The sequence below is a fragment of the Methanotorris igneus Kol 5 genome (genome assembly GCF_000214415.1).
Classification (GTDB): Archaea; AGJL01; Methanococci; order Methanococcales; family Methanococcaceae; genus Methanotorris; species Methanotorris igneus.
In genome coordinates this window covers 632434-690104 of record NC_015562.1, presented here as the reverse complement: position 1 = coordinate 690104, position 57671 = coordinate 632434, and the positions used below count along the sequence as shown (strand labels likewise).

Here is a 57671-nt window from a genome sequence, read left to right as displayed (position 1 = left end):
AATCATCTAACTATAATTTAACCTTAAAAGCAATAGTTAAACTTAACTCTATGAATTTATCAGATAAAGTAAATCTAATATTAAAAAATAATAATGTTGTTAATGTAGAAAAAGATTTTTCAGGGATATATGGTCTTTCAATCGATATTGGGACCACATCTGTGGTAGTTTATCTTGTTGATATGTGTAATGGTGTAGTTGTAGATACAATTTCCTTTTTAAATCCTCAAAGACAATTTGGAGCAGATGTAATTTCAAGGATAGCATATAATAACGGAGATTTACTGCAAAAAGTGCTTATAACAGAACTAAATAATGCCATATCAAAACTGTGTTCTAAAAATAATATAAAAATGGATAATATCTATGAAGTTACTGTTGTGGGTAATACTGCCATGATACACCTTTTTTGTGGAATACTTCCAAAAAATCTTGCAACATATCCATATGTCCCAACCTTTAAAAATTCATTATATATGCCTGCAAAGATGGTGGGGTTGGATCTAAAAAATGCAGATGTTTACACATTACCAATAATAGGAGGATTTGTTGGTGCAGATACTGTTGGGGCAATATTATCTACAGAAATGCATAAGAAAAATGAAATAAGTCTTCTTATAGACATAGGTACAAATGGAGAAATTGTATTGGGAAATAAGGAGAAGTTATTAACTTGTTCATGTGCAGCAGGTCCAGCATTTGAAGGGGTTAATATTGAACATGGGACCAATGCTAAAGAAGGAGCAATATGTAAGGTAAAGATAAATGAAGATTGTGTATATTATGAGACCATAGGTAATAAGAAACCTCCAATAGGTATTTGTGGATCAGGAATAATAGATATTATGGCTGAACTTTTAAGATCTGGAATAGTTGATAAAACTGGAAGGTTTGTTGGAGAGCATAAAAATCTAAGAGATAATAAGTTTTTTATTGATGATACTATTTATTTCTCTCAGGGAGATATTAGAGAAGTGCAGCTTGCAAAAGGAGCAATATTTGCGGGTATTAAAATCTTATGTCATGAGTACGGCATTGACATTGAGGATATATCAAAAGTTTATATTACAGGAGCATTTGGTTGTCATATAGATGTTAAAAATGCTAAGACTATAGGTCTTCTACCTGATCTAAATAATATAATCCATATAGATAATGCTGCAGGAAGAGGTGCAATAATGGCTTTACTTTCTGAAAAAATTAGAAATGAAGCTAATGAATTGGCTAAAAATACAAAATATATAGAGTTGAGTAGTCATAGCAATTTTGAGACTGAATTTATATCTGCCCTTAGGTTTTCAAAATAAGGCTACTTTATCCTCACAGATAACCCCATTTTTACATCAAAAATTTTTTCTTCTAATATTTTTCTTCTAATACTGGTTTGGCAAAATAATAAATGATTTAATAATTTATACTATTGTAAATTTGTAAATTTTATAAAATTATTAAGCATAAAAGACTGCAAGTTTAAAGGATAAAAAATGCATAAAGATAATGCATAAAATAAAAACCCATTTATGTATTGGACTTTTAGATTTTTAGCTAATTTTTATTTTAAAAAAGACATTAATTGATTAAATTGAATTTGTAAAAACCAATGGGGGGTGGTATAGATTTTTGAATAAAATTAAAATAAAAGGATTTAACTTATTCTGCAGCTTCAACAACTTCTTTTTGTTCTTCTTTTACTTCTTCTTTTTGCTCTTCTTCTTTTGCTTCTTCTACAAATCCTTCATTTTCTTTTTTACCGAACTCTAAAACCTCTGATTTGTATATCATGACACTCTTCAATGGGAAGATTTTCTTACATTCTTCGTGGATTCTGTTTGCCATTTCTCCCATTAACATTGCTTGAACATATTCTGGGAATGTTTTCTCTTCTGACATTGCTTTTATAATTTCCATCATTTTCTTTCTAATCGCTGTTTTTTGTCTTGCTCTTGCTCTTACTGCTGTTAATGTTATTGCTTTGACTCTGATCTTGTATCCATCTTTTGTTCTGACATCAACGATAGCATCAATTTTACTTCTTCTTCTTCTAATTTGTGATTTTAAGTATTCTCTTGTTGTGTCATGCCCAACGAATTGGGAGACAGCGTTTGTTCCACTAACTCCATATATTTTGAAGTAAACTCTAATCATGTGTTTTGTTGGGTCGTTTGTTAAGTCCCTCAAACTTACCTCTGCAACTCTACCAATGACTAATGATGGATCGCTTGCTGGTGTTTGTCCAATTAAAACCCCACCAAATTCCTGAGCTGTGTAGATGTTGTACCATACCTTAGTTTTCCATGTATCTTTTGCCTTTCTTCCTTTGACAGTTCTTGCTTTCATTTTTGCCATGTTATACACCTCAGATACATTTATTCTTCTTCAATGTCTGGGAGGTATTCAGTCAAGTCGATATATCTTCTTGTAGGTTTTATTAAGTCCGCATATACTCTTTTTATGTTTTTAGCAACATCTCTTTTGACATGTCCTTTTTCGGCTTTTATTAACTTAACCCTAAAAAACCCATTATTAATCCTATATACATTACCCACTTCAAATACGTAATCCATTGGAACAAAGATATATACAGAGTATGTTCTTCTTCCGTCATTTATTGAAATACCTAATTTTTTTGGGATATCTAAGGATTTTGCCCATATTGTTTTGATATCGTCAACTTTTGATGAGGAAACTCTTTTGCCATCATCGGTGTCTATTGTAGTAACTTCAATTCTTTCCCCATCAACTTCTAATTCTTCACCAACTTTAACAACTTCACCCATTGGTAATTGGATTATTTTTCTCTCGGATTCATCGTATCTACTTATAATCACACTAACATCTTTTAATTTTACGCTGAATTCCACTTCATGAATCGTGTTGCATTCTAAGCATTTGACAATATATTTAGCATGTTTTTTTGATTCTTTTGATTTTAATATTTCGTGAGGAGTTAATTCCTCACAAACAGGGCATTCAAAATGTTCCATTTTTCATCACTTCCGTAGGGATGGCAGATTTATAAAACATTTGGGATGGGCAATTGCCCATTATTTATTTTTTCTTTTTCCTTTTTCTCTTACCTTTTACTTGTGGGACGATGATTCTTACTTTTACATTTGTTGCCCTTTCTAAGAACTCTTCATATGTGAATGAAACTTCATCATCGCTACTTATAACTCCTCTGTTCTTCAAGTATTCTTTTGCCATTAAGTAGTATATCAATGCTACTGCCTTTCTACCTTTGTTGTTTGTTGGAATTACGAAGTCAATGAATGATGTTAAATGCTCTGTGTCACATAAACCAACGATTGGAATGCCTATTTCAATTGCTTCTTTTAATGCTTGCCTATCGACTCTTGGATCACTTAAGAATAAAACTTCTGGTTCTAAGAACCCTTTGTATGCTGGGTTTGTTAATGTTCCTGGGACAAACCTTCCTGGAATTGTTCTGATTCCTGTAACTTGTCCGAATTTTTCTAATGGACCCATTGTGTAAATTCTTCTTGAAACTGCCAATATGTCTTCTGGTTCATATTTTGCTAAGAACTTCGCTGCTAACTTTAATCTTTCGTCTGTTTTTCTTACATCTAAAACGTACAACCCGTCTGATCTAACTCTGTAAATGAACTTTTTCATGTCTTCTGTTTTTTGCTGGGTTCCAATATGGATACCTGACGCTAAATAGGTGTCTAATGGTACTAACATGTTGTTGTTTTCCGCCATTTTCACGCCTCCAAAATAGTGGTTTTTATGGCTTATAAAACAAAGCCAAAAACGTGGTTTTTATGACAGAGAAATAAGTCAATTATTGTCAAAAGTCATGTGACAACACATGTTTATGCTCAATAATATATAAAATTTACGCAATTGAGCATACAAAATATTATAACCATTTTATATATGAAAAATATTTAGTGGATATCTATAAATGCCCATTAATTAAAGCAAAGGAATTGTTATTCAATTATTTACCTCTTCTTCCGTGTGCTTTTATACTTGGCCTTACTTTCTCAGCACCTTTACCTTTGTTTCTCAATCCTCTACCCTTCTTACCAGCAGATGTTAAACCTCTGAATACTCTACCTTTGTGTTTTCCTGTGCAAATCCAGTTCAAGTTCTTATCTGCTTTGATTGCTGGGTGGTGTGGGTCAACCAAGATAACTTCGTACCATTTGTATTTACCGTCTTCCCCAACCCAGTAGGAGTTGAGGACTTCCATGTTTGGATATTTTCTTGCAGCTCTTTCTTCAGCAATTCTTTGGATGGACTTACCCATTGTTATTTTGTTAACCCCTAATGTTGCAGGTTTCTTTGAACCTGTTGGTCTTGATTTTCTCAATCCACCTCTTCTTACTCTAACCCTTACAACAATAATTCCTTGTTTTGGTTTGTATCCTAAGCTTCTTGCCCTATCTAATCTTGTAGGCCTCTCAATTCTTACAACTGCTGGCTCTCTTCTCCATTGTTGCATTCTTTCCCATAATAACTGCTTGACATAACTATCCTTTGGTCTTTTCCAAGCATCCCTAATATACTTATAAATTCCCATTTCTTATCCCTCTTGCTGTTTTCTTTATATGTGTTTTCTTCCGTCTCTGTTTATGGGTTCGGCCTTTCAGCCACATACCCTTACAGGAGGTCGACCTCCTGTTACTAGTTTACAAAAAATTTTTTGTAAAAATTTTTGTATTTTCTGAGTGACTTCATTTTGTGTAGTTTTGATATATTAATTTAACGGTCATTTGTGTGTATGAATCACACACATATCAGCAACATTTTTATTTAATATTGAATACAGAATATGTTAGAAGGACCAATAAAATTTGATGATTTCATAATATCGAATAACCTAATCAAATTTTTTGATTTTTGTAATTTTTTAATTTTTATTAAAAGTATATTCAAGGGGTTATGATGAGGTGGAATTTGTATTTAGTATGTTTATCAATATTGCTATTCTTTGTTGTAACATGTGGATGTTTCGAAAATGAAGGGTACGAGGGAGAGATTAAGACAATAAAACCGGGGGTTTTGACTGTTGGGATTGTAAACTATAATGTTCCTCCCTTTGTATTCGAAAAGGACGGGAAATTAACGGGTTTTGATGTTGAGTTAATAACTGAAATTTCCAGACGGCTGGGATTGAAACCAGAATTTAAAAGATACGATTTTCATTTGTTGTTGCCTTTAATAAAAGCAAATGAGATTGATTGTGCAATATCTGCTATAAGTATAACCCAAAAAAGGAAACAGGAAGTTTCATTTTCAAGGCCTTACTTTGAAACAGGAGAAATTATTGTTGTAAGAAGTGACGATAATCGCATAAAAAGAGATGCTGATTTGAGAGGTAAAAAGGTTGGGGTTATAAAAGGTACAACATGTGAAGAGTTGGCAATATCAATTTCAAAAAGTGCTCCTCTAACTATCGTTAAATATAGGGATGTAGATAAGATGCTTGATGATTTAAAAAATGGAGAGATAGATGCTATAATATACGATGAAATTTTAGTTGATGGTGTAATAAAAGAAAGACCTTACTTCAAAAAAGTTGGTCGTAGATTAACAAGTGAATACTATGGAATAGCAGTAAATAAAAATAATGAAGCCCTTCTTAATGCAATTAATGAAGCATTATTTGAAATGGAAAAAGATGGGACATATATGAAATTGTATAATAAGTGGTTTGGAAATTTCACACAAAAATAACATTTAGCTAACCATTCATATAAATTTCTTATATGTTTTTGGAATTTTAATTTACTATTTAGCAATTTAATTACCCATTTTTTCGTTTTTTAGATATTTTGCTAATTTTTTAGCTATTCCAATAATCGCTAATATTTGCGTGTCTTTTTTTATCATTGGCTTTGATACATAATCTTCTCCAACTTCCCCGACATTTTCATCTTTAATTTTAATCATTATTCCAACCATAGTATCCATCATAAATCTAAATATATATTTAGTTGAATTAATGTCGTTTAACACTTTGAAATTGTAAGCTATTTTTTTATTAAATCTTTTTTCAAATAACTTAAAAGTCTATTCTATACTTCATATTCTAACGTTAAAACTGTTTATTTTATGCTTTTAGATGGGAGTGTGGAGCTTTTGTGATGATAAGCTACGGAACTCTTCTAAATAAAATCTTTTTCCTTCTGAAATGGCTTGTTTAACTTCAATACATATAATTTCATTGAAGCCAGTATCTAAAATCCAGGAATTTCTTAAAACAAAATTATTAAATGCTTCGTATTCATCTTTGCCCTCTGAATATCCAATAACTTGAATATTTTCAACATCTGGTGCTATGCTTTCTTTTTGAGAGTATGTAAATCCTTCAAAAGTTAAGAAAAGAAATTTTCTTTTATTCATTTTCTCCACCGTTCTAAAAATTGTAATTGTAGTCTAGTTAAAAGTTCATCGTAAGTATACAAATTGTTTCTCCCAACATTTTCAAATTTGTATGTTAAACATAATATATTTTCTTGTGGAATTGAAAGTCTTTTAGAAAAGGATTTTGCTATTAGTATACCTCCCATACATTCGTTACCTAATTCATCCATATACTTTTTGAGTTGCTCAAAATCTTCATTTTTGGCTGAATTTCTTTTTACTTCTATTACAATCTTTTTGGATGTCCCTTTTGGATGTTTTTCCTTGATAAAAATATCTACATGCCCCTCAGGCAATGCTTTTTCTCCTAAAATCTCGAAATCTTGGGGTTTACCATCAATGCCCATCTTTTGCAGTATTTTACAGAAAATGTCCCTATTTTTGCTTAAAAATTTTCTAACAAGCGATTGAAGAATTAGTTCTTTAAAAGAGAAGACCTCAGGAATAACCTGCAACTTATTATTGAAAGTTATCTTTGGGGTAAATACATCATCTGGTGGATAATATTCAAAATCTCTTGAGTCATCATTAACTTTTTCTCCCATTTGAGATACCTGGTAAAATGTCACCTCATCTGCTTGGAAGTGTGTTTTTCGATATCCGCCTCTTAAAAGCAGGTTTTCAGCAACGTATGCAAACTCTTGTCGAACCATTGACTCTTCAAATTTTCTCACCAGTTGCAAATGTAGTCTAAATGGAAAATAGTAGGTATTTCCTGACTTAAATGTTATTGGTGACCACGGCCCATATTTGTTAGCATTTTTTAATACCACCTTTTTAATAACTTTGTAAAGATTGTAAACTCGAGCTCCGTAAAGAAATGATATATAGTCTCCCTCATCAACTTCTACAAACGTCCAGAACCCATTAACACTATTGGTAAAACCTGCCATTTTGTACTTCATACATAACTTGAGATTCTCCTTGTTAGATACCGAAATTAAGAAATATGCCATGGTATATTCCTCCATTAAGGTGTGTAATATTGTTATATTGTGCATAAAACCTTGCTCCTTTAAGGTTAGGAAATATATATCCCCTTAAATGTTGCACTTTTGGATGTCTTTTTGTAGATTAAATTTAAATAAGTTGTGTTGCACAATCATGGTTTTATACAGTGTTTTAAGGTAGTGATAAAAAACTATGACGGAAAAACTTTCACAAGCGACTATAACATTTAGCTAACCATTCATATAAATTTTTTATATGTTTTTTAGAATTTTAATTTAAATCATGCTACTTGGTAATTTAATTACCCATTTTTTCGTTTTTTAGATATCTTGCCAATTTTTTAGCTATTCCAATAATCGCTAATATTGGTGGAGCTCCTGGTGCCTCTGGGAATACTGAGGCGTCACAAACATATAACCCCTCAATCTCTGTTTCTAAATTCTCATCAACAACTTTTTTAATAGCACATGTTCCTCCAGGATGGGAACCTCTTGGAATCGTTGAGTATATTCTTTCTACGCCAAATTCGTGCAGTATTTTTGATGCCTCACCAACACCTTCTGAAAGTATTTGTGTGTCTTTTTTTGTCATTGGCTTTGATACATAATCTTCTCCAACTTCCCCGACATTTTCATCCTTAATTTTAATCATTATTCCAATTACATCCTCTTTGCGGGTTTTTTCATACTCATTTATCCTACTATACAACAATTCAGAGTAGTGAGATGCTAATATGAAATCCCTATATTTTTTATAAACAATCATTTGAACATCTTTGTTTAGATATGTATCTTTTAGAATTCCCCCAACGGTAATAAAAGTATCTACAAACAAATTTTTGCCTATATGTTCATTATCCAAAATTTTACTTAATATTCTTGGGGAATTGATTCCTCCCGCGGAAATAATAACATTTTTTGCCTTAATGGTTCTCAATGAGTTTGTATTTTTATCAACTCCATCAATATAAAAAACATCACCTTCTTTTCTAATGTTTTTCACTTCAAAACCACAAATAACATCTGCCTTTGATTCTTTTATAAACTCTGCAGCAGTCCATTTTGCGTTACATGGTTTATGTGCACATTTTCCACATTTGTTGCATTTATCAAAGTTTATATATTTTGGAGTTCTCTCAAATCCAAGATTCAAAAATTTCTTTGCATATTCTCTTAAGAATTCGTATGGTGGTCTTTTAACATTTAACTCCCTCTCTATTTCTTCATATATTTCATCCTCTATTTTAATTCCCTTTATTTTGACTCTAAGAGCATTTCCTACAGCACAAACAGTTGAACCCCCAATGGAATTCAAATAGGCAATATCTACAAAATTCCCTTCTATTACATATTTCGGATAGTGTTCTCCTTTTTCTAAAACGGCAACTTTTGCGTCTGTGGATAGTTCTTTAGCCAATGTAGCTCCTGCTGCTCCAGAACCTATTATTGCAAAATCAAACATGATATCCCTCATTCTATAGTCGTGTGCGAAATATATACGGTAAAACCAGAGGTTTTGCCATAAAAATATGCGGCAAAATCCCCTGGGGTTTTGTCGTTAATTTTTAAAGTTATTTACAATTAATAAATTTCAAATAATCTTTATCTTTCATTAAAATTTGGAATAACTTGTACAACCCTTAAAAATTTATACGGCAAAACCCTTTGGGTTTTGCCAAAAGATATACGGCAAAATCCCTTGGATTTTGCCAAAAAGTTTCTAACGCACACGACTATATTTCTACTGGTTGATGCTTTATTATAGTTGTGTGCGCTAAGAGTTTAGGCGAAAACTCCTGCGGAGTTTTCGCTGCTCGAACCTTCGGTTCGATTAGGCGAAATCAAAGATTTAGTTGAATAACCTACGGTTATTCAACTTCCCTGCAACCATAGGTTGCAGTGGACGCTGCTCGAAGCTTCGCTTCGATGAACATAACTTCAATAAAATTTATGAGGTATTAAACACTTAATTTTAAAAATTTAAAAGGAATAATGACCACTTAAAATTTTATAAGTTTTTATAATAAGTTTAAAAATTAATGGCGAAATCTTATGGATTTTGCCGTATATAATTGTCCTCCAAGTATATAAAATTAACAGTGTTAAGTATGGTAATGCATAATTTTAAATTCATTCATTAAAAGGTTCAACTTATAGTCGTGTGCGGAATTTATACGGCAAAACCTTTGGTTTTGCCATTAATTTTAAACTTATTTATGCATTAATGAATTTTTAAATAATTTTTAGTCCTCCTTAAAATTTGAAATAAGGGATAAATCTTTATAACTTTATCAATGGCATATTTCCAAACTCTAACGCACACGACTATAAATATCAATTTCCTCATCTTCATCTAAATACAACCTATATTGCTCAATATCATCCCCCAACCTATTGACAAACATCCTTGCAACTCTTCCAGGATCTCTTGATTTTGTTATTGCCCTACCAACTATCAAAATGTCATAGTTTTTAATTAACTCATCAATATTTTCTGGACTAACTCCCCCAGCAATTGCCAATATTGCATCTACATCTTCTTTAGTTATACTGAATTCCTTCTTTACTCCAAACGTTTCCTCATCAATTCCCCTATGCAAAATAACAACATCTGGTTTTAACTTTAAGGAGTTATATAGATTAATTGGATTTTCCACATTCATCATATCCAAATAACTCATTATCCCACATTTTTGGCATTCATGGATGCCTTTTAGTATGGTTGATTTTGGGGCAACTCCACTTATACAAACTGCATTTGCAGTGCTTTCAAATGCCATCCTAACCTCAATCCTTCCAGTATCAAGAGTTTTTAAATCAGCAACAATAAAGCCATCAAAATACTCCCTTATATGCTCAATAACTTCAATACCAAACTTCTTGATTAATGGAGTCCCTGCCTCAAGAATAATCCTATCGCTTTTTGGCAATGCATTTAAAATAAACTCTAAATTCTCAATTGTAGGCACATCTAATGCCACTTGCAAATAAGGAGGCCTCTCCAACCTAACATCCCTAAATCCTACGAGTGGATGTAAAGCCCTGTATTTTTCTTTCTTTATCTTTTCTTTTGAAGGGTATTCATTTAAAGCTCTGTTTATTGCCAATTTTGTTGCTCCATAGTAGTATTGGAATAATTTTCTTTTAGTTAGTGTTGTTAAAGGAACATCTGGAACTGAAACGGTTGCGATTATCTTTAAATCCTCCTCTAAATCCAAATCCGCTATTGCTTTTGCTACTCCATACTGAATAACTCCATTCAACAGTTCATCCTGTATCTCACTGCTTATTGGATGCCTTGGTACAACTAAGGTTAGTGGTTTAACAATCAAATTTGGTCTTAAATTGGCAAATAATGGGCATGGGGTTCTTGTTAATGCATTTGTAAATGCTTCATCCATTTCTTTACCTTTTCCAATGACTAAATTAATAACTGCTTTAACTTCATTTCCAAAAACTGCCTCTCCAAATTTTATCATATCAATCCCTTATGAGTTCTTTTATTGCATAGTGAGTTGTTAATGATTGGGGCTTTATGATGCCATTAATTACATCGTAGAATAAAATTTCATTCTCGATTAGATATTTAAAAATCTCAAATTCTTCTCTTTTTACATCAATGTAATCAATTTTTATTTTATTTTCAAATTTTTTCAGTATATTTATAATATCATTTTCATCAAAGTTGGATGTGTCTATGGTATATTTTATCCTATCCCTCTCAATATTTATCCATCTTTTTATGGTTTTTTCAACAGAAATTCCCAATTTTTTATTTTCAATCAAATCGGATATCTCATAAGGCAGAGAAAGATATTTTATTGCATAGTTTATTTCTTCTTCATTGAATTTTTCTTCTTTTAATATTTTTTCAATAGTTTCTTTTTCTAACCAATCAATTAAATAATATTTTGATGTTTTTGCTAATGAAGAGTTGTTATAAATCTCATTAATAAATAAGCTATCTGATGTTAAGCAAATAACGTGACAAAGATGTTCCATTTTTGTTAAAGATACAAATAAATTGAATAATTCATTCAATAAAGATTTACTCCCGTTAAAATAAATACTTTTTAATTTTTGCAATTCATCAATGATTAAGATTGGTTTCTTTCCATCTTCAACAACAGCATTAATGTCTTCATTTATCTTTCTAAAAACGTCGTTTAAAGAGACGTTTTTAAAATCATAATCTTCATCAACTCCAAATTTAAATATCTTAAAGTTTAATTCTAAAGTATTTCTCAAATATTTTTTATCCCCCTTTTCAAAAAATACATTTAAGAATTCCTCTTTTGTTGGTGTAGCATATTTTCTTAGATTGTAATAGAAGAAGACCAAATCTTCCCTATCTTCCAAATCTTTAATAACCCTTTTCATAACCGTTGATTTTCCTGAAGATTTAGGGCCATAAACAAATAAAATTGAATTTGGGATTAATTGACAGTAGGTTTTTAGATAATTTAGTTCTTTCTCCCTATCATAAAATTTAATTTGCATTTCAACCACCAAAAATTGCAATTTGACTTGCATAAAAATTAATATTAAATATTATTTGTTTAGAGCTATGCTTCCACTCGCATCTCTTTTATATTTTCCAAATTCAGTTACAAATTTCAACTTATCTCCCCAAAACACTGGCCCATCTTTGCAAACGCAGAGCCCCTCATCATCTACGCAACATTGCCCACAAATTCCAATACCACATTTCATGTACCTCTCCATTGAGACCTGGACGGGAATGTTATATTCATTTGCAATCTCAACGACCTTTTTCATCATTATCTCTGGCCCACATGTTATAACTAAATCAAATTTCTCCTCTTTAAGAATTTCACTCATCTTCTGTGTTGTGAAACCATGGAATCCAAAACTTCCATCATCAGTGCAAATCTCTAATTCTCCACAATTTTCAAATCTATCCAAAAACAAAAGTTCTTCCTTAGTCCTTGCTCCAATGATGGTTGTTATTTCTATGCCTTGTTTTGCAAACTCCTCCACCGCAGCAACAATTGGGGCTGCTCCAATTCCTCCTGCAACTGCCAAAATTCTATCTCCCAATGGCTCAAAATATGTTCCATAAGGTCCTCTAACCCCTATCAAATCCCCCTCTTGAAGTTCATGCATTTTTGCTGTAAAGTTCCCAACCTTTGCTATGCTAAAACCTGTTTTTGTTGAAAATCCAAATGGTTTTTCATCAACTCCTGGAAGCCAGACCATTGCAAACTGTCCTGGTTTAAAATCAAAGTCCTTATCTATAATGAATGTTTTTACTGTTGGACTTTCCTCTATTATCTCCTTTATTTTGCACATTACTGGCCTCTCCATGTTTTCATCTCCCAAACCATGCATCTAATGTTACTTGTTTGGTTTTTTTCTCAATCAATTTACAGAGTTTTTCAACATGTGGCTGAACTCTCTCCATAGAGAAATCATTTTCCTCAACCAAAAACTTTATAATACCTTCTTTATCTGGCTTTTTTAATTTGATGCTGTATTCATCAGTAACTTTTGGATTTTTAAATATATTTTTAATTTCTTCATAATTCTCAACAGCCTTTAAGTAGAGTTCTTTGTTTTTTGATTTTACTATTTCGAGAGCTTTTTTTGGACCAATGCCTTTAACTCCCTTTGGATTATAATCAGTCCCTATCAAAATTGCCATGTCTATTAAATCATCATGAGAAATGCCCAACTCATTTAAAACATTTTCCAGCTCTATTAACTCCAACTCTTCCTTTGTTGCTGTTAAGTTTCTCACTATCCTTGGGGCCCCATAAAGCAAAGCATCATAGTCCTGACTAATAACACAGAATACATCTCCCTTTTTTGCCATGTATGATGCTTGTCCTTCCCCTTCTGCTGGGGCATTTACATAAGGTACCCCCATCAAATCCAATAATTTTTTTGAGTTCTCTACGATGTCCTTTGTTAAGAAGTTCATCCTCTTTGCGTATTTTTGCATCTCATCAATATTTTCCATTTCTTTTGCTTTTGTGAATTCCTCTTTTGCTTTTTCTCTCATTTTTCTTCTTTCTTCTCTGGTTTTCTCTTTCAATTTTGGCGGTTTTCCATCAAACACCCATACCGGTGTTATATCATTTTCGAGCATGTATATGGTTTTGTAAAATATGCCATTGTATGTTGAGGTTATCTCTCCTTTCCTGTTCCTTAAAGGGGACCCATCTCTCAATCTAATACTTGATAAAAATTGATAAAGGACATTCATCCCATCTATAGCCACAGTTTTTCCTGATAAGTACTTTATTGGAATTTCCTTTTTTGGGATTAAATCATTAAACTGCACTCCCATAACTACTCACCAAAAAATTTTCTTAAGCATATTAAGTTTGTAAATTTCCACCCTCTGGATTTGTAAAATTCAAGTGCCTTTTTGTTATCTTTATCTGCGAGTAGAGATAATCTCAACAAACCACCCTTTTCTTTACAATATCTTTCTGCCTCAGATAAAAGTTTGCTCCCAATCCCCTTCCCTCTAAAATTCTCATCAACAACCAAATCTTCTAAAATCCCAACCTTTCCTCCTTCAGCAGTTGAGATTAATGTTTGAATGGAACACATTCCAACTACTTTACCATTATATCTCGCAACAAAAATTACAGCATTTTTGCTATTTAATAGAAGTTCTAAACCTTTTCTTTGTTTTTCGTAATTTGGAGTGAAGTCCTTCTCTATTTCAAAAAGTTGCTTTAATAAATTAATCATATCATCAATGTCTTCTTTTTTTGCGGTGTCTATTGTTATCATGATTTCACCAAAAATATAGTTGTGTGTAGATTCTTTAAACTAAAAAGTACATAATAAATTTTAAAAACTCCCATAAGCCCTTAAAAATTAAAAACAAATATAAGCCAACTAAAAATTTTACTGGGTTGTCCAAATTTTAACGTACACAACCTATAATTATCATTCATCCCCATCATAAATATAACTATTTGACAAAACCTTGGGTTTTGCCGTTTGAAACTGTTTAATTTTTCATTGACAAATCTGGACATTAATGTATTTTCGTTTTCGAAATTTTTATATATGAGTTTATATATATAACTATAAGGATGATGCCTCTGATGAAGGTGGATACTGGAGACCTAAGGAGGCGGACTTTACCGAGTATTAAATCTATGGGCGGAGCTGGGGTCCCCGCGACAGGGACGGAGACCGATGATATGTTCCCGATGAACCCAGAGGGAACTGAGGCTGATGACGTCCAAGTCCAACGTGGACATTTGTCTATGATTGTTCACGTTGGACAGACCCCATATAAAATTTATCCAACTGATATAGCAATAGAAACACCATTCTTCTTAAATTTCCTTAAAATTAATTCAATTTCGTTAAAATTTTTATTTGCCAATTTTTTAACTCCTAAAATAGAAACTGGTTCGCTAACACCATAAACACCAATAGTTTTAAAAACAAAATCTGATTTTTCCAAATCGTTCCTAAATTTATAAACCTCATTAACCTCATTCCTACTAAAAATAAATAACGGTTTTTTAAAATTCCCAACTGTTTCTAAAATCCCCTTCTCATCCTTTTTAACATCAATCGTAGCAAATGCGTCAACCCTCCACAATGGGATATCCCTCAAAAATAATGTCTTCTTTATTGCCCAATAAACCTTATGCCTTTCAATATTTTTCCTTGCTCCAACACCAACAACAATTTTTTTTGGTTTTAAGATAATGTCATCATCAACAACAACATAATTCCTATTGTGATAAGAGACATTATAGGTATTTGAAACGTTTCCAATGGGCTTCCAATTTTTGGGGAGGATTAAATTAACTTTCTCATCCAAGACCTTTCTATTTATTTTTAAAATATCTTTTCTTTTTGGAATTTCCAAAAAATATATTTTAGATAGTTCATCAATCCCAACTTTCCCATTAACATCAGTAGCAGTAGTAAAAACAACATTCGCATTTAAATTTTTAGCAATTAGGTTAGAGAAATAATTTCCCCCGCCTAAATGGTTAGACAAAATAGGGATAATGTATTTTCCATCTTCGCTACAAACGATAACAAAAGCATCCTTCATTTTATCGTTTTTGATTTCATCAATAAACTTCCTCAGAACAATGCCCATTGCCATTATAAAGATAAATCCCCTCTCATTGCCAGTTATTTTAAAATTTTTTGAGTGAATAACTTCACTTTCATAGTAATACCAATCTAAAATTTTCTTTATTTTGCTTGCAAGGGTTTCACCACGTTTTGTTATATAAACCACCTTTATCATAAACATCATCCTTTGAACTTTGGTTTAAAGTTTTTATAAAATTTTTATTGCTTATAGCATCTCCTCATAAATAGCCCTTACTTTCTTTGCCACATTTTCCCAAGAAAAGTTTTTAGAGAATTTTTTTCCATTTTTACCAAATTTTCTTCTTAAATTTTTGTCGTTTATTAATATTTCTATTTTCTCTTTTAAAATTTTTGGATTATTTGGGGGGATTAAAAAGCCGTTGTAGTTATCTTTCACAATCTCCCTAATACCCCCAACATTTGTCGCTATAACTGCTTTTCCACAAGCCATTGCTTCAAGTAAAACCATCCCAAGACCCTCTGAAATAGATGGCAAGATAAGAAAACTACAGTTCCTCATATACTCTGCTACTTCTGTTTGGGATTTTTTCCCCAATAGTTCAACGTGTTTCATATTTTCCTTTTCTATTTTTTCCCTTATTTTATTAAACAATGGTCCATCTCCTATAAGTTTAAAATTAAAATCAATATCCTTTATAGTATCAATTAAAACATCCAAACCCTTCTGCTTAACAAAGGAACCAACAAAAAGACCGTAGTCCAAATCATCCCCCTCATAAAATAAGTTAAAGTCAACACCATTCGGAATGACAATTGCTTTATCTCTAAAATTACTGCCTAAATTATCCCTCAAGAACTTACTTACACAGATGATTTTATCTGCTCTACTTATCGCATAATTAAAAAAAGGTTTTCCAATAATGGATTTTGAAAGTTTTAAAACATCACTACCATGTAACGTTAAAATGTGGGGTAAATTTCCCTTTAGCAATCCCCCAACAACCCCCTGCGGAAATGCGTAATGGCCGTGTATTAAATCTATCTTTTCTTTCCTAATTATTTCCTTCCCAATTTTGTAGGCATTGATCATATACGATAATCCCCTAATCTTTGGAATGTATGGGACTTTATGCACAACAACATTCTCATATTTTTGGTGGTAATCTTTGCTATAATATGTTAAAATATGAAATTCGTAATCATCCATATGTTTTACTAAATTTTCTACATGTATTGTTATTCCTCCAATGAATGGGTAATAAATGGTCGGCATCAATACTTTCATAATCCCACGTTAAAGATTTTTATTTAATTAAGCAAGAATTATAATATATAGTTGTTGTAGAATTTATAGTTGTGTGCGTTAGAAATTGAACTTAAATCCCAATAATTTTCGTAGAAATTAGGTGTTGTTTCAAATTTTAAGGAAGAATAACCACTATTTGAAATTCATGGACGTATAAATAAGCCTAAAAATCCGCACACAACTATATGTCAATTATTTAACAGCTCAATTATAGTCTCAGACGTAAATATTTGGAATATTAGTTTTTAGCCATTTATAACACAAATGACTATAAGTTCAATTAAATGATGTGGTGTCATGAATGAGAAAAATCCAAGTGTTTAGAATCAAGTTTATAACAAAGGTTATAATTTTACTTGGAATTCTGTATTATTTGGGCTGTAAGTTGAATTTTTACCAATATTTGCTAAAGTTAGGGGATTATATTAATCAAATTATTATATTGACTGCATTGATTTTAGGAACTTTAATATTCTTAGATATAACCTTGGAATTATTGAGAAAGTATTTTGAAAAAGTGGATATAAGGGAATATCCCATCGTTGCCTCTGTGGTTAAATATGCGACATGGTTTGGTGTTATTTTAATTGCAATCTCTGTTGTTTATAAAGATGTAGGTTCTCTTGTGATGTCCCTTGGTCTTGTGGGAGCGGCTTTAACCCTTGCTTTGCAAAAACCAATTATGAATTTTGTAGGGTGGCTAACTATTGTATTTACGCACCCCTTTAAAATTAATGATAGAATTTACATAAAGGGCATTGGTGGAGGGGATGTTTATAAGATAGGTACAATGTATGTAAGTTTAAGGGAGGTTGACGGAGAACCAACAGGAAGAAGTTTAAATATACCAAATTCATACATACTAACGAATCCTGTTATTAATTTTTCAAAAGGATCCCCTTATGTATGGGATAGCGTTAAGGTTACCATTACCTATGAGAGCAATTGGAGAAAAGCTGAGGAGTTGATTCTTGAGGCTTGTGATGAAATTGTTGGCGAAGAGATGAGAAGATTAGCAGAAATTTGGAAAAATAAGCCAAGAATTTTTGCAAAATCAAAAATTTATGACAAACCCGTTATAAGAATGCGTTTTTTAGATAGTGGTATTGAGATAAAGGTCAGATACTTGGTTAATGTGTTTGAGTGGGCAGCTATAAAGACAAAAATTGTTAAAAATATCTTGAGCAAATTAGAAGAAGTGAATGATGTTGAAATTGCCTACCCACACATGGAGGTAATACATAGACAGAAGTCAGATATCGTGGATAACCCATTCTTTAAAGGAAAAAAAGAAAAATAACAATTAAGGGTTTAAATATTATTATAAATTATTATTTTTTTGTTTTCATCTATTGAGCCATGCATCAAGTGTATTTTGCATAACATACCACTTTATCTTTGGAGGGGTTTTCATAATTCTTCCATACTCTCCCCCTCCACCAGGATAGATGTAGATTTTTCCCTCCCTAAATAACTCAATAGTATTTCCAACATCTTCGTTTATTTTTTTTAATTCTTCAATATCAGCATTTATAAGCACGTTTATCTCATTTTTATATTTTTCAATAAATTTTTCCCATAAGTTGTTGACGGTTTGAGTTCCAATGCCTCTTTTTGTTGATAAACTTATTATCTCCGCCAATGGAATTATTTTGTAGTAAGGAGGTCTAAATTTTGGGTGGATAATTTGTCCATCGCTGAGTTCTTCGACTCTACTCAAAACACCCTTCTTTATAGTCCCTCCACAGGGGCATTTGAAGTTTAATCTTTTTGCATCCTCTAACTTAAACCTTAAATAGCATTTTGTGCATGCGGTTAGGTGGTATTTTCCAAGTTTTGGGTCAAGACCATAATTGGCAACAATCTTATTGTTTTTTATTGCTTTCCTAATCTCTTCAAAATTTTCCTCCAAATTTCCAAGAGAATCCACCTCAAATTGATTAAATTCCCTACCTAACCTATGTGGATGATAAGAGTGGGCATCAGAATTACTTAAAAATGGAATATCTCTCAATTCTTTAATCATGTCTGCCATATCAGTGTCAGCAGATAAACCAAGTTCTATGAAGTCGGGTTTTTTTCCATAGCAATCATAAACAGAGTCAAATGACTTATATAAACTTGTCCACGGTGTGAAAGCATGTGCAGCTCCTATAAGCCCCCCAACGTCATGGACAACCTCAATTAATTCCTTTCCATCCATTAAAACCCGTGGCCTTCCATCATCATCAATATTTTTTGAGTATCTCTTTAATATTTCTCTTAACTCTTCAACTTTTGATATTGATGGGAGAAAAACAAGGTGATGAACCCTGTTTATATCTTCAATTTCAGTGGTTAGTAATAAATTTTTATCCTTATAGTTTTTAATCTCATTTAGCCATTTTTCATGCAAACAATCTCCCGTCCCTATTAAATCCAAACCTTTTAATTTACCATATTTTAATATATGCTCTATGTCCATATACTTTGATGTACCACCTGAATATTTGGAGTGGATATGCAAATCAGCACTGATAATCATGAAATCACCTTCATTATAGTTACTTACAAAATTCAATTAAAATTTGAGAGTATTTAATTACATTCTGATGAGATTTTAATTTTTATTTACTTAATGAAAATTATTTATGCATTTTTGCTAAGCAACATATTGCCATAAATATTAATAAATTTGGTGGTGCTATGGAGATAAACATTGAAATCTTAAAAAAGTATCCGTTATGCCATAGATGTTTTGGAAGGTTGTATGCAAAATTATTACACACAAACAATTTTGAGAGAGGAAAGGCATTAAAACTTGTCAAAGCTATGGAATTAGAATCTTTATTAAAAAAAATAGAAGAGAGTGGAGAAGGTAATAAGGATGAGGTCTTAGAATTATTAAAATGCTTATATAGAAGTGGATTAAAAGAGATAAAAATCAAAGAAATTAAAGAAGGAGAGAAAATAGAAGAATGCCCATGGTGTAGAGGTATTTTTGAAAAGAGCCATATAGAGGAGTTGGCAAACAAAGCAATTGAATTATTGAAAGAGTATGAATTTGATACATTTATGGTCGGAACTCACATACCAAAAGAGATTAAGGAATTAGAAGAGGAAATAGAAACGCCATATATGGAAAGCATAAGGCAAGAATTTGGGAGAGAAATTGGGAAAATAATCGCTGTGAAGATGAACAAACAACCAGACAAAACAAATCCAGATATCGTTGTCCATATCAACCCATATACAAAGGATATCTATTTGCAAGTTAACCCGTTATTCATAAAAGGTAGGTATAGGAAATTAGTCAGAGGTATTCCACAAACACACTGGCATTGTAGGTTTTGTAGAGGAAAGGGATGTGAAAAATGCAATTTCACTGGGAAAAGGTATCCAACCTCAGTTGAAGAGATTATTGCAGAACCATTCATGAAAGCAACAAAAGGAACTAATGAAAAATTTCACGGTGCTGGGAGAGAAGATATTGATGTTAGAATGTTGGGTAATGGGAGGCCATTTGTTTTAGAGATAAAAGAACCAAAAATAAGGAAAATTGATTTGAATAAAATTGCTGAGGAAGTTAATAAGAGTGGAATGGTAGAGGTTCTAAATCTTGAATATGGAAATAGGAAAGACGTCGTTTTCTTCAAAAATGAACCGCATAAAAAAACATACCGTGCATTGGTTGAATGTGAAGAGAAGATAACCGATGAAGACATAGAGAAGGTCATTGAAACCTGTGAAAACTTAACGATATACCAAAGAACACCAAAGAGAGTCCTGCACAGAAGGGCAGATTTAACAAGAATCCGTAAGGTATATAAAGTTTGGGCACATAAAATAGATGACAATCATTTTGAAATGAAGATTTTTTGTGATGGAGGATTGTATATAAAAGAACTTATAAGCGGAGATGATGGAAGAACTTCCCCATCAATCTCCGAGATATTAAATAAAAAATGTATCTGCAAAGAATTGGATGTTTTAGAAGTTCACGATGAAGAAACTTCTTAGTTTCATCATAAATGATACATACTGCTGGGTTAAGTGAAGCAGGACTTCTTATCCCTATCTTCCTTTATCTATCCAACGAAAGTGAAATGCATCTTTGTTGAAATTTTCTTGAAGTTTCTTTTAGAAAGTTATGATAAAGAATAGTAATTATAATTTAGCGAAAATTTTAAATGTGAGATTTTCAAATTAGATGAGAGCGTAATAAAAAACACGTAGGAGGATTGGTTATGGCACAAAGGAGTGAAGGATTTAGAAGCAAAACAAGAAAAAAACTCTCAAAGCACCCAAGAGAAAGAGGCCTCTACCCAATTACAAGAGCATTGAAGCAATATAAAGAAGGAGACTATGTCCACATCGTAATAGATCCATCATATCACAAAGGCATGCCACACCCAAGATTCCATGGAAGAACAGGAATAGTTGTTGGGCAAAGAGGTAGAGCATTCATCGTTAAAGTTAGAGATGGAGGAAAATACAAACTTATCATTGCAAGACCACAACACTTAAGACCTTGCAAAGCATAATTTGTTATTTTTATTTTTTTAATTTTTATAAAGATTATCTATTTTTTGGATTTACTATTTTAATCTCTGTTATTGGAGGGATTATATATGATAGGAAAAGAAATTATTGGTCAAAAATACATAACTGTCTCAGAAGCAAATGCTATTATGATTGATAGGGCAGGGGAAGAATTATCTTATGAACATGGCTGTGCATTGGACTATCTCCAAAAATTTGCAAAGTTATCTCCTGAGGATGCGAAAAAGTTGGTTGAAGAATTAATGGAAATTGGGGTTGATGAAAAGCACGCAGTTAAAATAGCAGACATCCTTCCAAAAGATTACGATGATTTGAGAGTTATATACTATAAGGAAGATTTGCCTTCAAATAAAGATGAAATCTTAGAAATTGTTGCAAAGTATTTATAAACACTCACAAAACATCCTAAAAACTCACGACGGACAAACCCTACTATTTTTACCCTAATTATAAAAATTCTAAATGAAATTAAAAAGGTAGTTTGTGTTCTATCCGAGTTATTTGAATTTTTATGCTAAAATTGTTATTTTAATTTTACTTAATGATTATTAAAATATACTGGTCATTAAACATAAACTATTATAAAATTTTGCAAATTTATTTAATTAAGTTTTAAATTTTAAATGTGCAATAATAAATTATTTGTATTAAAATTAAAATTGTTTGTTTATTAACCTAAATGAGAAACATAAGCTAAAGATTTACATCATATATACAATATCACAAAATTAATATAATAAGGTGTAATTATGGTCAAAAAATATTTTAAAGCTAAAAAAAGGAAAGATTTCGAGGATTATGCATGGGTTTTAGATTATTTACCCTATGGACATCCTGATGATCCAAGGCCTATCCACGAGAGAAAACCCATTGCTCAAGCTATCGGGGAAAAACAGTTTGTGTTGATGGAGTTGGTTTTAAAAGATGATACAGAGGTTGAGTTGGCAGAGAGAGTCTACATCGGAAGGGGGAAAAGAGATAAAGTAGATTATGTTGCAAGAATGATAAAATATGATGATCTAACAAATACTGCAAAAACTGAATTGTTATATGTAGTTATGGAGGCAGTTAAAAATAATGAAGAGAGATTTATAAACTTTTTAAACAAATGTCAAAGCATAACACCAAAAAAACACATGTTAGAACTTCTCCCAGAAATTGGAAAAAAACACATGTGGCAAATAATTGAGGAGAGGGAAAAAAAGCCATTTGAAAGTTTCAAAGATTTTGAAGAAAGAACCCATAAGGATATTGTTAGAGTTATAGCAAAAAGAATTGTTAAGGAGTTAGAAGAAGACCAAAAATATTACCTATTTGTTAAGTGGAAGAGGGGGCTAATTTTAAATGAGGAAAAAATGACTTTCTATTTAAAAGAATAAACCTATTATCTAAAAATTTTTTTAGGAGGCTAATTTTTATAATTTAAGAACAAATCTATGAAGTTATTATTTTGGAATTAACAAATAAACGTCTTAAATTTTTTCTAAATTTTAATTTTGATTTGATAATTATTAATGTTGTTATGCGTTATAAATAACAGATAACTTTCAATGAAGTTAAAAGGAAAGATTGATCTTTATTTGAAATTTTACGCTTAATACGCTTAATTTGTTATTCTTTAAAAAAGTTCATTATGGTTAAATAACTAATATGAATTCTGCAATGGTTATTTTAATTCGAAAATCTTAAAAATTATAATGTCCAAAATGAACCAATTAAGTTAAAACAAAAAGGTGAAAGTTATGATTAAGGTAGGGGTTTTAGGAGCTACAGGAATGGTTGGGCAAAGATTCATCCAAATGCTTGCAGATCACCCAATGTTTGAATTGGAAGTTTTAGCAGCGTCCCCAAGAAGTGCAGGGAAAAAGTATAAGGATGCGGCATACTGGTATCAAGCAGAGCCAATTCCAGAAGAAATAGGAGAGATGGTCGTTGTTCCAACAGATCCAAGACATGAGGCATTTAAGGATGTTGATATTGTATTTTCAGCATTGCCAGCAGATTTGGCAAGGGAAATTGAACCAGCATTTGCAAAAGAAGGAAAATTGGTATTTTCAAACGCATCAGCAATGAGAATGGAGAAAGATGTTCCATTAATAGTTCCAGAGGTTAACGAGGAGCACTTTAAATTAATAGAAATTCAAAGAGAAAACAGAAAATGGGATGGAGCAATTGTAACAAATCCAAACTGTTCAACAATTTGTTTGGTTATAACATTAAAACCAATATTGGATAAATTCGGCATTGAGGCAGTTAATGTAACAACACTCCAAGCAGTAAGTGGGGCAGGTTACGATGGAGTTCCATCAATGGCTATAATTGACAACGTAATTCCATACATCAAGAATGAAGAAGAGAAGATGCAAACTGAAAGTTTAAAAATATTGGGGGAGTTTGATGGGAGTGAAGTTAAATTCGCTGATTTTAAAGTGGGGGCATCATGCAACAGAATTTGTGTAATTGATGGGCACGTTGAGAGCATATTTGTAAAGACAAAAGAGCCTGCTGAGCCAGAAGACATAAAAGAGGTAATGGATAAATTCGACCCATTAAAGGACTTAGATTTACCAACCTACGCAAAACCAATTGTTGTTAAAGAAGAGCCAGACAGACCTCAACCAAGATTAGACAGAAATGAAGGAAATGGAATGTCCATTGTTGTTGGTAGAATAAGAAAAGACCCAATCTTCACTGTTAAATACACTGCATTAGAGCACAACACTATAAGGGGAGCTGCTGGAGCAAGTGTTCTAAATGCAGAATTATTTGTTAAGAAATACCTTTAAATTAATCTTTAAATTTTTCTTTATTTATTCTTTATTTATTAAGAGAATTATTGAGAAATATTGCTCTAATCTTTCAATATAATTCCCTCAACAAATTTTTCATAAGTTTTTATGATTTTAACTTTTACTGTTTTTCCTATGTACTCTGCTCCGTTTTTTACAACAACCATTGGGCCCCCACTAACCATATATCCAACAGCGTCTTTCTTATTTTTAAAATGCCTCTCTGATATTATAACTTCTACTTTTTTGCCTAAATATCTCTTTTTAATGTATTTGTTTATCTCTCTTGCTTTTTCCTTTATCATTATTGATGATTTGTCCATTGTTGGTTTAGAGTTCTCAAATGCACTCATTGGGAGTGGTTTAAATTTATATACGGTAATTTTGTCGATGTAATTTTTTATCTTTTCCATAAAGTTTATTGTATTTATTGCACTTTCCAGATTTTGTCCAGGTAATCCATATATGAAATAAACTTGGGGCCTTAAGTTGTATTTTTTTGCTATTTTAACAGCCTTTAAAACATCTTCTGGAAGCGATGGCCTGCCTAATAACTTTGAATGCATTTCATCGCCTGTCTCACATCCAATATATATTGGTGTATTTGGAAGATACTTAGAGATAATTTTTGCTACTTTCTCATCAAACAAATTTGCTTTAACATTCTCTATACTTACATTAGCATTATATTTGATTTTTAAATCGTAAATGTTAGATAATAACTCCTCTATTGCTTCATAATTTGGATGTGGTTCTTTTGGGTTGATTAAAATGTCATCTTCTCTTTGATAATCTAAAAAATCTGGAGCACTTAAAACAACCCTTTTAACTCCTCTCTTAAACAAATCCTCAATCTCAGACAAAATATCCTCCAAATCCCTACTTCTTGCATAACCAAAAGTTGATGGAACAGAGCAAAAACCACAACCTGGATTTATGTTTAATGGGCATCTTATGGTTCCATTCTCACATAAATTGCATATTTTATTATCACACAACAATAGGGCTCTTTTAAAATTACTACACCCTCTCACAACCTCAACATAAACCCTTGCTGAAAAATAGTTTGGATAATCCTCTATTTCAGTTGAAGGGGTTATAAGTTTCATATTTTTAACGATTTCTCTCAAAGGATTTATTTTTAATTCTTCTTTATCATAATCATAGTATGTTGTCCCTTCAACGTTCTCAGCATTGAAGTCCTTTTTTATTAGTTCCCTTATGGTAATCTCCCCTTCCCCAACAATAGAGATATCCCCCTCAATTTTCTCCAAAAGATAGAGATCGTTTGCTATTGGTCCTCCAATGATGATTTTTTGGTTCTCATCCCTATTTTCATTTATTTTATCAACTAAATTTTTGACACTCTTAAAATCAACTGTCATGCCGCTAATAAAGAATAAGTCATAATCTTTCACATCATCTACTTTAAAATATTCCAATGGAACGATTTTTGCATCTATACCCTCACTTTTTAAAATTCCCTTAACCGTTCTCGGCCCTGCACCAATAACATCTCTTGTTAGCAATTTTTTTCCATCAACCGTTGCTAAGCAGTCAATTATTAGAGCTTTCATAATCAAAACCTTAAATATTTTAAGTATAGTTGTTTGTGAAATTTTTTTGTGCACACTATAGTCGTGTGCAAAATAGTTAAATTAGAACTTTCGCAAGTATATTTGAATATTTAATTATAATCACTAAATTAAATATATCTATTGCAATCTTAATATCATTATTTCGAATAACAAAAATTGTTTTGGGATAATATGCTAAAAAAGATGGGGTCTATCGTTTACATGCTTTTTATATTACTTTCAGAGGTTAATTCGTGTGTAGAGCTATCAAAAACATTGCGTATTTTCGGAATAAACATATCCCACGATACTATAAATCGAATTCTTTGGGATGAAGGAATTTCTCCTCAAGAGAGACTATTTAGCTACGTTAAAGATTTTATCACTTCCGACTATAACATTATCGTTATAGACGACTTTGTTATAGACAAAATTTACTCCAAATCAACAGAGTTTACCTATTATTGTTGGAGTAACCTACACAAACGAGTAGTTAAAGGCATACATATCGTTGATTGCATTGTTACAAATGGAAAGAACATCATTCCAATCGATTTTAGAGTCTATGATAAACAAAGAGATGGAAAGACAAAGAACGATTTATGCAGAGAAATAATATCATCTTTGGTGGAGAAAGGCCTAAATATTCGATATATCTGCTTTGATAGTTGGTATTCAAGCAAAGAAAACTTAAAACTCATCGATAAGTTTGGTTTATTTTACCTCTGCAGGATTAAAAGAAATAGGAAGATAAAACTCTCCAAAAACGGAGAGTGGATTTCGATTAAAGAACTTGGAGAAATTCCTAAGAGCGGCTTAATCGTTTATCTAAGGAAAGTGGGCTATGTCAAACTCTTCTGCCTTTCCAAAAACGGAAAGGCAGTATATTATATAACGAATAACCTATTTATGGATTTCGAAGAATTCCAAGAGGTCAGAAACGCCTCTTGGAGAATCGAAGAATTCCACAGAGGGGTTAAACAGTGCTGCAATATCGGAAATTTCTTCGTTAGAAAGAGACTTCCAATATTGGGGCATATCTCGTTAGCCATGAGGGCTTTCTTTATTTTAGAGAGGATTAGAATTGATAAAAAGATTACTTGGTATGAGTTTAGAAGAGAACTAAACCGAATAGCCGTTGGGAATGCTATAATCTCTTTATGTAAAGAAGCTGGTTTATTGTTAATCTAAGTATTTAAATGTATTTGCGAAAGTCCTATTAAATAATCTACGATTATTCAACTTCCCTGCAACCGAAGGTTGCAGTGGATTTTTAAACTATACATAACATTAATGAATTTTTAAATAACCCTTATTCTTCCTTAAAATATACGGCAAAACCTTTTAGGTTTTGCCAAAAAATTAAAATAATACACTTAATCTTAAAAAATTTGCCAAAAAGTATATTTCAATTTTTAATGCACACGACTATAATCATACAAAAATATTACCTACATCCAAAATAAATTGTTTAAAAATTTGTACTTTATGTTTATTTGTGAGAAATTGGTTAAAATTTTTAATCTTAATTTTTAATCTTATCACTTCGTTTGCACAACCAACTATAAATAGGTTGTTTACGAATTTTACACTAAATTTTATAAAAAGATTACTTTGAAAATTAACCAAATAATATTAGACACTTTAAAAATTTGTTATAGTTGAATGAATGTAGAAAATCCACAGACGACTATACAAAAAATATTTCAATAGTGATAACATGAAAAATATAAAAAATGTTGCGGTAATTTTTCCAAATAAATTTAAGGGCGGTATTACTTGTCTTGCTATGCATATTCTCCACTACCATTTAAACAAATACAGAGATATAGATTGTAAGATGTTTTTTATCGAAAATTATCATGAAATTAGGAACTACGATGCAATAATAATAACACTCCAATATGAAAATGACTACTTCAATGCCATAAAGATAATAAAAGAACTCAAGCCAAAAAACCCAAATGCTATTTTCATTGGTGGGGGGCCGTGTGCAATAAGCAACCCCTTCCCATTAAGTAGGTTTTTTGATGCATTTGTTATTGGGGAGATAGAAGGAACGGAAGTAATGTATAACCTAATAACTAAAAATTTTGATGAGATAAAAGAGGGCGTTTATTTCCCAGATAAAGAAGGCAAAATAAAACGCATTTACCCAAAAAAATTAACGATAGATGATTATCCAGTAAACCAAATAACCCATGAGAGTGGGGCTTATGGAAAGGCATTTTTGTTGGAAATAGGAAGAGGTTGTCCAAGAAGATGCAGATTCTGCATGGCAAGGAGTATTTACTATCCTCCAAGATTTAGAAAACTTGATGATTTGATTTATTTGACAGATAAAGGTTTAGAATACACAAAAGTCAACAAAGTTGCTTTAATAGCCCCTTCTGTTGGGGATTATAAGTATATCGTTGATTTATGCCAATATTTAAATGAGAGAGGAGTTCAAATATCCCCATCCTCATTAAGGGCAGATACGATAACAGATGAGTTATTGAGTTTATTGAATTTAAAAACACTAACAATTGCCCCAGAAGCAGGGAGTGAGAGGTTAAGGGAAGTAATTAAAAAGGATATTAATGAGGATGACATCTTAAATGCTGTAGCATTAGCAAAAGAACACGGCATAGATAAGATTAAGTTATATTTTATGGTTGGAATTGTTGACGAGAGAGATGAGGATGTTGAGGAAATTATAAACCTCACTAAAAAAATAAAGGAAAACATAAGAAAGGTTGAGGTTAGCATAAATCCAATGGTCCCAAAACCAAGAACGCCTTTTGAAAAGGAGAGTTTTGATTTAACCGCCAAAAATAAGATAAAATACATAGAGAAAAATCTCAAAAAAATTGGTGTGAGTGTTGAGAGTGAAAATTTCAATTCAATGATAGCCCAATGCATCCTTTGTAGAGGAGGAGAAGAGTTAGGTAATATATTGGAGAATTCAGAAAAACCCATAAGATTAATTAAAAATATAAAAAATGCTGGTCTATTGGATAAATATTTGGGCAAAATTGAGGGAGAATTACCTTGGGAGAGGATTGAACTTTAGTTTCCATCCTTGTTTTAATGGACTAGCAATTCAAACCCTTAACTTCATCTTTATTTTATACCTAAACTCCTATATAAGGTTGTGCTGTTTATTTTTAAATCCAACGCACAACCATGCTAATAAATCTCAATAATTAGCAGAGATATTATACAATCCAAAACCAATCCAAACCCAAAACATACAAAATAAAACCAAATAACTAATATATAAAAAATCTCAATTTTAATTTGAAATTAGTAATACTTTTTCCCAATTTTCTAATACCAAAATCCACAACCCCTTTATAATCTCAAAATTCCTTCGGAATTTTTACGACTTACTCACTTCGTTCGTAAGGAGCAAGAAAAGATAATTAGAAAAATTAATAACGATATTAAAAAACTAAGAGGCACTGCTAAATGCATCCTTTTGGATTTCTTAAAGTTTGATGGGAACTGTAGTTTATAATCCAATTATTGTAATGTTTTTTAATTACCGAGGTTGTCGAAAAATACGAATACTATAAATAATAGTAATAATAATTATGAGCGGCAGAAAAACCAAAAGAAAAGGATACTGGAAAGCCTACGATAAGAGGTTTAAGATATTCAATATTAAGTACACTTATGATTTTGTTTCATTTATTATAAATATTTTACTTCCATATAAAGAAAAACGCAAAGTAGGAAGGCCTTTAGCTATAAGTTACAATGAATATATAGCTACTCTAATAATAAAACACATTTTTAGAATTAGTTTAAGAGATTTAGAAACTCTTTCCGATTATTTACATAAAAAGCATATAGATAGCTCCACATACGGAAAAGCTTTTCAGAGGATTAAAATAAGCGATTTAACTAAAATAATCGTTGGATTACACTTAATTATTGCTAATTCGTTAAAATCATCGGTTATAATTTACATAGCTGATTCCACTGGAGTCCATTTATTAAGAGTGTATTGTGAAAGAATCAGAGTTGTGAATAATGAAATAAAAAAGGTAAAGTATCGGGTTTTTGACAAAATGCACGTATTAGCTTGCTATTATAAAGATTATGGATTAATTTCGATTGTTATGGTAAAATGGGATAATGGATATAGTTCAGACAGTAAAAACTTACTAAAAATGATAAAATCTTTAGATTTTGTGAAAGGTGCGATAATATTGTTGGATGGTGGTTACGATGATGAAGATTTACTTAGAGAGTTGTTATCTATAGACCTCATTCCAATAGTTAAAACAAAAGAGTTTAAATGGGATTACGGTATTTCTAAAATCAGAAAGAAAGTTAAAAAATTGTTTGATAAGAAACTGTATAAAATTAGAGGGGTAATAGAAGCGATATTTGGAGGGCTAAAAACTAAATTTAGATTAACTCTAAATGAAAAACTACCTGAAAGTAGATGTAGAGCTACTTTAGCAGTAGCAATCGTTCATAATATTTTAACACTAATGAGAGTTATTAGTATTAGAGAGTAATATTTAAATTCATTGATGAAATAATTTTTCGACAACCTCTTAATTACCATAAATTACATATAATTAAACATACATAGTATATTTTTGGAGTTGCGATGTAAATTACAATAAAAAAGAGTAGAATCTTTGGTGAAAGAATGGAGTGCCCATATTGTGGTGGAGATTGTGTAAATAAATCTGCTGTTGAGATATATTTGGACATGGTGGAGATGTTTTTTAAATACAAAGATGAAGATAGTGAAGTAACCTACAGAAAATATCCTACAGTTGGAGAAGTTGGAGAATGTAAAAAAACCCATGGAAGAATCTGGCTTTGTCCATACTGCAAAAAACCATTCAAAGAAAATTACAAGTTAAAAGAAGTCACAATTCAGTGTCCAAACTGCAAAAAAACATTATGCATCCCAGCAACAAATAGGACATTTTGCTAATTTTATTATTTGCTAATTGAGGTAATGGAAATGGATTACTTAACAATTTTATGCATATTGCTCTTATTTGCATTTATGTTTTTATTGTGGAAGTATAGTTGTTTGCCAATTTTTTGCACGGATTTAGATGCAACCAAATTTTTTAAAAGGACGATAAATTAACTGTAAAATTCCAAATAAAGGTTAATTACTTCATATAATTTAATGAGGTCTTCATTCATCTGTAAGGCAAACAACTATATTCAGGGCTTAAAGGAGAGATAGAGCAGAGAGCAAGACAATTATTTGAGGAATGGAAGGATAAAGAACTTGAAAAATTATCCAAACAAAAGGCTGATATGTTATTTGAAGATTGGAAGAGGAAATATGAGAAAAAGATAAGGAAAGATGCAATAGAGAAGAGCAAATCGGTTATCATAGGAAAGGTTACTGAACATTTTGCCCCATTTCTCCCAGAATTCAAATATAACCCAAAAGATGCCAGATTTATTGGTTCTCCAGTTGACTTTATTGTGTTTGATGGGCTAGATGAGGGAGATTTAAAAAAGATAGTTTTTCTTGATGTAAAGACGGGAAAATCTCCATTAAGCAAAAGAGAAAAACTAATCAAGAAAATTGTTGAAAGTAAAAAAAGTTGAATGGAACAGTATTCGGTTGGATTAAGCAAATTAAAAATAAATAGGTTTAAGTAGTGTATTCTGAGTTTATTTTAACATATTCGTAACTTAAATCACAACCGTAAGCAGTATTTTCCTCATTTCCAATGTTTAAATTTACAATTATCTTTATCTCCTTATTTTTCATAATCTCTTCTGCAAGTTTTAACTCCTCTGTTCCTTCATCTGCTATCTGCTCCCCATTTTTTACAAGATAAACTTCTCTTTTGTTATCGCTTAATATAACATCAATTTTGTTCATGTCCATTTCTGCTCCACTATAACCAACTGCTGCTACAATCCTTCCCCAATTTGGATCCTCTCCAAATAATGCAGTTTTAACTAAGAGGGATTTAACAACTGCCATTGATGCCTTTTTAGCATCTTCTTTTGTTTTTGCTCCTTTAACAACAACCTCCATGAATTTTGTTGCTCCCTCTCCATCCTTTACAATCATTTTGGCAATCTCAGTGCAAACAAACTTCAATGCATTTTCAAATTGCTCTTTGCATTCTTCATAGCAAACTCCACTTTCTCCATTTGCAAGGATAAAGACAGTGTCGTTTGTTGAAGTGTCCCCATCAACAACTGCATTATTAAAGCTTTCATCAACAGCATTTTGGAGGGCTCTTGTTAAATCTTCTCTATCAATTGCTATATCGGTTGTTATAAAGCAGAGCATTGTTGCATGCAACATGTTTGGTGCAATCATCCCAGCACCTTTACCTATTGCTCCAATTCTCACTTTTTTTCCATTGACCTCAAATTCAACGGCAATCTCTTTTGGGAAGGAATCTGTTGTCATTATTGCCTTTGCTGCATTTAATGAGTTGTTTTCTTTTTTTAATAAGTTATATGCCTCATTTATCTTCTCCTTTATAATATCCATTGGCATTTTTCTTCCAATAACTCCTGTTGAAGCAATTAGTATTTCATTCTCTTTAATATTGAGGAGTTTTGCTGTTTCTCTTATCATCTCTTTTGCATCTTCCATACCGTTTTTTGTAAAGCAGTTTGCATTGCCACTATTTGCCACGATTGCTCTTATTTTGTCATTGTTCTTTAAGATTTCTTTTGAGAGGATTACAGGATGTGCAACAACTTTATTTGTTGTAAAGACCCCACTTGCAACCGCCTCTTTTTCTGAAACTATTAATGCAACACCATACTTTCCTTCCTTTACTCCATTTGCTTTAAATCCTTTCGGTGCACAAACTCCGCCCTCAATAACTTTCATTTTTATCACCATCTTAGTTATTGATTTCAATTATGACTGAACTAAGAATTAATTAATCTAAATTGATAAATAAATCTTACTAAAAAATAAAAAAATAAAAAAGTGATTAAATTATTTCTTTAACTCTTTTAATGCCTCTTCAACATCAATTCCTTCATGGACAATTCTTGATACCGCTCTTGTTATGCCTCTAACATTTTCATGTTGGAATATGTTTCTTCCAATTGCTACACCAACTGCCCCAGCATCGATAGCATCTTTAACCATTCTTAAGAATTCTTCATCTGTGTTTGTTTTAGGTCCCCCTGCTATGACTATTGGTGCAGGACATCCTTTTACAACCTCTTTGAATGTGTCTGGATCTCCGGTGTAGTTTGTTTTTATGACATCTGCTCCCAACTCAGCCCCCAACCTTGCAGCATGGGCAACAACTTCTGGGTCTCTCTCATTTTCTATTTTCTTACCTCTTGGGTACATCATAGCAATTAATGGCATTCCCCAGTATTCGCAAATCTCTGCAATTCTACCTAAATCCTGGTACATCTCATAGTCAGTATCTGCCCCAACATTAACGTGAATTGAAACTGCATCAGCACCCATTCTTATAGCTTCTTCAACACTGGTAACAATAACCTTTTTGTTTGGATCTGGTGAAAGAGAAGTTCCAGCAGATAAGTGGATAATTAAACCTACATCTTTTCCGTATCCTCTGTGTCCATGTCTAACAATCCCCTTATGCAACAAGACAGCATTAGCTCCCCCATCGGCAACAGCATTTATTGTTTCTTTCATATTGATTAATCCTTTTATTGGACCTGATGAAACACCATGATCCATTGGAACAATAACAGTTTTTGCACTTGTTCTGTTGAATATTCTTTCTAATCTAATGATTTTTCCTATGTTTTTGATGTTGTTGAATATATCCATAACATCACCTTAGTAGTAGATGATTTTTGATGATAAGTAGAGACTATTATTTTATGTGTTTTTGCCTTATGCACAAGAGAATTCCTTGATTTTCAGAATGTAGAAACATAGTATATTTATAATTTTCGCTTAGTCATATTTATATTTTCCATATTTATATTTTATTATCTCTACCAATTGCGGAACAACCAAAATCCAAATTTTATTATAAAGCTCTTTGTTATTCTTTGACTATTTTTTCATAAATTCTCTCACTTAACCACTCCTTTTTTATATATTTGTCATAGACAGGTAACCTCATCTTTAATTTAAAGCCCAATTCCTCAGTAAATCTCCTTAATTCCTCAATTTCTGGCCATGGGGCTTCAGGATTCACATAATCTTTTGTTAATGGAGACACTCCACCCCAATCATCAATTCCAGCCAACAAAAACAACTGTCCAGTTTCTTTATTTAGATTTGGTGGAACTTGGATTGAAATATCATCCAACATCAACTTTGCTAATATTATAACCTTCAACATCTTTATTGGTGAAGGTTCTTCAAAATTCTCCATAGGAATACCTTTTTTAGTTCTAAAATTCTGAATGATGACCTCTTGAATGTGTCCATATTTTTCGTGGATCTCCTTAATCTTTAAGATGGAATCCACTATCTCCTCATTAGTTTCTCCAATACCAATTAATATTCCAGTAGTAAATGGAATCTTTAATTTTCCTGCATTTTCAATCATCTCAATTCTCAATTTTGGTTCTTTACCGGGGCTATCTTTATGCGCAATGGTTTTCATTAACCTCTCGCTAACGTTTTCAAGCATTAATCCCATTGAAGCATTAACCTCCCTAAGCATTTTTAGCTCTTCATATGTTAAAATTCCACAATTAGTGTGAGGAAGAAGGTTTGTGTTGCTTAAGCACCAATCCTCTAAATCATATAAATACTCTAAAATTCCAGAATAGCCCATCTTTTTTAATTCCTCTTTTATCTTTGGATGTTCATCAACTCTTTCTCCAAATGTAAATAACGCCTCTCTGCAGCCGAGCTCATCTCCTTTTAATAAAATTTCTCTGACTTCTTCCTTTTTCATAAGTTTTGGATTATTGCTCCTAAAAATACAATATCCGCATTTATTTCTACACCAATTGCACAATGGGATAAAAACATTTTTTGAGTATGTTATATATTTTTCTCTATCTTTTTCCAATTCATTTATCAAATTTATCTTTTCTAAAATATCCTTTGGTGAATTTGAGTTTAAGAACGCTATTGCCTCTTCTCTACTGATCATAATAATCCCTCAAGTATGCTGTTTTAAAGTATAATAGTTATTCTAAAAATTAGTATCATAAATACTATCTTAAATTTAAGTTTAGGGCTATTTAACAAATCCTAATTTAAATTTGAAGTTGGTTATTGCTTTTAACTGCAGAACAACTATACTTTATTATAGTCGTGTGCGAAATAGTTGAATAACGTAGTTATTCAACTTCCCTGCAACCGAAGGTTGCAGTGGATTTTTAAACTTATTTATACATTAATGAATTTCTAAATAACATTTATCCATCCTTAAAATATACGGCAAAACCTTTTAGGTTTTGCCAAAAAATTTTAAATAAGTCATAAATCTTTATGACTTTGTCAGTAGCATATTTCCAAATTATACGGCAAAACTTTCAGTTTTGCCAAAAAACCCTTCTAACGCACACGACTATAGTTAAACATTAACTTCTAAATTTATGCATTATTAAATGTTGCTTCAAAATTTAAAGCGTAAATAGGGATCATTTAAACTTTAGTCGTTTATTTAGTTTAAAAATTCATCAAACAACCATAAATTATCCATTGAACATATTTAAAAATTTTGATATTTTGAGATAATAATCTCATCATTTAGCAGGTAATTTCGTTTAAATTTCCATGAACTCATCATTATTGAGTAAATACGGATAATATCTCAACACAAAATCGAAAAGTTTAAATAACCCTCCAGTATAGAATATAACATAGAAAGTTTTGAGGTGATTCTATGGCAGAGCTTCCAGTTGCACCAATGGAAAGAATCTTGAAGAAGGCTGGTGCTGAGAGGGTTAGTAGGGCTGCAGCAGTTAAGCTTGCTGAGGCTTTAGAGGATATTGCAATGGACATTGCTAAAGAGGCTGTTGCATTAGCAAAGCACGCAAAAAGAAAAACAGTAAAAGTAGAAGACATCAAATTAGCTTTAAAATAAATTCTTTTACATTTTTTAAAATTTTATAATAGTTCTAAGTTTTTTAGTCTTTGAATTTTTGTTTTTTATTCATTATCTCAAAAGAGTATGTTTTTATATTGGGGTCTGTCCAATATGGGTATTGGTGAGTAAATACCCATATTGGACTTGGGCGTCATCAGCCACACAAGAGTGTCTCTGCCCCTGTCGTGGACATAAAAACCTAACGGTTTTTATAGTTGTGTGCGGAATTTTTTAAACTTATTCATACCTTAATAAATTTCAAATAGTAATAAGCCACCTTAAAATTTGAAACGGCTTACAGCCGTTAAAAATTCATCAGCAGCATATTTCCAAACTACAACGCACACAACTATAGTTCTCGTCGCTTCGCTCCGAGATGACCCCAAGCTCCACCCATCTATGTTTTTATCTTTATAAAGTCCTATATAAATATATCGAAAACTCATAAACACACATATCCTCACAAATACTCACAAAAAACTAAACAGTTTTGAACGGCTTTTATGTATTCAATTAATTCTATACATATTTTCTAAGTATTATGCCCCCGTGGTCGAGCCAGGATAAGATGCTGGGCTTCGGACCCAGTGGTCGAGGGTTCAAATCCCTCCGGGGGCGTTAATGTTTAATTATAGTCAAAGCAAAATAATTAATAAAAACTACATAAAAGTGCCAAATAATTTTTTGGTGATCTCATGGATATAATTTCAAAATTTTTTTTAGCCGTGGTGATTGTTTGTATTTTGGCATTGTTGATAAAAAAGAGTGATTCCTTGGATAATTGTGGAATTTGTGCATCTTCAATTATGGCTTTTATTATAATTTTGGGAGCTGGGTTATCTTGGCTTGTAATCTTGCTTTCCTTTTTTATATTAGGGGTCTTGGTAAGTAAAATGGGATACTCCACAAAGAAAAAAATGGGATTAGCAGAGAGTAGAAGAACAATAAGAAATGTCCTTGCTAATGGATTGGTTCCATTATTATTTGTTATTATGTATTGTTTTGGGTTTAAGTTGGCGTTGTTTGGATACATTGGCTCAATAGCAGCGGCTACATCAGATACATTCTCGTCTGAATTGGGGGTTTTGTCAAAGGAGACTCCAAGATTAATAACAACTCTTAAAAAAGTAGAGAAAGGAACTGATGGTGGGATAACGTTCTTTGGAACATTTATGGGATTGCTGGGGGCCTTTTTGATAGGAGTTGTGAGTTATTTATTATTTAAAAGTCCTGATTTAATTTGGATTGCAACAATTTCGGGAATCTTGGGCAATTTGGCGGATAGTTTATGCGGTGCAGTATTTGAAAGAAGAGGAATTATGAATAAGGAGCATGTTAATTTTATAGCAACGTTGGTTGGGGGGATTTGTGGTTTATTGTTGGCATAATGTGGAAATATCTAAAAAAAATTTTAAAATTTATAATTTAATCATTGTCAATTTTTAATATGAAATTTCATATCCAATTCTTTGCAAAGTTCAAGTAATTTATAAATCAATTAGTTAGCACCCAACAACTTCAACGAACTTTGGGTTTTTTCTATTTTTATCGAACCACATACTTACACCAACCATCAAATTGCCTTTTTTACCTATAACATAGTCGCACTCACAACCTATGCTTTCAAATGACTTTTTTAATGCCTCAAATCCAAACATGTCAGGGCTTGCCATTGTCTCTTTTAAAACATTGTTTATCCTCTCAACAAACAATACAATATCATCCTCATCAGCAATCTCAAAACCATTCTCTTTTAATTTTGCCTCTAAGTATTCCTTTATGCTGTTGTATTTTTCAAAATTCTCATCTCTACAAACGCCCCTCACTATCAACAAACCCTCTATATCACATATTGGTTTTGAACCTTTAAATGCATTTAAAGATTGCATAATTTTTCCAACAGTCATTTTCAAGTGCATCAAGATATCACCCTTTATTTTTTGTTTTTTTACTTCTTTGATTGGCTTTATTTTTATTTTTAGTTTTTATAGTCGTTGCGGTATAAATAACCAGATACATAATTAAAATTAAAGAAAGAATTGTGCTTTATTTGAAATTTTACACATGATTTATCGTTCTTTCAAGAATTTATTATGTTGAAATATGTGAAAGAAATTCCACAAACAACATATATAGTCGTGTGCGGAATTTTTTAAACTTATATATATACATTAATGAATTTTTAAATAATCATTATCCTTCCTTAAAATATACGGCAAAACCTTTTAGGTTTTGCCAAAAAATTGAAATAATGGATAAATCTTTAAGAATTTACCAATAGTATATTTCCAATTTCTAACGCACACGACTATAATTTTTATGCAGTGATGGCCTTTATTAATCCATAGGCACCACTAAATATAATCTGAACTGATATTGCCGCTAATATAAGCCCCATAATCCTTACTATTGCATTGATACCTGATACCTTTAATTTTTTCACAACAATATCTGATGCAGAGAGTATTAAACCAGAGATTATCATAGTTGAGATTATCGACAATATAACTGTTGTTTTATCCGTCAAATTTTGTGCTTTTCCCATTAAAATTATGGTTGTTGTTATAGCTCCAGGCCCTGCAAGTAAAGGGATTGCCAATGGAACTACTGCAACGCCCCCCATACGTATATCGACTTCCTCTCTTGGAGAGTGTTTTGTTTTTGACATCTCAGCATGGAGCATATCCCATGCAATTTTAAACAGCAATAAGCCTCCTGCAACTTTGAATGAGTCCAATGTTATCCCAAAGTAATCAAAAATATACGTTCCAAAGAACGCAAATATTAATAGTGTTATTGTTGCAGTTATAATGGCACTTTTTATTATTTCTATTTGCTCATCCTTTGAATAGTAGTATGTTAAAAGATGGAATACTGGAATTAAGCCAATCGGGTCAACAATGATAAACAATGATGTAAAAGAATAGATGAAAAAATTTAAGTCCATATTTTCACCATTTTATAAATATCTTGCTCTTTTTTCCACTTCTCCCATGTGGTTAATGACTTCTTCCCATAGTTCATATGTTTTATATCCCTCAATGATTTTCTCCCAAACTTCTTGGAATTTGTTGTAGTGTGTGGTTAAAATCGCCTTCTTTAAAACAATCAAATCAACCGCCTTGTCCTCAATCAAATCAGAAAACTTTCCAAGCCCAAAGTCAATAATGTATGTTCTCCCATCTTTCCCAACAATAAAGTTTGATGTTGTTAAATCATTGTGTATAATATTGTTTTCATGCAACTTCGCTACAATTTCCCCAATTTCATAACAACAGTCCAAATCCCCTTCCTCTATAACATCCTTTGCCAATTTTCCATGTATGTAACTCATAACTATTATACCTTTGTCTCTATCAACATCAAACACATAAGGGGCAGGGATGTCAAAGTTCTTTATTAAAGCAAGGAATCTCCCCTCTCTCACAGTTCTTCTTGTTCTTATTAATTTATCCAACTCCTCGATCCTATAACTTTTTTTAATTCTCTCCTTTATCACAACATCCCAATTTAGATAAGTGCTCTTTTTAATATCTGCCTCTGCACCCTTTCCTATTAAGTGTGGGGGAATTTTTCTTTTCTTTTTTGGTATTTCCTTAATCCAATTAACTTCAACCATATCTGTTCTATAATTTGGTATGATTCTTGTCTCTTCCAATGTCATTCTTTTCCCATTCATATATTGCAAAATCCCTAACCAAGCAATCATAGCCCCATTATCTCCACAAAACTGCTTTTCTGGAACATAGAAATCAACATTCTGTTCTTCACTCATTATTTTTAGCATCTCTCTAAGGCGATTATTTGCCGCAACCCCTCCAACAAGCATAACTTCTGGCTTATTTGTGTGGGCTAAAGCCCTCTCAGTTATCTCTGTGAGCATGGAAAATGCTATCTCTTGGAGGGAAAAGCATACGTCCTCTAACCTTTCCCCACTTTCATAACTCCTCATTGCAGAAGTTAATAGCCCCGAGAATGAAATATCCATACCTTTGACAGTATATGGCAAATCAATAAGCTTCTCTCCTTTTTCAGCAAGTTTCTCTACATAAGGTCCCCCAGGATGTGGGAGGTTGCAGAATCTTGCAAACTGGTCTAAACAGTTTCCTATTGCAATATCTAATGTTTCTCCAAATACCCTATATTTGTTTGATACATAGGCAATAACTTGGGTGTTCCCTCCGCTAACATATAATGTCAATGGATCCTCTGCATCGGTAGTTAATTTTCCAATCTCTATATGTGCAACGCAGTGATTCACCCCAATAATTGGCTTTTTTAATGCTAATGATAATGTTCTCGCCGCTGTTGCGGTTACTCTTAAACACGGCCCCAATCCTGGGCCTTGAGAAAATGCGATTAAATCAATCTCATCCTTATCAACAACCTCAAACGCTTCTTTTATAAGTTTTGGGAAGGTCTCAGCATGATGATCTGCGGCTTCCCTTGGGTGGATACCCTGCTTTGGAGGGGTGTAAATAATAGTTTTATTAAATAAGACTTCCCCATCAGAGGTAACAACACCAACACCAGTTTTTTCTGCCGTTCCTTCCAATCCGATACAAATCATCTTTTCACCATTTGTGTATTTTGAGCTATCCTAATATTATGGTAAGGATTATTTTTATTTTGTTTGATGTTATTATTGGATTTTTAATATTGACATTAGATTTTTTGATTTACTTTTCTTGCTTCTATATGAAACTTTTAAAAAGTTAAGCAAAACCTGTCGGTTTTGCAGATCGAACCTTACGGTTCGGTTAGGTGAAATCTTCGATTTAGTTGAATAACTACGTTATTCAACTTCCCTGCAACCATAGGTTGCAGTGGACACTGCTCGAAGCTTCGCTTCGATTTCATCAAAGGGATGCATTATAGTCGTTCTACAAAAAATATAGCATATTTACAACTTCAAACCGAAGGTTTGAGCAGCGAAATCTTTGATTTCGCCTAATCGAACCGAAGGTTCGAGCAGCGAAAACTCCGCAGGAGTTTTCGCCTAATAAAATTTCAATTTTAAGGTAGTTTAACAAAACTCCAATTTAAATTAGAGTTATGTTAACCATTATTTAATTGTAGAACGACTATACCTCACTTCACTTGGTAATGCCTCTTAATTTTATTATAGTCGTGTGCGTTAGAAGTTGGAAATATGCTACTGATAAATTTTTAAAGATTCATCCCTTATTTCAAATTTTAAGGGGGCTAAAGTTATTTAAAAAATTAATGGCAAAACCAAAGGTTTTGCCGTATATATTCCGCACACGACTATAAATCAACTCTAATTAACTCTTCTGATATTTTCGGATTAAAATTGAGATTTTTAGGAGATTTTAGTTATTTGTTGATATTTGTGTAATTTAGGTTTGGTTTAATTTTAAAATATATTAAATAAGTTTGGAGAATTAAGATTTTTGTTAATAGTTGTGTGTTAGATTTAAAAATAGATTGTATAATCTTTCTTGCTTTCTACGAGTGTAACGAGTAGGTTTTGAAAATTCCTAAAAAGAAAGTAAGTTAAGGGCTTGAGTACTCAATCTACTAAAACAAGGATAGAAATTTTTTCTTTTATTTCTTTTCTATGATTTTGATATTAAGGTCATTATTTTCCATTAAATAACAAATAAACTCTAAATGCAATGATTAATAAAGTTATTACCGCTGCCAATAAAGATACGAACTTTATTTTGAATGCCGATACCTTTTCCTTAAAAACAGAGAGATACAAAACGAAATAGGATATTAAAGTTAGAAACATCCCCAAATCAACCAAAGTTTTTGATGGATATATAGAGAGGGTAGCGATAATAAACGAATTCAGCAAAACACCATTTGTGGGAATGCCTTTTCTTAATTTAACAAATGCATCTGAAAATTTTGGGATGAATATTTTGTCATGGGACAGAGCATAGGGCATCCAACCTAAGGAAAAAAGCCAGCTAAATACACATCCTCCAATTATCAACAGAATACAAACCCAAATGAGGGAATTATTCCCGATTAGTGCCCCTATAACATCCCCCAATTCACTATAAGTTATATTTGATGAGATTACAACTAACGTATATAGCAAATACAAAATTCCGATAATAAATGTCCCAATAATCAAGCCATAGCCAATGTCCCTTTCTGGATTTTTAAATGCCTCTGAGGGTATTGATATCCCTTCCCAACCCGTCATAGTCCAAAGTCCAAAATAACTCGTTACCAAAACCTTAAACAAATTAACTTTGGCATCAAAAACTGATAAATCAAATTTATTTGAAAATATTATAAACAATAAAGTGATTACTGTTAAAGTTCCAAAAATTCTTAAAAAGTTCCCTACGACCTTAACACCATTTATAATAAGGAGTGTTAAAAATATAACCAAAACAATACCTACATACTCAAAGTTAAAGTAGATGTTGAATATTATACTAAAAAACGATACAACTGCTGAGATCGCAGTTACTCCAGCAAACCACAGTGTATATGCAAAAATTGTTCCCACCTTTTTCCCAAAAATTCTCATCACGTATTTATATGGTCCCCCACTTTTGGTTATCTTTGTTGTTGCGTATGCAAATGGTAAAACCAAAACCATACTTATCATCAAAACCAAAATCCACCCATATATTGCACATTTTCCTGCAATCAAATATGTTAATGGAGATAAAACAAAAATCCCCCCACCAATGATAGAAGTTATTGTCAAAAATACTGCATCCTTTAAAGTTAGGTATTTCACAATCCCAACCCCCACACATACAAAAGTTGATTATGTGTTGAATTATAGTCGTGTGCGTTAGAAAATTTGGCAAAACCCTTTGGGTTTTGCCGTATAATTTGGAATATACTGTAGGTAAATTCTTAAAGATTTATGCCTTATTTCAAATTTTAAGGAAGAATAAAAGTTATTTGAAAATTCATTGATATATAAATAAGTTTAAAAATCCACTGCAACCTTCGGTTGCAGGGAAGTTGAATAATCATAGATTATTCAACTATTTCGCACACAACTATATAAGTTGTTTGTGGAATTCTTTTCATATATTTTGGCATAAATAAAATTTCTGAAAAACGACAAATTAAGCGTAATTCTAAATGAGATCCGGTTTATCCTTTTAATTTTATTAAAAAATTGTATCTATAGCTGTGTGCGGAATTTATTACTTATTTATGACCCGATGGGTTTTAAATAGTAAATATTCCTTCTTAAAATTTAAAATATGGCCATAACTTCACAGAATTTATTGTAATTATATTTCAAATTTTAACGCACACAGCTATATTTTTGACTCTATTTTAACGTAATTACTTTACAAAAAAGATACTTCAAAACTAAAACCAACAATGCAATCATTTTGTTATTAATTTATTCTTTCAAATATTTAGACTAAAAAAGATTTTTGCAGTAAAAAATAAAGAAATAGAATTCAACTAAAAAAAGCTCTATAAGTTGATAACCTTCATATCCTTTATATTTTCAAGTTTCTTTATTTTCTCTACAACCTCTTCTGGAACTACATGGTCAACATCTAATAACATAATGCTCTCTCCGCCGGGGGATTCCCTACCAACTTGCATTCCAGCAATGTTTATTCCATAATCTCCAAGGGTTAGGCAAACTCTTCCAATTGTGCCAGGTCTATCTATGTGCTTTATAACGCAGAATATTCCCTCTGGGCTGAAGTTAACTTTATATCCATTAATTTCACATAACATTGGTTTTCCATTTGCAATAGTTCCAGTGATTGAAACTTTATCTGTCTCCCCTTCTGCAATAACTTTTATAGCGTTTCCATATTCACTCTCTGACAATGTTCCCTCAACAACTTTTATGTTTCTATTCTTTGCAATAACTGGAGCGTTAACTAAGTTAATTCCAGCAAGTAATATCGGTGATAAAAGACCTTTTAAAAATGCCCTCTTTATTAAATCTGTTTTCTCTTTAGCCAATTCTCCAGCATAGACGATCTCTATTTTTCTCACAGATTTGTCAAGTAATTGAATAATTATGTTACCCAACTTCTCAGCCAATACCATATATGGTTTTATTTTGCTCATCTTTTCAGGAGGAAGCATTGGCAAGTTAACAACATTTTCAGCAGGTTCTCCTTTCAATACCTTCTTTATCTGCTCAGCAACTATTGTTCCTGCACTTTTTTGTGCCTCTTCTGTTGAAGCACCTTGGTGTGGAGTTCCAATAACATTATCTAAGGTCAATAATGGGTTGTCTTTTGGTGGCTCCTCTTCAAAGACATCAAGTGCTGCTGCTCTTATTTTCTTTTCTTTTAATGCTTCATACAATGCCTTTTCGTCAATTAATCCTCCTCTTGCACAGTTTACTATTATAGCGTTTTTCTTCATTAAGTTAATCTGCTCTTTTCCAATCATGTGTTTTGTTTTTGGTGTTAATGGGACGTGTAATGTTATGAAATCACTCTCTTTGCATAGTGTGTTTAAATCAACCAATTTTATTCCAAGTGAGTTAGCCACTTCCTCTGGTATGTAAGGGTCGTAAGCAATTATGTTCATTCCAAATGCCTGAGCCCTTTTAGCAACTTGTTGTCCAATTCTTCCTAAACCAACAATTCCAAGTGTTTTTCCATACAATTCAATACCTTTAAATGACTTTCTATCCCATTCTCCTCTTTTTAATGATGCCGTTGCTTGTGGGATGTTTCTTGCTGCTGCAAGCATTAAACCCATTGTTAGCTCTGCAACTGAAATTGATGATGCATCAGGGGCATTAACAACAATAATCCCTTTCTCAGTCGCGGCATCTAAGTCAATATTATCAACACCAACCCCTGCCCTACCTATAACTTTTAATTTTTCTGCATTTTCAATAACTTCTCTTGTTACTTTTGTCCCACTTCTGACAACTAAAACTTCTGCATCTTTAACCTTTTCCAATAATTCCTCTTTGCTTAAGCCAGTTGCTATTTCAACATCACCAACTTCTTCTAAAATCTTTATAGCATCCTCATGCAATGGGTCTGTTACTAATATCTTAACCATTTTTTATCACCCAATTCCAAGATTTATTAATAATCAAACAAAAAATATAAAAACGATAAGATGTATTGATTTCATGATTAATGTCTTCTTATTTAAATAGTTAATTTTCATCGATTCATTAGTTATTATGAATTATGAAAATTATTAAAATTACTACCCAATAAATATCTTTGGTGGAAAAATGTATGCTGTTTTAGTTTTAGAGGATGGGACTGTTTTTAAAGGAAAAGGTCATGGTGCTGAGAGAGAGATTTTGGGAGAGTTAGTATTTAACACAAGTATGACGGGATATGTTGAGATTTTGACAGATCCTTCATATAAGGGACAAATAGTCACAATGACATACCCATTAGAAGGGAACTATGGAGTTAGGAAAGAATGGTATGAGTCAGATGGCATAAAGGCAGAGGGTTTTGTTGTTAGGGAATTGACTGGCAGAGAATTGGATGATTTTTTGAAGGAGTATGACATCCCATGCATATCCAATATTGATACAAGGTTTATAACAAGAAAGATTAGGGACAAAGGGGTTGTAAGAGCTTGCATTAAAACATCATCAGAACCAATAAGTGATGATGATATTGAGGAGTTATTGAAAAAAGCAAGAGAGCATAAGGATTTGTCGGAAATTGATTTGGTTCCAATGGTCTCTACAAAAGAAGTAAAAATCAATGAACCTATTGGAGAGAAAAAGGCAAGATGTGTCTTAATTGATTGCGGAGTTAAGAATAGCATAATAAAGTGCTTAACTGAGAGAGGGTGTGAAGTTATCCAAGTTCCATACAACACAAAGGCAGATGAAATTTTAGAATATAAGGCAGATTTCGTTTTGGTATCCAACGGTCCAGGAGACCCAGTTAGGGTTAAAGAAACCATAAATACAGTAAAAGAACTTATCGGACAAATTCCAATAACTGGAATTTGTTTAGGTCACCAAATTATTACCTTGGCATTAGGAGGGGAAACATACAAACTCAAATTTGGACATAGAGGAGGAAACCAACCAGTTAAAGATTTAACCACTGGTAGAGTTTATATAACATCTCAAAACCATGGTTTTGCTACGAAAGAGGACTCTCTCCCTGATGATGTTGAAGTTATGCACATAAATCTAAACGACAACACCGTTGAAGGGATAAGGCACAAGAATTTGCCAATTTGGAGCGTCCAATACCACCCAGAAGCAGGGCCGGGACCACATGATGCTAAGTTCTTATTTGATGAGATGATAAAATTAAAAGATGCCGTTTGAAACTGTTTAGTTTTTTGTGAGTATTTGTGAGGATATGTGTGTTTATGAGTTTTCGATATATTTATATAGGACTTTATAAAGATAAAAACATAGATGGGTGGAGCTTGGGGTCATCTCGGAGCGAAGCGACGAGAACTTAAAAACCGTTAGGTTTTTATGTCCACGACAGGGGCAGAGACACCCTTGTGTGGCTGATGACGCCCAAGTCCAATATGGGTATTTACTCACCAATACTCACATTGGACAGACCCCAAATCTTATTTTTAATTTAATTTTAATTTTTTAATTTTTTATAATGATTTTTATGAGGATGAGTATGATTGGACTCCTCGCACATAAAAAGACATTGGAGAATGAACTAATTTTGGAGGCATTTAAAAAGAGAAATTTGAAGGTAGATTTTGTTGATAGTAGGGAGATTATTAACGGCATTGAAAATTATCATTACGATTTAATTCTATCAAGGGTTGAAAGGGATTATTTATTTGAGGGAATATATGCACTGAAGTTTTTTGAAAGTGAAGGACTAAATGTCATAAATAACTCAGAAACAGTATATACATGCCAAAATAAATATCTAACCTATCTAAAATTAAAAAAATACATGCCAAAATCATTTTTAACATACACAAATAACTTTGAGAAGATTCTAAATGCCATGGAAAAAAATAAGATGGATTTTCCAATAGTTATCAAACCAATATATGGCGGTTATGGAAATGGTGTTGTAAAAGTAAATAGCAGGGAGGAGTTAAAGAATATTGTCGAACTCCTTAAATTCCACAACAGAGAAATCTTTATCCAGGAGTTTGTAAAATATGAGAATGATGTCAGAGCATTTGTTGTTGGCGATGATATTATCGGGGTTATGGAGAGGATACCAAAAAATGACTGGAGGGCAAACTTTTCTCTTGGGGCGGATGTTAGGGAGTTTAAGTTAGATAATGAGACAGAAGAATTAATTTTAAAATGTGTTGAGAAAGTAGGGGCTGATATTGTTGGTGTTGATGTTTTGGTTTGTAGAGATAAATCTTACATATTAGAAATGAACATAACTCCTCAATTTAGAGGGATGATGAAATTTGTTGATGTGCCCAATGCAATCGTTGATTTTTGTATTAGTAGGATAAAGAAGTAAATAATTTGGATAATAATTATAGTTCTTCTGCAGTTAGGTTTGCTTAATTGATTTGCATATAGAAAAAGAAAAGACTCAGGGGAAATTATGATCAAAAAAATAAAGATGGAAGTTTCACCATTAAATGTATATAAAAGCATTATTGGAGAGAACACATTTTTGTTAGAATCTGCTGAGGGTGTTCCAAAAATAGCGAGGTATTCAATATTAGGAAAAGCAGAGGGTAAAATAGAGTTCAGAAATGGAAAGTTAAAGATTACTCCATTTACTGAATTTGGGGAGAAAGTAAAGCACTTAGAAGGCAAATATAACTGTCCATTGGATGCTTTGAGAGAAGTGAGAAACGAATATTTAAAACATTTAAAACATGTTAAGGAAATTCCATCTCATTTGAGATTTAAAGGAGGCCTTGTTGGATATTTGGCTTATGATATTGTGAGATATTGGATAGATTTAGACAAAATCCAGCCAAGACCTGTAAATGACTTAAACTTCCCAGATGCAGAGTTTTTTATTGTTAAGGATTTTATATCATTTGATTTGAAAGAAAAAACCATAAACTTAATATCAGATAGCAGGGAAGGAATAGAAAAACTTGAAGGTATCTTAGAAAATGCAAAAAAAGTAGATGAGAGACCAAACGCAACAGAAGAGAACAACAATGAAAACAATGACAATATAGAGATAAAATCCAACTTTGAAAAAGAAGAATTTGAAGATGCTGTTAGAAAAGCAAAAGAATATATCTATGCTGGGGATATATTTCAAGTAGTTTTGTCAAGAAGGATGGATGTTGATTTAAGGGGTTATGATTTATTTGAAATTTATAAGAGGTTGAGAGAAATTAACCCATCCCCATATATGTACTATTTGGATTTTGGAGAGAGGAAATTAATTGGCTCTTCACCAGAAATCTTAGTTAAAACAGATATTAGGGATGGGAAGAGATATATAATTTCAAGACCTATTGCTGGAACAATCGGAAGAGGGAAGACGGAGGAAGAAGATAAAAAACTTGAAGAAATACTTCTAAATGATGAAAAAGAAAGAGCAGAGCATGTTATGCTTGTTGATTTGGCAAGGAACGATGTCGGTAAGGTCTCGAAATTTGGCACTGTAGAGGTTGATGAATTTATGGTAATTGAAAAATATTCCCACGTTCAGCATATAGTGAGTAATGTTATCGGGGAGTTAAAGGATAATTACGATTCCTTCTTAGCAGTTAAAGCAACATTCCCAGCAGGAACATTAAGTGGGGCTCCAAAAGTTAGGGCAATGGAAATTATTGAAGAATTAGAGAAAACGTACAGAGGGGCTTATGGTGGGGGAATTGGTTACTTCGGATGGGATGACTTAATGGACTTAGCAATAACAATAAGGACTATTGAGGTTGTAAACGATAAAGGATATATCCAAGTTGGAGCTGGAATTGTGGCAGATAGCGTTCCGGAGAAAGAGTGGGAAGAAACTGAGAAAAAAGGTATGGCTATGGTAAGTACAATAAAATCCATAAAAAAATAAATTTCCCAAATATTCAATATATATTTTTTATAAAAAATAAAATTTAATGATAAATAAAGGAAATTTTTACATAGTCTCAATAGGTATTAACAACGCCATTCCAATCAAATCATCTTTACTCACAGTTCCATCAATCCCTGCAATAAACATCGCCCTATCAGCAGATCTTTCCATCTCAACTGGTACTGGAAACTCTTCTCCCATTGCAATAACATGACCCACTCTGTGTCTTGCATATGAACATATTAAGACCAAATGCTTTGGAGGTATTTTTATCTCTTTTATTTTTATTGATTTTGCATCCCCCTGTTTGAATTCAACAGTTTCATCTGCAACTATTGGAACAATTTTGCCCCCTTCCTTAAATTTGAAGTCGTAGTGATATTTTTTAGTCTCTTCTATGTCATGTTCTATTTTTCCTACTCTTCCAAGGATTCTAAACATAATTACCACCCAAAATTCTCATAAAAAATCAAAATTAAATTAAATAAAATTAATTAAAGTTATTTTTCCTAAATTAAACTTAAGAAAGTTCTAAAAACTTTGCTTCAATATGAAATACAGATGTATCCTCCACTTTGCTTATAAGTCTCGAGAGGTTTTAAGCAACTTTCTCTCCACTTTCTCTTCTTTCAATTCTTGACTTAATAAGTTTCAATCTGAAGAAGTTTTCTCTTTCCATTTCATCTAATCGCATAGATATGTATTTTTTGGTTTCTTCTAACTTTGGAATGATGACATATTCAAGAGCATTAACTCTTCTTTTTGTTGTGATTATCTCCTCTGCAAGCAATTTTATTGAGGTCTCTATTTCAGCAAGTTCAACAATTAATTCCAGTGCTTCCTCAAAAGCCTTTGCTGCCTCATCCAACTTTGCACATGTGTTGTAGATGCTGTATCCTCTTTCTGAGACATTTCTCCTAACATTTTCAATCTCAAACACAGGAACGGTAACACCCATAATGTTTCTTGTATCCACATCTAAATTAATTTTATCATTTTTTGCTGCGAAGGATGCCTCTTTAACTGACAAAATACCCATAACTGCCTGAGCCATTATCAAATCTTGGTATGCCTTTTCAAGGCATTTATTTACTTTCTCTCTTATACCTGATGCTTGCTCAATAATATCAAAGAATTCCATAATAAGAGCATCCCTCTTTTGCTTCAACAACTTGTGTCCTTTCTGAGCAAGTTTAATTTTGTTTTTCAGTTTTAACAATTCCATCCTTGTTGGGTTTACCTGTTGCATAACTATCCCTCAAAAATTATAATGAAACATTTTAAAAAGATCCTAATTTGTGAAGTATCCTCTTAGCTTAATTTTATGTAACTACTCCCCCATGTCAACAAAACAAACATAAAAATTAATTTTAGCTCCCTTAAAGAAAAAGAAATTTAGTTAGGCAGGATTATTTTTTTCTGTATTTTGGATGGTATTTCTTAATTAACTCGTCTGGGATTCTCTTCAATTCTTCTTCTGGCAAGATTGCTAATAATTCCCATGCTAAGTCAAGTGTTTCTTCAATTGATCTGTCTTCATCTTTTCCTTGCATGACGAATCTCTTCTCAAACTCGTCAGCGAATTTCAAGTATGCTCTATCTCTGTCAGTTAATGCCTCTTCCCCAACAACAGCAACTAAGTCCCTCAAGCTTCTACCTTCTGCATATGCAGCATAGACCTGGTTGATAACTTTTGAGTGATCTTCTCTTGTTTTTCCTTCTCCAATACCGCTACCCATCAACCTTGATAATGATGGCAAGACATCAACTGGTGGGTAGATACCTTTTCTGTGTAACTCTCTTGAAAGAACAATCTGCCCCTCTGTAATATATCCAGTCAAGTCTGGGATTGGGTGGGTTATATCGTCGTGAGGCATTGTTAAGATTGGGATTTGTGTAATTGTCCCTTTTCTTCCTTTAACTCTTCCTGCTCTTTCATACAATGTTGCTAAGTCAGTATACATGTAACCTGGATAACCTCTTCTTCCAGGAACCTCATTTCTTGCTGCAGCAATTTCCCTCAATGCCTCACAGTAGTTGGTCATATCTGTTAAGATAACGAGAACGTGCATGTCTTTCTCATAAGCTAAGTACTCTGCAACTGTTAAAGCGATTCTTGGTGTTAATATCCTCTCAATTGCTGGGTCATCTGCAAGGTTAATGAAGACAACTGCTTTTTCTAATGCCCCTGTTTTTCTGAACTCTTCCATAAAGTAGTTTGCCTCTTCGTTAGTAATACCCATTGCAGCGAAGACGACTGCGAATTGCTCTCCTTCTCCTCTAACTTTTGCCTGTCTTGCAATTTGAGCAGCAAGTTGGTTGTGTGGTAAACCAGAACCTGAGAAGATAGGCAATTTTTGCCCTCTAACGAGTGTGTTCATACCGTCAATTGTTGAGATACCGGTTTGAATGAAGTCACTTGGGTATTTTCTTGAAACTGGGTTTAATGGGTAACCGTTAATGTCCAATTTCTTTTCTGGAATAATTTCTGGACCACCATCGATTGGTTTACCTGCACCGTTGAATATTCTACCAAGCATTTCCATTGATACTCCAATTTTTGCAGTTTCTCCTGTAAATCTTACTTTTGTTTGGTTTGTGCTTAATCCTGTTGTTCCTTCAAATACCTGAACAATAGCAAGGTCATCTCTTGCCTCTAAAACTTGCCCTGTTCTCTTTTCTCCATCTGGACAGATGACTTCAACAATTTCTCCGTAAGCAGCTCCTTTAACTCCTTCAACAACTAACAATGGACCTGCAATTCTTGAAACTGATGTGTATTCGACAGTTTTTTCTGCCGCTGCCATGGTAACCCTCCTCTATGAGTTTGTTGAAAATTTTTTGAAAGAAATTTTTGAAGAATGATTTAAAAGTATTATCAAATCTTTATTTTACCATTTATTTTTTATTTTTTGATTAAAGCATTCATTTCTGCCTCAATTTTATCCATAATCTCTTTTGCTTTTTTGTTTATGAATTCATCATGTGGAATGTATTTCATTCTTGCAATATCTCCTTTAACTGAAACTTTCATTATGTCTGCTGGGTCAACTCCTTTTGAAACTGCCTCTAATGCCTTGTTATAGAATGTCATAATGGTCTTTAACATCAAGTATTGTTTCATTGGTGGACAGTATGTATCGATTTCGTGGAATGCATCTTGTTGTAAGAAGTCCTCTCTGAGCATTCTTGCAACTTCTAAGATAACTCTTTCTCTGTCTGGCAATGCATCAGGACCAACTAATTGGACAATCTCTTGCAACTCTGCCTCTTTCTGCAAGAGGTTCATTGCCTCATCTCTTAACTCCTTCCAATCTTCTCCAGTGTTTTCCCTCCACCAATCTGCAATGTCATCAACATACAATGAGTAACTTTGCAACCAGTTGATTGCTGGGAAGTGTCTTCTTCTTGCTAAGTTTGCATCTAATGCCCAGAATACTTTAACAATCCTCAATGTGTTTGATGTAACAGGTTCTGAGAAGTCCCCACCTGGTGGTGAAACCGCCCCTACAATACAAACGAATCCTTGTCTGTTATCTTGTCCTAATGTTATAACTCTTCCTGCCCTCTCATAGAACTGAGCCAATCTTGATGCAAGATATGCTGGATAACCTTCTTCCCCTGGCATCTCCTCCAATCTACCAGAGATTTCCCTCATTGCCTCTGCCCATCTTGATGTTGAATCAGCTGTTAAGAGAACCCCATACCCCATATCTCTGAAGTACTCTGCTATTGTAATTCCTGTATAAACAGATGCTTCCCTTGCAGCAACAGGCATGTTTGATGTGTTTGCAATCAATACAGTTCTGTCCATCAATTTGTTTCCTGTTTTGATATCTTCTAAGTGTGGGAACTCTTCAATAACCTCTGTCATCTCGTTTCCTCTTTCTCCACATCCAATGTAAACTACAACGTCAGCATCAGCCCATTTTGCTAACTGGTGCTGTGTAACTGTTTTTCCAGAACCGAATGGTCCAGGAATTGCTGCGGTACCCCCTTTTGCCAAACCGAAGAATGTATCTTCAACTCTTTGCCCTGTGATTAATGGAATAACTGGTGGAAGTTTTTCTTTGTATGGTCTTGGTTTTCTAACAGGCCATTTTTGCATTAATGTTAATTCTTTTTCTTCTCCGTCTTCTGTCTCAACAATAGCAACAGTTTCTTCAACAGTGAACTTACCTTCTTTTATTTCTTTTATTTTTCCTTTTATTCCAATTGGAACCATTATTTTGTGGACGATTGATGGGGTTTCTGGAACAGTTCCAATGATATCTCCTTCTTCAACATAGTCCCCAACTTTTACAGTAGGTGTGAATTCCCATTTTATATCCCTTGGCAATGCTGGGACATCGACTCCTCTTGGAATGAAAATTGAACCAGTTTTATCTTCAATTGCTGTTAATGGTCTTTGAATACCATCGTACATTGCCTTTAACATTCCTGGTCCAAGTTCTACCGACAATGGAGCCCCTGTCCCCTCTACTGGCTCACCTGGTTTTATACCTGTTGTTTCCTCATAAACCTGAATAACTGCCTTATCTCCTTGCAATTGGATAATTTCTCCTGTTAATTTTTCTTCTCCTACTTTAACGACCTCATACATTTGAGCTCCTTTCATACCTTCAGCAACGACAACAGGTCCTGCAATTTTAATAATCTTTCCAACGACCATATTTTCACCTCAGCCAAACAATTTTTACTTTTTATTTTTATTTCATATCTACACCAACTGCTTTTCTTACAAGGGTTCTTATTGGGTCGTGCTCTCTAACGATTGGACCGTTCTTATCTGGAATTTCCACAACAACTTTTTCTACTGAATTGATAACATCCCTAATCTCTTCACCAATTCTTTCAGTTGTTATTATTAATCCGATATCTTCCCTTTCAGCGAGTTCTTTTATTGCCTTTGCGGCTTCTTCTTTATTATTAACTTCATAAACATCAACTAAACCTGCCAATCTAAATCCAATGGCAGTATCTCTATCTCCAACAACACCAATTTTCATTTTCATCACTTTTATAATTTTTTACTATGAGGGAATATTTAAGAAATTTATGCAATTAGAGCCCTAATTTGGTTTGGTGGAAGATTCTCAATGAAACCTTTAAAAAGGTTAAGCAAAACCTTCGGTTTTGCAGCTCGAACCTTACGGTTCGATTTCATCCAAACAGGATAGGGTACTTCGCTTCAATTAGGCAATTAATGTTCTTATTTGGTTTGGTGGAAGATTCTCAAGTTTTCCTTTTATTATTATCTTCAAGTTTCTAATTTCCAACTCTTTTGCAGTAATGAATCCAATGATTGGTCCTACTCCAAATGGTTTTCTTAATGATAACTTTTTACCTAATTCAACAAGATATTTGTCAAGTGCTTTTTCAAATGCATAGACTGATTTTGTTTTTTCGTATTCTTCCATTGCATCTGCTAATATTTGAGCATATACTGTTCCTTCCAATGAACTTACAACACCTTCAATACTATCAGCATCAGCCAATTCTTTCAACTTCCAAGGTGCAAGTTCATATCCAATGTTTACAAGATACTCTGAGAGCACGTCTGATGGCAATTTGTCAGCTTTTCCTCTTAATATTACCTTTATACTTTCAATATCGACCATTCTTCCAACAAATTCTTTGAAGAGATCTTTTTCTTTACCTTCAATGCCAACTGTTTTCCACAATTTTTCAAGTAAATATTTATCCAATGCCAATTCAAGTGGCAACAAGTTTCCTGTTTGCTCGAATTTTGCCAATGCCTCACTCAATACAGGAGCATATTCTGTGCCTTCTAAACCACTTACTACCTCATCTACACTTTTTGTTTCACTTAACTCCCTTAACTTATTAACGGGGATGGTTCCTAAAGGTATGAGCAATTTAAATGTTTCTTCCTCATTTAAACCAACGAATTTTGCTCTCAATAATGTCTTTATGTTTTTTATGTCAAATTTTTTTGCCAATAAGTTTAATGTTTTCTTTGCTTCATCTGGGGAGATATTTGATAATGTTTGATAAACATCTGCAAGATGCATATTTAATGCCTTTTCAATTGCAATCGGGTCATTTAATTCATTCATCACTTCGCTAATGTATGGCCCATATTCAGTGTCATCTAAAAATCCAATCAATTCATTTATTCCTCCAGCTTCAATTAATTCGTTTAACTTATCTTCACTCAATAACCTTGCTTCCATACTTCTAATTCTCGCGTTGGTGTATGCAAATGGAGCTAAATCAATGACATACTTCAATATGTATACAATTATAACCAAAAATATAACAATGCTCGCCAATATTAACAGTATCATAAATGTATCAAAGGGCATATTCATAAATTGGGCTATCGCCGTTATATCCATTGGAACCACCCCTCAACTCCGGAGGCAGCCTTGTGGCTGCATGCAAATACTTTTCTATGCATTATACCACCTTAGAATAATATCTCTGTAACTTTTGCTCTTATATTTTCCATGTCTCTCTCGAATACTGCCTCCAAACTGTTGTTTAAAATCTTTGATCCGTCTGCTGTGCTTATTATACATCCACCAATGATTTTTACAGGTTCTCCTTTCTTCAATATAGTAACCCTTCCTGTAGATTCTTCTATCTCTTTTTCTAACTTCCAAAGAACTTCGTCCTCAACTAATCCCATATCTCTTTCATTTAATTGGACAATTAACTCTCCTCCACCAAGAGAAATAGCCCCATTTTTAATCATTTTTGCTAATATTTCCTTGTATTCTGGTTTTTCTGGGAGTTTTACTAAATCTTCTCTCAATTTATCTATTGCCGCTTTTATAATGTTCTCTTTTTCTTCTAAGATCATTCTTTTTGCTGTTAATTTAGCCTCTGCAATTATTCTGTTTCTTGTCATTTCTGCTTCTTTTTCTCCCTTCTTCAATATTGCATTTTTTCTTTTTTCAGCTTCTTCCTCTGCATTCTTTAAAATAACGTTTGCTTCCTCTTCTGCTTTTTTAATTATTTCATCCGCCTTCTTTTTTGCATCATCCAAAATTTTGGATGTGATTTTTTCTACACCCATCCTTTCACCTAAAAATGTTTAATTGAAAAAATTTAAAGGAAATTTAAAGAATTTATTTGAATATTTGAAAACCTTTATCCCTATCATTTAAGAGTTAATTTAGAACATTATTCCAAGCATGATTAAGATTGCGATCAACAAACCAAAGATTGCGAATGTCTCTGGCATAACTGCTAAAACAAGCCCTTTACCCATAGCATCTGGGTCTCTTGCTGTTGCACCAATAGCTCCAGCAGCAGTAATACCCTGCCCAATACCAGAGAGACCTGCGAAACCAACTGCCAAACCAGCACCAAGTGCAGCAATTTCTTGTACTCCAGGACCACTGAAGACTCCAACTAATAACAAGATTGCGACTAATAAACCATAAATTGCCTGTGTCTCTGGAAGGACTGAGAAGACCATTGCCTTACCAAAGATGCTGTCGTCTTCAGCAACTGCTCCCAAACCTGCTGCTGATGCAATTCCCTGCCCAATAGCTGAGAGTCCAGCTAATCCTGTACCTATACCAGCTGCGAGCATTGCCCATGCAGGAGCACTAGTAAAGACGAACAATATTAAGATTGCAACTAAGAATCCATACAAACCTTGTGTCTGTGGAAGTGCTTGGAAGACTATAGCGGTACCGAATTTATTTGGGTCTTCTGCAACAACACCTGCACCACTTGCTCCAGTTATACCTGCACCAATACCAGAACCTAAACCAGCAATACCAACTGCTAAACCTGCTCCAATTGCCCCTAAGATTAATGGATTCTCAAATACCATTCTTATCACCTCAATTTTTTAGTTGAATAAATTTTTGGATTAAAGATATTAGATGAGAGGCACTACCGAGCGAAGCGAGGTAGTGCATCCGATTTGGATGAAACCTTTTTTAAAGGTTTCATTTAGATATTTAAAGTTTGATTATGGAGTGGTAAACTCCCTCTTTGCCTTAAATGGCGTGAATTTCTTACCTCCACCTTCATAGAACTGACCAAAGAACTCTACGTAGTGCAACCTCAGTGAGTGGATGAAGGAACCTAAACCGTTCATTACGAAGTTGAATGTGTGTCCTAATAATAGCATCAATATTGCCAATATTATACCAACTGCTGGGACACTATCCCAGAGAAGTTTTGCCATAATGTTAACAGCCATTGCTAAACCACCAGTAGCAAGACACAACGCCAGAAGCCTTGCGTAAGAGAGGACGTTACCCAAGAATCCTGTTATATCCATTGCTCCAAGGAGAGCGTCCATTATTCCTCCATTCATAAATCCTTTTGCCATACATACCAATATTACCAATACAACAGCTGCTCCAATGATGGTTAGATTGCCTATTGCAACTCCAACTACAATAGCCAATATCAAGAACAACCAAAGTCCTTGGTTTAATATTGCATCTTTTTTGTTTCCTCTTTTGATGTTTTCAAGGAATCCAACGAGCAATCCAATGAACAAATGCAATATACCAACAACTATGGAGAATATCAATATTGCCATTGGACCATTGTTGACTGTTATATTACCCATCTTGAACAATGGGTTTGCTTCACTTATGTATGCACTCTCTCCCAATGGGTTTACTAATGCCAAACCTGATTTGTATACGTCAAATCCAAGGAACTGATATAAGAAGTCCCCTAAGTAACCTCCAGTTACCAAACCAGCGATGACTGTTGCGATACCTGCCAATGTTAATATGTAACCTAAATTGTAAGCTCCTTCGCTAACTTTACCCATTTTTTTCCATAAGAACAATCCAACCAATGTTAATAAGAAACCATATACAGCATCTGTAAGCATTATACCATAAAACATCAAGAATCCTGGGACAATTAACAATGTTGGGTCAACTTCATTGTATTTTGGTGGAGCGAACATTTCTGTAAGTATTTCAAATGGCTTTATTGGTTTTGGATTGTCTAATAAAACAGGTATCTTCTCTTCTGGTTCATCTGGTTCTGCAATTTCAACAAATGCATATCCATCTGCTGCATTTTCGATAATTTCCTTTGCCTTCTCAGCATACTTTTGAGGTACCCATGCTTCAAGAACATAAGTTCTTTCTGTTCTTCCACATAAGGAGTATG

General features: G+C 32.8%; 53 protein-coding genes and 1 tRNA gene (2 of these 54 only partly in view). 20 read left to right on the top strand and 34 right to left on the bottom strand.

What is annotated here, in order from left to right:
* On the top strand, window positions 1-1307 hold the 3' portion of the coding sequence (locus METIG_RS03320; RefSeq protein ID WP_048055513.1) for an ASKHA domain-containing protein. 352 nt of this gene lie to the left of the window's left edge; only the last 1307 of its 1659 coding nucleotides appear in the window; the start codon falls outside the window, past its left edge; its stop codon occupies window positions 1305-1307.
* 343 nt (window positions 1308-1650) lie between these two features.
* On the opposite strand, the gene METIG_RS03315 is transcribed toward METIG_RS03320, so the two are convergent.
* The 4 genes from METIG_RS03315 to METIG_RS03300 form a co-directional block, all read right to left on the bottom strand.
* Window positions 1651-2346 (bottom strand): 30S ribosomal protein S3ae, encoded by a 696-nt coding sequence (locus METIG_RS03315; RefSeq protein WP_013798826.1) that lies wholly within the window; start codon window positions 2344-2346, stop codon window positions 1651-1653.
* Between the two features lie 20 nt (window positions 2347-2366).
* On the bottom strand, window positions 2367-2984 hold the full coding sequence (locus METIG_RS03310; RefSeq protein WP_013798825.1) for an HVO_0476 family zinc finger protein: 618 nt from the start codon (window positions 2982-2984) through the stop codon (window positions 2367-2369).
* A gap of 64 nt (window positions 2985-3048) precedes the next feature.
* Window positions 3049-3720 (bottom strand): 30S ribosomal protein S2, encoded by a 672-nt coding sequence (rpsB, locus tag METIG_RS03305; protein WP_013798824.1) that lies wholly within the window; start codon window positions 3718-3720, stop codon window positions 3049-3051.
* Between the two features lie 241 nt (window positions 3721-3961).
* Window positions 3962-4546 carry a 50S ribosomal protein L15e gene (locus tag METIG_RS03300; RefSeq protein WP_013798823.1) on the bottom strand — a complete coding sequence of 195 codons (585 nt, stop codon included), beginning with the start codon at window positions 4544-4546 and terminating at the stop codon, window positions 3962-3964.
* Between the two features lie 365 nt (window positions 4547-4911).
* On the opposite strand from METIG_RS03300, the gene METIG_RS03295 reads away from it, so the two are divergent.
* Window positions 4912-5703, top strand: coding sequence for an ABC transporter substrate-binding protein (locus METIG_RS03295; protein WP_013798822.1), 792 nt, complete (start codon window positions 4912-4914; stop codon window positions 5701-5703).
* Between the two features lie 66 nt (window positions 5704-5769).
* On the opposite strand, the gene METIG_RS09405 is transcribed toward METIG_RS03295, so the two are convergent.
* The 11 genes from METIG_RS09405 to METIG_RS03245 all read right to left on the bottom strand — a co-directional run bounded on the left by METIG_RS09405 (window position 5770) and on the right by METIG_RS03245 (window position 16698).
* Window positions 5770-5943, bottom strand: coding sequence for a hypothetical protein (locus tag METIG_RS09405; protein WP_157209538.1), 174 nt, complete (start codon window positions 5941-5943; stop codon window positions 5770-5772).
* A gap of 144 nt (window positions 5944-6087) precedes the next feature.
* Window positions 6088-6372 carry a hypothetical protein gene (locus tag METIG_RS03290; protein WP_013798820.1) on the bottom strand — a complete coding sequence of 95 codons (285 nt, stop codon included), beginning with the start codon at window positions 6370-6372 and terminating at the stop codon, window positions 6088-6090.
* Window positions 6369-7364, bottom strand: coding sequence for an endonuclease NucS domain-containing protein (locus tag METIG_RS03285; RefSeq protein WP_216585157.1), 996 nt, complete (start codon window positions 7362-7364; stop codon window positions 6369-6371). Before METIG_RS03285 ends, METIG_RS03290 begins: the two co-directional genes overlap by 4 nt.
* Window positions 7365-7641: 277 nt before the next feature.
* On the bottom strand, window positions 7642-8805 hold the full coding sequence (locus METIG_RS03280) for a GMC oxidoreductase (RefSeq protein ID WP_013798818.1): 1164 nt from the start codon (window positions 8803-8805) through the stop codon (window positions 7642-7644).
* An 850-nt stretch (window positions 8806-9655) separates the two neighbouring features.
* Window positions 9656-10822: a bifunctional 5,6,7,8-tetrahydromethanopterin hydro-lyase/3-hexulose-6-phosphate synthase gene (locus METIG_RS03275; protein ID WP_013798817.1), complete on the bottom strand. Its 1167-nt coding sequence runs from the start codon at window positions 10820-10822 to the stop codon at window positions 9656-9658.
* Between the two features lies 1 nt (window position 10823).
* The gene (locus METIG_RS03270; RefSeq protein ID WP_013798816.1) at window positions 10824-11843 is read right to left on the bottom strand and encodes an ATP-binding protein; all 1020 of its coding nucleotides are present in this window, start codon (window positions 11841-11843) and stop codon (window positions 10824-10826) included.
* Between the two features lie 51 nt (window positions 11844-11894).
* The gene (locus METIG_RS03265) at window positions 11895-12671 is read right to left on the bottom strand and encodes a dihydroorotate dehydrogenase electron transfer subunit (RefSeq protein WP_048055512.1); all 777 of its coding nucleotides are present in this window, start codon (window positions 12669-12671) and stop codon (window positions 11895-11897) included.
* A 4-nt stretch (window positions 12672-12675) separates the two neighbouring features.
* Window positions 12676-13656 carry a flap endonuclease-1 gene (gene fen, locus METIG_RS03260; protein ID WP_013798814.1) on the bottom strand — a complete coding sequence of 327 codons (981 nt, stop codon included), beginning with the start codon at window positions 13654-13656 and terminating at the stop codon, window positions 12676-12678.
* A gap of 2 nt (window positions 13657-13658) precedes the next feature.
* On the bottom strand, window positions 13659-14111 hold the full coding sequence (locus METIG_RS03255) for a GNAT family N-acetyltransferase (protein ID WP_013798813.1): 453 nt from the start codon (window positions 14109-14111) through the stop codon (window positions 13659-13661).
* Between the two features lie 520 nt (window positions 14112-14631).
* Window positions 14632-15606 (bottom strand): cobalt-precorrin 5A hydrolase, encoded by a 975-nt coding sequence (locus METIG_RS03250; protein WP_013798812.1) that lies wholly within the window; start codon window positions 15604-15606, stop codon window positions 14632-14634.
* Between the two features lie 51 nt (window positions 15607-15657).
* Entirely contained in the window at window positions 15658-16698 is a 1041-nt protein-coding gene (locus tag METIG_RS03245) for a glycosyltransferase family 4 protein (RefSeq protein WP_013798811.1), read from the bottom strand.
* A gap of 322 nt (window positions 16699-17020) precedes the next feature.
* On the opposite strand from METIG_RS03245, the gene METIG_RS03240 reads away from it, so the two are divergent.
* Window positions 17021-18019 carry a mechanosensitive ion channel family protein gene (locus tag METIG_RS03240; protein WP_013798810.1) on the top strand — a complete coding sequence of 333 codons (999 nt, stop codon included), beginning with the start codon at window positions 17021-17023 and terminating at the stop codon, window positions 18017-18019.
* A 45-nt stretch (window positions 18020-18064) separates the two neighbouring features.
* Here the strand turns inward: METIG_RS03240 and METIG_RS03235 are convergent, their stop codons facing one another.
* Entirely contained in the window at window positions 18065-19243 is a 1179-nt protein-coding gene (locus METIG_RS03235; RefSeq protein ID WP_013798809.1) for a TIGR00375 family protein, read from the bottom strand.
* 161 nt (window positions 19244-19404) lie between these two features.
* On the opposite strand from METIG_RS03235, the gene METIG_RS03230 reads away from it, so the two are divergent.
* From METIG_RS03230 to asd, 5 genes are all read left to right on the top strand, one after another.
* Window positions 19405-20718, top strand: a complete 1314-nt coding sequence (locus METIG_RS03230; protein ID WP_013798808.1) for a tRNA pseudouridine(54/55) synthase Pus10 — start codon at window positions 19405-19407, stop codon at window positions 20716-20718.
* Between the two features lie 227 nt (window positions 20719-20945).
* A complete protein-coding gene (locus METIG_RS03225; RefSeq protein ID WP_013798807.1) occupies window positions 20946-21242 on the top strand; it encodes a 50S ribosomal protein L21e in 297 nt (98 codons plus the stop codon).
* A gap of 87 nt (window positions 21243-21329) precedes the next feature.
* On the top strand, window positions 21330-21650 hold the full coding sequence (locus tag METIG_RS03220) for an RNA polymerase Rpb4 family protein (protein ID WP_013798806.1): 321 nt from the start codon (window positions 21330-21332) through the stop codon (window positions 21648-21650).
* Between the two features lie 360 nt (window positions 21651-22010).
* Complete coding sequence (locus tag METIG_RS03215) at window positions 22011-22640, top strand: DUF655 domain-containing protein (protein ID WP_013798805.1); 630 nt, start codon at window positions 22011-22013, stop codon at window positions 22638-22640.
* A gap of 363 nt (window positions 22641-23003) precedes the next feature.
* Window positions 23004-24047 (top strand): aspartate-semialdehyde dehydrogenase, encoded by a 1044-nt coding sequence (gene asd / locus METIG_RS03210; protein WP_013798804.1) that lies wholly within the window; start codon window positions 23004-23006, stop codon window positions 24045-24047.
* A 65-nt stretch (window positions 24048-24112) separates the two neighbouring features.
* On the opposite strand, the gene METIG_RS03205 is transcribed toward asd, so the two are convergent.
* Complete coding sequence (locus METIG_RS03205) at window positions 24113-25627, bottom strand: B12-binding domain-containing radical SAM protein (protein ID WP_013798803.1); 1515 nt, start codon at window positions 25625-25627, stop codon at window positions 24113-24115.
* A gap of 192 nt (window positions 25628-25819) precedes the next feature.
* Here METIG_RS03205 and METIG_RS03200 point away from each other — a divergent pair, with 192 nt between their 5' ends.
* The 5 genes from METIG_RS03200 (at window position 25820) to METIG_RS03180 (ending at window position 31210) form a co-directional block, all read left to right on the top strand.
* Window positions 25820-26818, top strand: coding sequence for an IS701 family transposase (locus METIG_RS03200; RefSeq protein ID WP_013798802.1), 999 nt, complete (start codon window positions 25820-25822; stop codon window positions 26816-26818).
* Between the two features lie 529 nt (window positions 26819-27347).
* Window positions 27348-28682, top strand: a complete 1335-nt coding sequence (locus tag METIG_RS03195; protein ID WP_013798801.1) for a B12-binding domain-containing radical SAM protein — start codon at window positions 27348-27350, stop codon at window positions 28680-28682.
* A gap of 523 nt (window positions 28683-29205) precedes the next feature.
* Entirely contained in the window at window positions 29206-30141 is a 936-nt protein-coding gene (locus METIG_RS03190; protein ID WP_013798476.1) for a transposase, read from the top strand.
* Window positions 30142-30278: 137 nt separating this feature from the next.
* Window positions 30279-30572, top strand: a complete 294-nt coding sequence (locus METIG_RS03185; protein WP_013798800.1) for a hypothetical protein — start codon at window positions 30279-30281, stop codon at window positions 30570-30572.
* A gap of 260 nt (window positions 30573-30832) precedes the next feature.
* Complete coding sequence (locus METIG_RS03180; protein WP_013798799.1) at window positions 30833-31210, top strand: Holliday junction resolvase-like protein; 378 nt, start codon at window positions 30833-30835, stop codon at window positions 31208-31210.
* Between the two features lie 46 nt (window positions 31211-31256).
* Here METIG_RS03180 and argJ read toward each other — a convergent pair whose 3' ends face one another.
* The 3 genes from argJ to cofG all read right to left on the bottom strand — a co-directional run bounded on the left by argJ (window position 31257) and on the right by cofG (window position 34683).
* Window positions 31257-32477, bottom strand: a complete 1221-nt coding sequence (argJ, locus tag METIG_RS03175) for a bifunctional ornithine acetyltransferase/N-acetylglutamate synthase (RefSeq protein ID WP_013798798.1) — start codon at window positions 32475-32477, stop codon at window positions 31257-31259.
* A 99-nt stretch (window positions 32478-32576) separates the two neighbouring features.
* Window positions 32577-33395, bottom strand: coding sequence for a 2-amino-3,7-dideoxy-D-threo-hept-6-ulosonate synthase (locus METIG_RS03170; protein ID WP_013798797.1), 819 nt, complete (start codon window positions 33393-33395; stop codon window positions 32577-32579).
* A 220-nt stretch (window positions 33396-33615) separates the two neighbouring features.
* The gene (gene cofG, locus METIG_RS03165) at window positions 33616-34683 is read right to left on the bottom strand and encodes a 7,8-didemethyl-8-hydroxy-5-deazariboflavin synthase subunit CofG (protein WP_013798796.1); all 1068 of its coding nucleotides are present in this window, start codon (window positions 34681-34683) and stop codon (window positions 33616-33618) included.
* A gap of 738 nt (window positions 34684-35421) precedes the next feature.
* On the opposite strand from cofG, the gene METIG_RS03160 reads away from it, so the two are divergent.
* The 3 genes from METIG_RS03160 to METIG_RS03150 all read left to right on the top strand — a co-directional run bounded on the left by METIG_RS03160 (window position 35422) and on the right by METIG_RS03150 (window position 37013).
* Window positions 35422-35622: a histone family protein gene (locus METIG_RS03160; protein WP_007044378.1), complete on the top strand. Its 201-nt coding sequence runs from the start codon at window positions 35422-35424 to the stop codon at window positions 35620-35622.
* A gap of 546 nt (window positions 35623-36168) precedes the next feature.
* Window positions 36169-36243: transfer RNA gene (locus METIG_RS03155), tRNA-Arg, on the top strand.
* Window positions 36244-36320: 77 nt separating this feature from the next.
* Window positions 36321-37013, top strand: a complete 693-nt coding sequence (locus tag METIG_RS03150) for a TIGR00297 family protein (RefSeq protein ID WP_013798795.1) — start codon at window positions 36321-36323, stop codon at window positions 37011-37013.
* A gap of 114 nt (window positions 37014-37127) precedes the next feature.
* On the opposite strand, the gene METIG_RS03145 is transcribed toward METIG_RS03150, so the two are convergent.
* From METIG_RS03145 to serA, 5 genes are all read right to left on the bottom strand, one after another.
* Window positions 37128-37544: a DUF2120 family protein gene (locus METIG_RS03145; RefSeq protein ID WP_013798794.1), complete on the bottom strand. Its 417-nt coding sequence runs from the start codon at window positions 37542-37544 to the stop codon at window positions 37128-37130.
* A gap of 398 nt (window positions 37545-37942) precedes the next feature.
* The gene (locus METIG_RS03140) at window positions 37943-38572 is read right to left on the bottom strand and encodes a MarC family protein (protein ID WP_013798793.1); all 630 of its coding nucleotides are present in this window, start codon (window positions 38570-38572) and stop codon (window positions 37943-37945) included.
* Window positions 38573-38584: 12 nt separating this feature from the next.
* Complete coding sequence (locus tag METIG_RS03135) at window positions 38585-40195, bottom strand: bifunctional N(6)-L-threonylcarbamoyladenine synthase/serine/threonine protein kinase (RefSeq protein ID WP_013798792.1); 1611 nt, start codon at window positions 40193-40195, stop codon at window positions 38585-38587.
* Window positions 40196-41227: 1032 nt separating this feature from the next.
* Window positions 41228-42355 (bottom strand): APC family permease, encoded by a 1128-nt coding sequence (locus METIG_RS03130; RefSeq protein ID WP_013798791.1) that lies wholly within the window; start codon window positions 42353-42355, stop codon window positions 41228-41230.
* A gap of 704 nt (window positions 42356-43059) precedes the next feature.
* Window positions 43060-44631, bottom strand: coding sequence for a phosphoglycerate dehydrogenase (serA, locus tag METIG_RS03125; protein WP_013798790.1), 1572 nt, complete (start codon window positions 44629-44631; stop codon window positions 43060-43062).
* A 181-nt stretch (window positions 44632-44812) separates the two neighbouring features.
* On the opposite strand from serA, the gene carA reads away from it, so the two are divergent.
* The 4 genes from carA to trpE all read left to right on the top strand — a co-directional run bounded on the left by carA (window position 44813) and on the right by trpE (window position 48542).
* Complete coding sequence (gene carA, locus METIG_RS03120; RefSeq protein WP_013798789.1) at window positions 44813-45883, top strand: glutamine-hydrolyzing carbamoyl-phosphate synthase small subunit; 1071 nt, start codon at window positions 44813-44815, stop codon at window positions 45881-45883.
* Window positions 45884-45980: 97 nt separating this feature from the next.
* Window positions 45981-46169 carry a hypothetical protein gene (locus METIG_RS09230; protein ID WP_245527629.1) on the top strand — a complete coding sequence of 63 codons (189 nt, stop codon included), beginning with the start codon at window positions 45981-45983 and terminating at the stop codon, window positions 46167-46169.
* Window positions 46170-46199: 30 nt separating this feature from the next.
* A complete protein-coding gene (locus tag METIG_RS03115; protein WP_013798788.1) occupies window positions 46200-47021 on the top strand; it encodes an ATP-grasp domain-containing protein in 822 nt (273 codons plus the stop codon).
* An 87-nt stretch (window positions 47022-47108) separates the two neighbouring features.
* The gene (gene trpE, locus METIG_RS03110; RefSeq protein ID WP_013798787.1) at window positions 47109-48542 is read left to right on the top strand and encodes an anthranilate synthase component I; all 1434 of its coding nucleotides are present in this window, start codon (window positions 47109-47111) and stop codon (window positions 48540-48542) included.
* Between the two features lie 66 nt (window positions 48543-48608).
* On the opposite strand, the gene METIG_RS03105 is transcribed toward trpE, so the two are convergent.
* From METIG_RS03105 to METIG_RS03065, 9 genes are all read right to left on the bottom strand, one after another.
* Entirely contained in the window at window positions 48609-48986 is a 378-nt protein-coding gene (locus METIG_RS03105; RefSeq protein WP_013798786.1) for a DUF22 domain-containing protein, read from the bottom strand.
* Window positions 48987-49143: 157 nt separating this feature from the next.
* Window positions 49144-49794: a V-type ATP synthase subunit D gene (locus tag METIG_RS03100; RefSeq protein WP_013798785.1), complete on the bottom strand. Its 651-nt coding sequence runs from the start codon at window positions 49792-49794 to the stop codon at window positions 49144-49146.
* Window positions 49795-49954: 160 nt separating this feature from the next.
* The gene (locus METIG_RS03095) at window positions 49955-51352 is read right to left on the bottom strand and encodes an ATP synthase subunit B (RefSeq protein WP_013798784.1); all 1398 of its coding nucleotides are present in this window, start codon (window positions 51350-51352) and stop codon (window positions 49955-49957) included.
* A gap of 98 nt (window positions 51353-51450) precedes the next feature.
* Entirely contained in the window at window positions 51451-53217 is a 1767-nt protein-coding gene (locus METIG_RS03090; RefSeq protein WP_013798783.1) for an ATP synthase subunit A, read from the bottom strand.
* A gap of 37 nt (window positions 53218-53254) precedes the next feature.
* Entirely contained in the window at window positions 53255-53554 is a 300-nt protein-coding gene (locus METIG_RS03085; protein WP_048055509.1) for a V-type ATP synthase subunit F, read from the bottom strand.
* Between the two features lie 186 nt (window positions 53555-53740).
* Window positions 53741-54907, bottom strand: a complete 1167-nt coding sequence (locus METIG_RS03080; protein WP_013798781.1) for a V-type ATP synthase subunit C — start codon at window positions 54905-54907, stop codon at window positions 53741-53743.
* 71 nt (window positions 54908-54978) lie between these two features.
* Window positions 54979-55590 carry a V-type proton ATPase subunit E gene (locus METIG_RS03075; RefSeq protein WP_013798780.1) on the bottom strand — a complete coding sequence of 204 codons (612 nt, stop codon included), beginning with the start codon at window positions 55588-55590 and terminating at the stop codon, window positions 54979-54981.
* Window positions 55591-55689: 99 nt separating this feature from the next.
* A complete protein-coding gene (locus METIG_RS03070) occupies window positions 55690-56358 on the bottom strand; it encodes an ATP synthase subunit K (protein ID WP_013798779.1) in 669 nt (222 codons plus the stop codon).
* Between the two features lie 141 nt (window positions 56359-56499).
* Window positions 56500-57671, bottom strand: the 3' portion of a protein-coding gene (locus tag METIG_RS03065) for a V-type ATP synthase subunit I (protein WP_172632606.1). It continues 886 nt past the right edge of the window; 1172 of the gene's 2058 nt are visible here — the last part of the coding sequence; the start codon falls outside the window, past its right edge — the gene reads right to left on this strand; its stop codon occupies window positions 56500-56502.

Coding starts and splice junctions, on each gene's coding strand:
- carA (WP_013798789.1), top strand. CDS start 44,813: ATGTATGCTGTTTTAGTTTTAGAGGATGGGACTGTTTTTAAAGGAAAA.
- METIG_RS03245 (WP_013798811.1), bottom strand. CDS start 16,698: ATGAAAGTATTGATGCCGACCATTTATTACCCATTCATTGGAGGAATA.
- serA (WP_013798790.1), bottom strand. CDS start 44,631: ATGGTTAAGATATTAGTAACAGACCCATTGCATGAGGATGCTATAAAG.
- METIG_RS03275 (WP_013798817.1), bottom strand. CDS start 10,822: ATGATAAAATTTGGAGAGGCAGTTTTTGGAAATGAAGTTAAAGCAGTT.
- asd (WP_013798804.1), top strand. CDS start 23,004: ATGATTAAGGTAGGGGTTTTAGGAGCTACAGGAATGGTTGGGCAAAGA.
- METIG_RS03115 (WP_013798788.1), top strand. CDS start 46,200: ATGATTGGACTCCTCGCACATAAAAAGACATTGGAGAATGAACTAATT.
- METIG_RS03185 (WP_013798800.1), top strand. CDS start 30,279: ATGGAGTGCCCATATTGTGGTGGAGATTGTGTAAATAAATCTGCTGTT.
- METIG_RS03290 (WP_013798820.1), bottom strand. CDS start 6,372: ATGAATAAAAGAAAATTTCTTTTCTTAACTTTTGAAGGATTTACATAC.
- cofG (WP_013798796.1), bottom strand. CDS start 34,683: ATGATCAGTAGAGAAGAGGCAATAGCGTTCTTAAACTCAAATTCACCA.
- METIG_RS03285 (WP_216585157.1), bottom strand. CDS start 7,364: ATGGAGGAATATACCATGGCATATTTCTTAATTTCGGTATCTAACAAG.
- METIG_RS03150 (WP_013798795.1), top strand. CDS start 36,321: ATGGATATAATTTCAAAATTTTTTTTAGCCGTGGTGATTGTTTGTATT.
- fen (WP_013798814.1), bottom strand. CDS start 13,656: ATGGGAGTGCAGTTTAATGATTTAATCCCAAAAAAGGAAATTCCAATA.
- METIG_RS03190 (WP_013798476.1), top strand. CDS start 29,206: ATGAGCGGCAGAAAAACCAAAAGAAAAGGATACTGGAAAGCCTACGAT.
- METIG_RS03235 (WP_013798809.1), bottom strand. CDS start 19,243: ATGATTATCAGTGCTGATTTGCATATCCACTCCAAATATTCAGGTGGT.
- METIG_RS03255 (WP_013798813.1), bottom strand. CDS start 14,111: ATGATAACAATAGACACCGCAAAAAAAGAAGACATTGATGATATGATT.
- METIG_RS03100 (WP_013798785.1), bottom strand. CDS start 49,794: ATGCAACAGGTAAACCCAACAAGGATGGAATTGTTAAAACTGAAAAAC.
- METIG_RS03315 (WP_013798826.1), bottom strand. CDS start 2,346: ATGGCAAAAATGAAAGCAAGAACTGTCAAAGGAAGAAAGGCAAAAGAT.
- METIG_RS03080 (WP_013798781.1), bottom strand. CDS start 54,907: ATGGATATAACGGCGATAGCCCAATTTATGAATATGCCCTTTGATACA.
- METIG_RS03085 (WP_048055509.1), bottom strand. CDS start 53,554: ATGAAAATTGGTGTTGTTGGAGATAGAGATACTGCCATTGGATTTAGA.
- METIG_RS03070 (WP_013798779.1), bottom strand. CDS start 56,358: ATGGTATTTGAGAATCCATTAATCTTAGGGGCAATTGGAGCAGGTTTA.
- METIG_RS03295 (WP_013798822.1), top strand. CDS start 4,912: ATGAGGTGGAATTTGTATTTAGTATGTTTATCAATATTGCTATTCTTT.
- METIG_RS03105 (WP_013798786.1), bottom strand. CDS start 48,986: ATGTTTAGAATCCTTGGAAGAGTAGGAAAAATAGAACATGACATAGAA.
- rpsB (WP_013798824.1), bottom strand. CDS start 3,720: ATGGCGGAAAACAACAACATGTTAGTACCATTAGACACCTATTTAGCG.
- METIG_RS03240 (WP_013798810.1), top strand. CDS start 17,021: ATGAGAAAAATCCAAGTGTTTAGAATCAAGTTTATAACAAAGGTTATA.
- trpE (WP_013798787.1), top strand. CDS start 47,109: ATGATCAAAAAAATAAAGATGGAAGTTTCACCATTAAATGTATATAAA.
- METIG_RS03145 (WP_013798794.1), bottom strand. CDS start 37,544: ATGCACTTGAAAATGACTGTTGGAAAAATTATGCAATCTTTAAATGCA.
- METIG_RS03075 (WP_013798780.1), bottom strand. CDS start 55,590: ATGGGTGTAGAAAAAATCACATCCAAAATTTTGGATGATGCAAAAAAG.
- METIG_RS03270 (WP_013798816.1), bottom strand. CDS start 11,843: ATGCAAATTAAATTTTATGATAGGGAGAAAGAACTAAATTATCTAAAA.
- METIG_RS03160 (WP_007044378.1), top strand. CDS start 35,422: ATGGCAGAGCTTCCAGTTGCACCAATGGAAAGAATCTTGAAGAAGGCT.
- METIG_RS03310 (WP_013798825.1), bottom strand. CDS start 2,984: ATGGAACATTTTGAATGCCCTGTTTGTGAGGAATTAACTCCTCACGAA.
- METIG_RS03170 (WP_013798797.1), bottom strand. CDS start 33,395: ATGGATATATTCAACAACATCAAAAACATAGGAAAAATCATTAGATTA.
- METIG_RS03230 (WP_013798808.1), top strand. CDS start 19,405: ATGGAGATAAACATTGAAATCTTAAAAAAGTATCCGTTATGCCATAGA.
- METIG_RS03220 (WP_013798806.1), top strand. CDS start 21,330: ATGATAGGAAAAGAAATTATTGGTCAAAAATACATAACTGTCTCAGAA.
- METIG_RS03140 (WP_013798793.1), bottom strand. CDS start 38,572: ATGGACTTAAATTTTTTCATCTATTCTTTTACATCATTGTTTATCATT.
- METIG_RS03205 (WP_013798803.1), bottom strand. CDS start 25,627: ATGAAAGCTCTAATAATTGACTGCTTAGCAACGGTTGATGGAAAAAAA.
- METIG_RS03090 (WP_013798783.1), bottom strand. CDS start 53,217: ATGGTCGTTGGAAAGATTATTAAAATTGCAGGACCTGTTGTCGTTGCT.
- METIG_RS03095 (WP_013798784.1), bottom strand. CDS start 51,352: ATGGCAGCGGCAGAAAAAACTGTCGAATACACATCAGTTTCAAGAATT.
- METIG_RS03200 (WP_013798802.1), top strand. CDS start 25,820: ATGCTAAAAAAGATGGGGTCTATCGTTTACATGCTTTTTATATTACTT.
- METIG_RS03280 (WP_013798818.1), bottom strand. CDS start 8,805: ATGTTTGATTTTGCAATAATAGGTTCTGGAGCAGCAGGAGCTACATTG.
- argJ (WP_013798798.1), bottom strand. CDS start 32,477: ATGGTGATAAAAATGAAAGTTATTGAGGGCGGAGTTTGTGCACCGAAA.
- METIG_RS09405 (WP_157209538.1), bottom strand. CDS start 5,943: ATGATGGATACTATGGTTGGAATAATGATTAAAATTAAAGATGAAAAT.
- METIG_RS03215 (WP_013798805.1), top strand. CDS start 22,011: ATGGTCAAAAAATATTTTAAAGCTAAAAAAAGGAAAGATTTCGAGGAT.
- METIG_RS03250 (WP_013798812.1), bottom strand. CDS start 15,606: ATGATAAAGGTGGTTTATATAACAAAACGTGGTGAAACCCTTGCAAGC.
- METIG_RS03225 (WP_013798807.1), top strand. CDS start 20,946: ATGGCACAAAGGAGTGAAGGATTTAGAAGCAAAACAAGAAAAAAACTC.
- METIG_RS03135 (WP_013798792.1), bottom strand. CDS start 40,195: ATGATTTGTATCGGATTGGAAGGAACGGCAGAAAAAACTGGTGTTGGT.
- METIG_RS03265 (WP_048055512.1), bottom strand. CDS start 12,671: ATGGAGAGGCCAGTAATGTGCAAAATAAAGGAGATAATAGAGGAAAGT.
- METIG_RS03300 (WP_013798823.1), bottom strand. CDS start 4,546: ATGGGAATTTATAAGTATATTAGGGATGCTTGGAAAAGACCAAAGGAT.
- METIG_RS03195 (WP_013798801.1), top strand. CDS start 27,348: ATGAAAAATATAAAAAATGTTGCGGTAATTTTTCCAAATAAATTTAAG.